This window comes from Blautia sp. MSJ-9, from assembly GCF_018919065.1.
Taxonomy (GTDB): domain Bacteria; phylum Bacillota; class Clostridia; order Lachnospirales; family Lachnospiraceae; genus Blautia_A.
In genome coordinates, this window is sequence record NZ_JAHLQG010000015.1 from 1 (window position 1) to 57,671 (window position 57,671).

A 57,671-nucleotide genomic window follows, 5' to 3' on the forward strand; every position below is an offset into this window, starting at 1 on the left:
CTTTTGCGTGCTGTCAAGGGTGGCGTCAGCTTACCTCTGATTATAATATCTGCAATTTTCAAGGTTCAATCGAGCCTTTTTGTTTTGGCTCATTTTTCATAAGTCATTTGACACTATCTACCATAATCTCTTTATGGTTATATAATCACTCTGCTATTTTAGCATACACTCAGTTTTCCTGCCATAGTATTTATCACAGCTTGGGCTGATAGCGCATATCCGATACATTGTAAACTGTCACAAAGGCTTTTGGATCTTCATTATTGATGTAAGCCATCAGTTTCTGATATTCTGTTTTGTCTACGATCGTGATGATCTCATTGCGTTTCTTCATATTATAGGCACCTGTCGCTTCATAGATCGTCGCTCCGCTGTGCAGATCTTTGATAATGAATTTACGCAGTTCTTCCTCCTTCTGAGTGATGACACAGACACGCCTCTTAATATTATGGTCAAAGATAAAGTGATCCAGAACTATACCATTAAAGTATGTTCCAAGAATACTCAGCACCACTGTTTTCTTATCATATACCAGCGCTGCTGAAAGAGCCACGCACATACCGGAAAGAGACATTGCTTTTCCCAGTTCCATGTGAAGATATTTGTTCATGATCTTTGCCACAATATCCAGTCCGCCTGAGGATGCATTTCTGTTAAAAAGAATGCTCAGTCCTACACTGACTACCAGGATATAGCACAGTACATCCAGCTCCTGACTGTTGGTCATAGAGCCAAAATCCGGAAATATTTTCTCGAATAATCCGAGAAATAAGGGCAAAACGATACTGGTGTAAACCGTTTTTACGCCAAATTCGCGTCCGCAGGTGATGAAGCCAATGATCAGAAGTACCACATTCAAAATCATGGTGATTGCAGACAATGGTAAAGGTACAAAGTTTGATAACACGATACCAAGACCGGAGATACTGCTTACAGAGGCATGGCTCGGCACCAGAAAGAAATAAACTGCTGCCGCAATGATCGCTACCGCACCTGTCAGGATCAGTGCTTCCTTTATGATATCTGCATAATTTAGTTGTTTTTTCATAGTTAGATTTCCTGTCTTTCTTTCCATATTCTTGTTCTATTGTAACATATAGAAAGAGAATGTCCATTGGCAATTACAAAAAGAGGCTGTCTTCCATGACACCCCCTTTGTAAATCCTTATAACCTATAGGACTGCTATAAAATTCGCTTTCATATATTCGAACATGTTTGAATAATGTTCTAACATTTTATCCTAACGGTTCTGTATGTTTCTCAGATAAATAGGCCTTCTGTTCTTCCTCCGGTGCTTCCCAGATTGTTGTTGTAGTTCCATCCTTATCTACATATACTTCTTTTATCTCATCTTTCTTCAGAATCTCATGAAGTTGATCATATGGATAAAAAATACAGCTTACATATTTTTCCCACAAGCTCTGTTCAAAATGGATAGTCATTACACCTGTTTCTCTGTCCAAAGATGTTTTCCAGCGATAATTTCCTTTTATATTCATTCTATATGTTACTTCATCTTTATTATCCTCAACAATAGTAATCCCGGCATCTTTGTAGTTGATATATGTGACATGTTTATTCATAAAGGTAAACACTGCCACAAAGCAAACTATGGTTGCTGCTATGGAAAGCAGGATTGTTTTTGTCTTTTTTTTCTTTAAAAATTTCCTGAAATTCTTCAGGTCATTTGCTTCATTGCTGTTTTCTTTTGTCTGCGCATAGATTTTCATATCATTTTCAAGGTCTGCCTTTGTCTCATGGTATACCCGCTGGCAGATTTCACAGTTTTGCAGATGTTCTTCTACAAGTTCTTTTGTATCTTCGCTTACTGCATCTTCAATGTACAATGGCAGAATATCCTGTATCACGTTGCAGTTTATTTTTTCCATGTTACTTTTCCTCCTGACTTATCTGTGCTCTTATCATCTGGCGTGCACGGTGGTAGGTTACTCTTGCCCACCCGGCACTTTTCTGATAGCATTTTCCGATCTGCTCAAAGGAGAGTTCACCATATATCCGCAGATGAAATACTTCCCTGTAGGGTTCCGGTATCAGTTCTGCATAGCGTTTGAGATTCCGAACTGTCTCATCCTGCACGATCTGATCCAGTACTGCCGGGGATGTATCCTGCATGGAATCCTGCATTATTTCTGAAAATTCTTCGCCCACGTAGATTTTGTTTCGTCTGCAATAGCGGAAATATGTATTCTTCGCAATTACAAATAACCATGCGCGGATATCCTTCCTGCCGTCAAATTTCTCAATATTATTCATTGCCTTCAGGAATGTTTCCTGGGTGATTTCCTCTGCCAGACTTTCATTTTCGGAAAGTGCCCGGATATAGAGAAAGACATCATGGAAATACTTCCTATAGATTGTTTCGATTTCTGATTTCTCCATTCCTGCCCCTTATATTTTTTATTATCCTACTGCATCTTTCGGGATTTTTAATGGTCCTGTCTGACCGATCGTGGTGCCATCCTTATCCAGAATATAACCATCTTTATCCTGATATGACCCTGCCGGCGGTGTCCACATAGATCCATCTGACGACCTGATCTGTCTTCTTCCATTGAATGTCTGAACACGGTTCTGATTTTGTTGCATCTGCATTGAATATGCACGGCTGCTCACCTGGGTATCACTGTCTGTATCGGATGCACAACCTGATAAACCAACCACAACTGTCAGAATGAATATTCCTAAATATCGTTTCATAATAATCCTCCTGTCTGCTGTATCATTATTTTATCTGATGTCTTTCTATATAACTAAGTCACAGACAGAAGAAACGTTACAGGAAAATTTATATTTTGATATTTTAACCGAAGCAAGTAAGTCTCTTCTTACACTACCTGTTTGACTTTATAATGCAATATTCCTTTGGTCAGAGACACTGCCAACACACCCACAGCTATTACAGCTATAACATACCAAATACTGTATATATCATTCAGATTCACCTGCATAATCAGAAACATCGGCATCGAGTCCACCAAAATCCATACAAGTCCGCCAAAAAAAATCCGTACAAGCAATGGAATTGCCCAGCATATTGCAGTTGCAACTACAGCTCCAAACATACTATCCTGATATGCTGAAATGCACAATGTAATGGCATTTAATGATAAAAATGCCAACATCCCCAATATCAAAAGCACTGACAAATAACTGAAAAATGGAACTTTATCCACTGTCTTCCACATACTGCCCGAAATGACTATTCCTGTCAGATTGTATTCTCCCTTTAAGTCATACACGATTTTGCATAATCCCCATGCACTTTCTGTAATTCCTGCATATAACAGAACTGTTATCGTAAAAGAGGCCAGAACTTTGGCTGAAGTATCCTTCCTTTTCCCCTCCACTGTTGTAAAGATTAATGGTAGCATCTTTGTCTGACTTTCCTCTGCAAAAATACCTGAAATCACACAGATGATCATAATACTTCCCAAAATCAGTCCAAACTGCAGCAGTTCTCCGAAAACTTTCCAGCCTGTGGTATATTCCAGTGTTGGTTTGAGCTTCCACATTGACAATATCTCATTTTTCATCTGTTTCTTATCGTTTTTTTCTGATTTGCTGTCTATATTTTCATTGTATTCTTTATAGGCTTTCCATAAATCAGTGTCCTTAAGCCTATATCGCTCTGTAGGTTTTACTCCATTCTCCCAGCTTCCATTTGTAAAAAATCTTGTTACAAAATCATTCAGATAATTACCGTTCTTCCAGCCAGGCATATTTTCATTTAATTCCGAAGGAAGTCCATATTTATCGACAATCTGATTGATTTTTTCATCTGTGACAGTACCCGCATACTCTTCTGTAATTTTTTTATTCATCTGTACTGCTTCATATCCTGAATGGCTCCGACCATCTATTACACATCTCTCATCTCCCACTTCCGCAAACCAGAAATACACAAACATCAGTCCCAAGATTGCTAATATTCCTATCCAGAAAATCTTTCTGTGAAAGATTTTATAAAGTTCCATCTTATACAACTGCATTCTCATCTCTTCTGCTCCTTATTCTGTTAATATCCTGTGTTTGATAAAGATATGCATCCTCCAGTGTTTCCTCTGCAAGTTCAGCAGCGGGAAATGGGCATTTTTCTGAAATAATCCTCAGTTCTGCCTGGTTTTCCTCACTGCCGTTTCTCAGGTTACTTACCATATACCGGTTACAAAGTTTTTGTGCCACATCAGTCGAAACATTACATTTCCAGACATATCCCTTTACACTTGCAGTAATCCCCTGTTCTGTTCCACTACAGATCAGTTCGCCATCCTTCATAATTAAAATCTGATCAGCGATGTATTCAATATCGGATACAATATGTGTCGAAAGTAATACTGTTTTTTCTTTTCCCAATGAACTGATAATATTTCTAAATTTTACCCTTTCTTTCGGATCCAATCCTGCAGTCGGTTCATCCAGAACCAGAATTTCCGGATTATTGAGTAATGCCTGGGCTATTCCTACTCTCCGAAGCATTCCCCCTGAAAAAGTTCTAAGCTTTTTCTTTTTATCTTTCTGAAGTTCTACCAGTTCCAGCAGTTCCTGAATCTTCTGCTCGGAACACTCCGCTGACATAGCTTTCAATGCAGCTATGTATCTCAGGAATCTTTCTGCTGTAAAATTGTCATAATATCCCAGTTCCTGTGGCAAATATCCCAGAAGTCTGCGATATTCTGCTCCCATCTGAGCAATTTCCATTCCATCATAATAAATATTTCCTGTGGTTGGCTGCAAAACTCCACAGATCAGACGCATCAGAGTTGTTTTTCCCGCCCCGTTTTCTCCGAGCAGACCATAAACTCCATGTTTAAATGTATAACTTACCTGTTTCACCGCTGTTTTGTCTTTATATTTTTTCTGAACCTCGTATAACTTTAATTCATGCATATTATGCCTCCTCAAACACCATTTCTCCTGCCGAGAACAATCTTTTTACCTGCACAAATGTTAATCCTCCTGCCACTGCACACACACCTGCCCATATACTGATTGAAGCAGAAAATAATGCACCGGAAATGTTTGATACCACTATATAGACACCTGAACAGATAAGAATTCCTGCTGCCATTGCCACTGATGCTTTTTCTCCTGTCTTAAAAAGTAAAATCCCGAAATCTAATGAACCTGATACGAGATATGCTGTCAAAATATATATCACAGTCTGCAGATTTGATACTTCCCATGTATTTCCTGAATATAATGCCAATAACATAATAACTGTAAAATTAACGCTTCCGATAACCATCAGCCCTGCTGCCGCACACATTCTGGTATCAAAATAACAGGTTGCTCCCAACTCTGCCATTTTTCCAAAATATAACTTGTTAATCCCCCAGACAGAAAGCGTGCTCAGACAACCAGAAATTATCATACTTACCATGATTGCATCATTTTTCCCTGTTCCTGCATACTGCAAAAATACCATCAGCGCAAAACCTGCAAAAACTGCCATAATATACACAATTACATATGTTTTATCTATAAGTCTGAATTGCTGCCACAAAATATCCCTCAATGAAATCTCTGTTCTTTTTCTCTGCTTTTTATTTTCATTTTTGTCGATCTCATTTTGAAGATATTCATACATTTTTAATATCCGTTTCTGTTCCGGACAAACCTGTATTTCCGCTTTTTGAAAAAGCCGTCTGATATCTTTATCCTGCATTCTCATTGATCTCCTTCCTTTATCATATTTTTCATCTGCTGAATTCCAATACGATATCTCGACTTTGCAGTAGAGAGACTACAATTCATCATCTTTGCAATATCTTTAAATTTCAATTCCTCATATGCACGCAAAATGATTACCTCCCTTACCTCCTGGGAAAGTCTGTTCAGTAGTCCTTTCAGATAAAGATAATCTTCCATTTCTTTCATTTTATCTGTTCCGCAAATATCCGGATATTGATGGATATTTTGCGTATTTGCACTTATTTTCAGGCTTCCGTTTTCATTCTCAGCTTCATAACTGCGGAGATTTTTTCCTGCCTCTTTTTTTCTCTGCTGATAATCAAAGCAGCAGTTTCTGGCAATAGTAAGAAGATATCCTTTCAGATTGTTTCTTTGATAAGATGTCCCATATTTCATAAACTTCAGGAAAGTTTCCTGCGTAATATCATAGGAATCTTCTTCGTTCTGTATCATGTAAAGACAGAAACGGAAAATGTCCGCATAATATTGTTTTATAATATCAGATAATGCCTCTTTATCTCCGTCCCGTACTTTCTTCAGCAGCTTTCTGTCACTCATTATATATTCTCCTGTTGTAAAACGTCTTACATATTATATAACCATAAATGATGTAAAAAAGTTCACAAAACTTATTATGTTTATAAAATTTCTTATGGAAAAGCTGCATTAAAAGAGTTCTTCTGCTTTCTATATTGCATAATTACATGTTTCTGATAAATTACCCGATATGGGTATAGAAGTTATAGATGTGCATAATCGAATACAAAAAGATTCCGAGCATACATTAGAAAAACAGGGAGATAAATTTCTTATCTCCCCAAAACTGACGATTCGTATTTTAAGCTGCGATCCACTTTTCCTCACTCATGTAACTCATATGATGTTCCAAGCACCTGATCCAAAACAGCAAGTATGGGTTTATTATTTAATGGTTACTGAGCAATGACCTGCGTTTCGGTACCCCCCCCCCCGCCGCCGGATTTTATGCTTCTTATTGTCTTTTCCAGCGTCTTCATATCAACCGGTTTTGAAATATGGGCATTCATCCCAGCTGCCAGAGAATGCTGAATATCCTCTGAGAATGCATTGGCGGTCATGGCAATGACCGGAATTGTCTTTGCCAGCTCATGGGAGCTTCTGCGGATTGCCTTTGTTGCCTCATAGCCGTTCATAACAGGCATCTGTATATCCATCAGGATCATATCATAATCACCAGGAACCGACTGTTCAAATGTCTCCAGGACCCTTTTACCATTTTCACAGATCGTACACTCCGCGCCCTCAATCTTTAACAGTTCCGTCAGAATCTCCGCATTCAGCTCATTATCCTCTGCACACAGGAATCTCATTCCTTTCAGGATATTGCCATCCTGCTCTTCTGTTTCTGCCTGTGAAGCCGGAGAAGCAGACCTTTCTTCTGCGATTTTCAGATCCATAAAAACCTCAAAACAGCTTCCCTGTCCCGGTTCACTTTCCACATCAATGGTTCCGCCCATGGAATCAACCAGATTTTTGGTGATCGCCATTCCAAGACCGGTTCCCTGTATCTTATTTGTCAGGGAATTTTCTGCACGGGTGAAGGCATCAAAAATCCTGTCCTTGAAATCTGCCGACATTCCCATACCATTATCGCAGACTAAAAAACGATATTTTGCATAAACAGATGAATTTGATTCACATTCCTCTGCCAGAAGCTGAATTTCTCCGCCTTCCTGTGTATATTTTATTGCATTAGACAGCAGATTACTGAAAATCTGCATCAAATGAACCTGATCCCCATTCACCCACTCATGCCGGATGTTTTCTTTTGTAATTGTAATAGTCTGCTTCTTTTCAGATATCTGAGAACGAAATATAGTATCAAGCTCCTGTATAAAATCCGGAATAGAAAAATCAGAATACTTGAAAACAGTTTTTCCTGCTTCAATCTTACTCATATCCAGAACTTCATTAATGATTCCTAACAGATGCTGTGATGAAGTGTCAATTTTATCCGCATACTCTATTACCTTGCCTTTATCACCGGCATCATGTCTGATCAAAGACGTAATACCAACGATCGCATTCATAGGGGTACGTATATCATGAGACATATTGGCAAGAAAACTGCTCTTTGATCTGTTCGCCTCCTGTGCCACCTGAAAAGCGTCCTCTGCCGCCTGTTTTGCCTGCCGCAGCTTTGTATTCACTGTTTCCAGCTTGGCATTATTTTCCCGCTCCACACGAATCGCTTCCTGCTGGTTTTTACGCATAACAAAAGAAATTCCCAGCATAACACAGACAGCTACGATAACCGTAAAGATAACAATAAATACCATAACAAAATTGACAAGTTTTAATGTATTCGTAGCAACATATTCTGCCGGAACCAGAAAGATAAGTATCCATTCGGCATTTTCCATTCTTTTTAATCCGTAAAAATATTCTGTTCCATCCAGAACTGCATTAGAATAACTGCAGCCTTTTTCTTCCAGTTCCGCCTTTGTTTTGTCAAAGGAAGAATTGTGAAGATACTTCATGTTCTGTAGGACGGAAAATACATTATGACCCTTGATCAGTTCCACCTGATTGCTGTTGAACAGTTTAAATCCATTATCATCCAGTACATACACACTGTTGTTCCCATTATATGCATCGCATTCAAAATAAGGATTCAACTGTTCCATATCCTGAACAATTCCAAAATATAGAATTGTAGTTTTCTTTTCTCCATTCTGAAGATGTATTGGTTCCGGCAGACGATCCAGAAATACCATCTTTGACTGGTTATCTGTCATAGAATCAAAAACAAAACTGATCTTTTCAGGACTTTCTTCAAAGTAATCCAAATCCCGGAAAAGTCCCCTGTTTCCGGATTCTGTATAATATCCACCTTCTGAATCCACTGCCATCAACGTAATCCTCTGCCTGGCATATGCTGATAATTCATATTTCTTTTTCATATGTCTGCAGAGTTCATCTGTAGTCTGTACGTTTGCATCTCTCAGATAATTACATTCTTCTGTTACCCGGTTCCAGTGGGAATCGATCACATCCTCCAGATTTTGAAACATTTGACGGGTAATCTCTTCCATCTGGTTTAATCGTTCTTCATAGATAATATCCTGGATATAAGTATGATACAGAAAAAAGAATGCAAGAAGCATCGCTATACCAGTCATACAGCAACCCAATATTAAGTTCCGGTAATTCTTTGCCTTCTGCATCTTTCTCCTCCGCTTATTTCCATTCAGCGTCTGCTTCACTTAAAGTCTCAAACTGTCCAAAAAACTCTTTTGCCGCATCCATACCCACAATACCACTGTCTGTCACTTCCGTTTCTGATGCCAGTTTTTCACTGATTCCTGAAATTGCGACCTGATAAGTCTTTCCATCCTCCAGTTTCATATCTTCAGGATTTACCAACATATATGGATAATTCTTGCCTGTACCAACTGCATCATAACCTTCTTCATACAATGCCTGAATCTGTTTTCCTGTCAGCCTGATTGTTTTAATCGTCTGTGACCAGCCAGTCGGAAGAATGGTACAGATATCATAGTCTGTAATATTCTTTGCATACAGTTTTCCGCTCACGCCATCATTATTCTGGTTTGTGCCATTTCCACTGATCCATGTTCCAAGGGATATAAGAGCAACGTCACTTCCGGTCGCCTCGGCAAAACATCTGCCCACCAGCTTTGCACAGCTTTCCTGTGAGATTTTCTCTGTGGCTGTTGTGATCACTTCCGGCTGGTTATTTACCACTCTGTCCTGATCCTCATCCAATTGATCTGCCACATCCTTTATTGATGCCTTATCCTGCATGAATTCCAGCATTTTGGTTCCGGTATTTACAATCGTATTTTCCCATCCGGCATAAATAAACGGTGTCGTATTCCCTGCATTGATCATATCTGAAATATCTGCATAGAAGGTGTCATCTGCCTTTGCATCTTTGAAAGGAAGTAGTCCTGCTTTTAATGTGCTGTCCGGATACAGGGCGCTGGTTCCTTCTACCGTAGACAGCACCTTCATGATTTTTAATGCATCTTCAAGTTTCTCAGGATGATTCTCCAGATCTTTATTCAATCCATAATAACGGTTTACATTTAAAATAAATACATTCCTGCTTCCGTCTTCAGACAGGTATGGCATCAGACCAAATTTGTCCGTTGTATCTTCTGCGTCCATAATGCCATTCTGTGGTCCCAATAGAAACAGTGAGTTTCCCTTTATAAAATCATCTCTTGTTTTGCCATCATCTGCCGGATCACTGTTGCTGCAGTCAAGCATCCCAAGGTCTTTCCACTTTTGGATATATTCCATACTTTCCATCATACCTGGTGTATCGCTTACATTTGCCTTTCCTGACAGGTAATCTTTCTGCCACTGCTTTCCAGACATGGTACTAAGGAATCCCGCATCCGCAATATTACATACATACTGAAAGGCTGAACCAGGGTACTGAATCTGTGCCATACATAACGTAACTCCTGCTTCTTTTGCTTTGTCTGCAAGTTCTTCAAGCTCTGTAAAAGATGTTGGCAGCTTCCAGCCATGCTTCTCAAGCAGTGTTTTATTATAGGTGATTCCATAACAGTTGTACAAAGATGGAAGCATATAAAGTGCACCCTCATCGGATACATCTTTCAGACGTGATTCCACATAATTATCTGTAAAATCGTATCCTGAGAGATCAATCATCTTATCACTGACATCCACCACATCCGGCTTATAATAAGTCTGTGTGCAGATGTCCGGAAGATCATCTGCCTCTAACATATTCTGCAGACAGGTTGTTGTATTTGCTCCGCTGTACGGGACTACTTCAAGCTCAATCTCTGGATATGTTTTATGCACTTCTTCTATAAAATTGTCCACTTCCAGATAAGGAGCCATAAAAGTAATTGCTTCGTGCTTCTTTGGTGTTTCATCTGTTTTCCCACACCCTATAAGTCCTGTTGCCGCTATACATGCCAAAATAAGACATGCACTTTGTACTTTTTTGATTTTCATATTTTTCTCTCTTCTCCGATAAAATCATTATGGTTCCGTTTATGAAATAACATCCCTGCTTGCAGGATTCTTCGCCTGCGAAGGGTCACTTCAGCGACATAATTCCCCTCCGTCGCAGTGCGATCCTGCCGGAGGGCTTTTTTATGTTATAGGAACATTACGGAGTAATTTCCTATAACATAAAAAAACACCGTCTCACAGACAGCGCACATCATTTCATGCAACTGGCTGCCATTTTACAGGCCCTGTAGCTTTGCGTCACAGACTTTCATCTGCTTTGCCGATCGTCGTTCTATTACAGATTGTAAATTTGTGCAAAATATTGATTTCATTATACTCCTACATTCCACTGTACACAAGAAAAACCTCGCCGCTTTAACGCTAAAAAAAGAACAGCCGATTATATATTCGAACTGTTCTCCTATAACCTGAAAAACTTTTGTTTAGCGGTTCCCCCGTTTATTATGATTAATTGACTTGAAATTGCATTATTCTCAACAGAATTCGAGAGAAAATTTTCTCTTATCGTAATATACTTCTAACCAAATCAATGTAATTCAGCTTTACCGTTTCATAGGAAATATTGTCAGAAATCAATTTCATAGTTGAATCAGCATAATCATCAGCATAAAAATCTTCTCTTATGAGTTTTTCTGCTACAGCCAGCAGATCAACATCCTCCCTGGCAGACGGGGTTATTTTAATATCCATGCCTGATCTGTGCTTTCTAACATCTGCAAAGAGCCTTTTGAAATCATCATCTATTGAAATATAATTTTTCAGCTTAAAGATATCATATAAGTGTCTGGAATTTCTCGTTGCTCTTCCTACCATATAATAATCACACACAGCAAAAATTTTATCTATAATTGTTCTGGATAGTGCCTGTGTCTTCATCTTAAATGGTTCTAACCCATAGTCTCTCAAAATCTCCGCTTCTTCTGTTGCGAGACAATCAAATATTATACTTGTAATTTCCTTTTCTTCTGTTGGATAAGAATATGACATCAACGCTGTCTCCAGCTTCACATATGGTCGCAGGCCTCTTTTATCTTCTGAGCAAACTGAATCATATAAGAAATCATAGTGATTATAGTCCTTATCACTTTCAATAAACTTCCAATTATCAATTGCTAAGTCTAAATCTTCGCTAATTGGTTGTAATAACTGATATTTGATTTTCTTTCTTCTGGCTTCTCCCAAATGTTCTTCAAATGTAATATCAATATCCTCTGAAAAACGGTCTATAGCATGATAAGCCTTGGAAAGGGATGTTCCACCCTTAAACACCACATCGGGATTTCTCTGTACAAGTTCTTTTAATATCATTGTCACATAATAATCTTTTTCCACGATACTTTCATCTATGCCCGTTCGCTCTGATACCGTTACAATAATATCCCTCAACAATTCCTTATCATCTTTATGCAAATACATCATCCAACCTCAATTCATAATAATATTTAAATATTGCAATCGGAAACTCTCTTATATAACTATCCACGTCTTTTTTTGTGATGCCATGTATCCGCACAAATTGAGATACTTTATCATGAGCCACATCATAGCTTTCATCCAGATACACATCCAGATTCTTTAATAAGTCAAGTAACTGCAGCACATAAACATTTTCTTCATTTACCGGAACCACTGGCTTTCTTACAATGAATGTTCTCTTTCCAATTGGAACTTCTCTTACTTTTGCAGCCATATTGTTGCTGACAATCTCAACTTTATTGGGAACCTGCGTTGAAATTCCCAACTGATTGGCAAATGTATTTCCCGAATAGAAGCCATCTACTTTCCCACCTCTGGAAACATATTTGTATCTGGCAACCGTATCTGCATTTACACCTACACTTGTTTTTAATCGTGATTTCTTAGGCAAATAATAAATGCCGTTCTCATATTTCTGCAGTTTTCCTTCATTGCATAACTTTTTTAACTGCTGGTTTACTGCAGATTTTGTAATTCCCTTAATCACTATATCAGAAAAGAATATAGGCTCTGCTTCCTTATAATTGTTTTTCAAAAATTCATATAGCATAAACCTCTCTCCTTCTATCTAAATATTTGTAACCAGTTAAGTTATTTTTGTTAATTATATTCTATTCTTATTCTTAAGCTCTGTCAATGTTATTTTGATAGCTATTGTTAGTGTATCCAGAGCAAAATAAAACATAAAAAATCTTTCATTCTTTTCTCTGGACAAATAAAAATACGGCATCACACAGACCGGCTCATGTGATACCGTAATATTCTTTCTTATATCTTCAGCACTCGCAATCACAACCTGCAACGATAATAATATGACACACAGAATGATTGCTGTAATTTTTCTTAAAACAACAGCTCCATCTGATCCCCCACTTCAATTCTCGCAGTGACAAGTTCATCCGGTTCTTTTCCTCTTTTATGTTCAGCTTTCAGATACTGCGTACCGCCTCTCAGACTTGCAGCGATCAGATTCAGCACATATATATTGTCAAAACGATTATAGATGGACTCTCCGCCCAGACCGGTAAGGCAGATAAGCTGTGTGTTGCTCTTTTTTGCCATATCCATCAGTGGGATCAGCAGATGGGAGGCATTGGTCTGTGCGAACGGGTTGTCCATGATCAGAACCTTTCCCTCATTTTTATCTGCAAAAATGTCCGTATCATCCCGTCTCATATAATACAGAAGGCTGGACAGGATTACAAATGCAGACAGGAATCCTTCTCCGCCTGAGTTTCTGGAAACCTCTTTCCATGTAATCGGATATTCCCTCCGAAGGATCGGCTACAGTGTATTCAGCCGATTATCTGCAGTATAGCCTTCAGAAGATCCCCCTGAAGATAATAGGTCGTCTCAAAATGAAGATATGATAACGATACTTTATCCCACAACAATAAGATCTTTGGCGGGAATTCTTCATCCCCATCCCAGAACTGAAGCAACACAGAGAAATCCGGAAGAACAGGCATTTCAAATGTCAGATCTGCCCCTGCCAGACGCTTCGTCTGCTTTCCTCCCAGACAGATACAGGCCTGCTTTACCTCTTCCACTTTGCCGGAAAATGCTCTTGCATACTTTTCCACAAAAGGATCTGTTGACGGACTGCTTCCGGCAGTTACAAACCTGCCCACAGGCTGCCACTGTCCGGTAAGAGGAGGCAGTATCTCCTGCCCGGAACAGCAGAGAAAATCATAGATTGTCATAACAACTGTATATTCTCTGCAGTCCGTCCATTCTTCGCCTGCGACATATTCAATAGCACCGTTTCTGCGATTGATCCGATATTCTGTTCCGATATATTTCAAATACAGGTATTCTTCATCGTATTTCAAACCATATTTCTCTATCAGCTTATCCTGATCATATTTTAAAAACAACTCTCTTCCTGTATATACCTGTTTTTCATAATTATCCATAATATACTATTCCATTTCTTATTTTAATCGAATCAAGTAAGTCCCCTGCGGAGGTTGCGAAAAGCAATTATTCGTTATACCAGACATAAATACAGGAAGTATGCAACATAACACAACAGCATAACCACACCACAGGGTTTTCTTAATTCTTTATGTCTGAATGTACCAATCCAGAGTATTGCTCCACACAGGACTGCAACTACAGTATCAATAAAAAATTTACTCTCAAACGGCACAGTACAGATGAGTGCTGTTGTACCGATAACAAACAAAATATTAAAAATATTGCTTCCGACTATATTTCCAATGGCAATTCCTGCATTTCCTCTTCTGGCTGCTGTTACTGATGTGACAAGTTCCGGAAGAGATGTTCCCAGTGCAACAATTGTCAACCCGATAAATCTCTCACTCATGCCAAAATAACGGGCAATCTCCGTTGCTCCGCTGACTGCAAAATCACTGCCCTTTACGACCAGAATTCCACCGATTACCATCAGGAGCATACATTTCCATACCGGAATATCCTTTGCTTCTGCTTCTTCCTGATTGTTCCCTTTCTTTGCCATCACAAACAGATATCCCAGATATATCAGAAACAGTATCCAGAAAATCACACCTTCAATAAAAGTCACCTCTGAACCTGTGATACCAAAGATCAGCAAAACAATTGTTATCACTGTCATAAACGGAATTTCGTAAAGAAGAGTGCATCTTTGAATTGCTACATTCGTAATTACTGCTGTAATTCCCAGGATGATCAAAATATTCAGGATATTGCTTCCGACTACATTTCCAATGGTAATACCTGCATTCTTATTCATTGCAGCAGTAATACTGACTGCTGCCTCCGGCATGCTGGTTCCCATTGCTACGATGGTTAATCCAATGATCAGCTGCGGAATTCCCAGCTTTTTCGCAATACTGGCTGCACCCTCCACAAACCAGTCTGCACCTTTCACCAGAAACAAAAAACCTGCCAGCAAAATAATAACCTGTAAAAACATCATTTATACCTCTCTTTCTTTTATTACGTACTCACAAAATCAAATATAAAAAGATTCCGGGAATACATTTATTTTGCAGTAGGTATAAAAAAAGAGACTCCTACTGCATTCACAGTAAAAGTCTCGCAATTTCATCACTTTCCGAGTTATATGTTTCAATAACTGTCTTGACGAAGAAGTGAACCGAATCCACTCGGCAAGCTACTCCCTTTTCACAGGTATATTCTAACAGACTGTCTTTTAAAAATCAATTATTTTTATCATAAGATTCTCCATAATCCATAACATAAAAAGAAGCTTCGTTACTGCGAACGGAGTGAACAGTAATGTAGCCGCCTCTCTGTGTCAGAATCTGCATCAGAAATCTGCAGTATTTAAAATTTCCTGGGGTATATATCTGTCCTTATCCAGAACAGCTTCCATTTTTTTGACCATTATTTCATCAAAACAGGAGAAAAATTGTGTACTGATATTTCTGTTCTGATGCTCCTTTGTCTCCGGAAGTTCAGTTATCTGTTCTGCTTTTCCAAGCATAGCCTGATATGCCGGCACAAAAGGAATAATTTTCCATCTGCTGCGAAATTTTTCTGCCAGATTTTCGTATATACCGATGCCCTCATAATCCAGATCCCCGAAATAATAAATTGTATTCTTCGGATGTTTCATATAGGGTTCCGCACACAGGTCAAAATCCTGAAAGGAACGGATAATACCTTTTCCTGCACCATAAATCAGGGTTCCGATTTCTGCACCAAAAATTTCCGTATGTCCATTCAGCAGGTAATTGCGCATACTGAAAAAAGGGTCTTTATTTTCCAGAATCAGGATATTCTGCGGCGTATTTCTTGTATGTGTATAATATGAAAGAGGCTCTGTTGTCCTGTATACATTCAGAGCCTCCACATTGAGTCCGCAGCGTTTCAAAATCTTCTTTCCCTGCTCTCTGTCCAGAAATTTCTCTCTGTGCCATATTTCAAAGCTTCTTTCATTCAGCGATTCCGGTGTCAGTAATGCATCTGTATGTTTTTTCAGATATTCGTTCAGCATAAGTACCCAGATTCGGTCTTTCTCATACATATCCGGATGCGCCAGATAATAATCCACGGAAAGCATAGTAGAAAAGGTATATTTTATTTCTTCTATATAATTGCTGTAATCCTTCTGTTCTTCTACCATCCAGTATTCGCGATAAAGCGCCGGCTTCTTGCCATTGCTCTTAGAAACCTTCACAGGTTTTATCTGACCTTTTTCCAGTAATTTCATTATGTATTCATACTGTTCCTGATAGTCAAGATTCTGTCTGGTATGAAGAAGGTCATCCAGCGATATTCGTTTCATTGATAAATTCCTCCAGAGCGGGTGAATATTCCTCCCCCCCTTAACTTATTGCTTTTCGCAACCTCTGCAGGGGACTTACTTATAGCAATTCCATATGGAATTACTATAAGTCGGTTAATATAAATTTACTTGTTTGTCTATGAGTTTTTCCCCTTCATACTGCAATTTTAAAGAAAAAAAATGCTCATCTCCTGAAAGAAGCAAATCCAGAAAAACTCTGTCACCTTCCCATGTGGGAAGTGTCGGCACAACAGCTTTATCTATCCAGTAAAGTTCTCCTTCATTGCATTCTGTTAATTCACCGATATATTCGTTGGCTGTAAATACACACATAAGCTCCGGTTCACATTTATCACATATAAATGTAACCAGACCTCGAAGTTTATAAGATGTCAGCGTTAATCCTGTTTCTTCTTTCACTTCACGTAAAAGACATTCCTCCGGGGATTCCTGGCCCTCTGCATGCCCGCCAACTCCAATCCACTTTCCCTCATTTATGTCATTATGCTTTTTTACCCTGTGAAGCATCAGATATTTGCCATTATTTTCTATATAGCATAAAGTCGTTATTGTCATTCTTACACTTCCTTAAACAAAATTACCATGCCAAATGTTCTGAGTACCGGGCAACGACACATCCCTGTTGCCAGACAAAACAAACTACTGCAGTGCTGCACGCTTTACCTGGGTCAGTGCTTTTGACACTGCAGGTACTGAAATGATGATCACCGTGATAATGCCCTCTGCCAACAGATAGCTGTAATTGTATAAGATCGGATATACGGCTGTCAGAGATTTCGGGAAATTGTCCGGCATATAGCTCATCCAATAAAGATAACCGCCCAGAGAGTGAAAAGCTCCTCTGGCAATTACAGCTATTATGTATCCTTTCAGAAGTCCATGACTCTGTTTTGCAAATAGTCCTGCCAGTCCAAGTGCCGCAAATGCAAGTATGTAATCACAGCACACCTGAAAAAATGAAAGTATATAAGGCTCCTGGATAAACTGCAGGATTCCGTAAGCAAACCCAGCCATAATACCTGTTCCAACCCCATACCAGTTTGCGATCAGAACAATAAAAAGCATACTGCAAAGAGTGACGCTTCCTCCCCACGGCAGTTTGAAGATTTTCAGATAAGACGTAATAAAAGCAAGTGCAATAGCTACGGCACAGAATACCAGTTGTCTTGTGGTAAGCTTTTTCTTGTCTGAATTCTTCCCTGCAAAATAAATCGCCAGGAAAAACAAAATGATTCCGGCAATAACTGTGATCACATATCCGGCAGTTGTAAGTCCGCCATCAGCAGTTACCATAAAACCAAACATAAAATGACCTCCCTCTTGTTATTAATTTTTGTGTAGTTGATTTTATCTGTTGTTCAGATACTAATTTATTATAAGGATTTTATCATTCTTCGTCAATTATTCGTCGCTTACGTTTTTAATTTATTCGCTATTCTTTACAGCCTTATTTTAAACTTTTTACTCAACAGAAAAACCCCGGAAACCTTGCGGTTCCGGGGTATCTTACGTTTGGACACAATGTACCTTACGGTACTCAATATATATAATTTAAGATGTTATGCTAAAATTATTCGATAACTGTAGCAACACGTCCTGATCCAACAGTACGTCCACCTTCACGATATCAGACCGATGTATTGCGGTGTGCAAATGGTGATTTTTCGTGTGATTTGTGTGGGGAAATCCAGATTTTCCATTGTGTCCGTGTGGTTTTGGGGGATTTTGTTATCATGGTGTTATCACTGCATTTTTAGTTTTTCTGGCATATTTTTTCTCACATTCGTAATCTCTTTATTTAAATCTTTTATATATTCTTTACACACATCTATATATAATCCTGTTTTATATTCTGGATTTTCCAAAAACTGTAATTCAACGGGATATTTTGTAATCTCCGTAAGTAACTTTACAAATATGCTTTTCAAATTATTTTGGCTTTCATCATCATTAAGGCATACTTCTGCAACTTCTTCAAAGCCAAATACTAAATAATCTTTATTTTCTCTTTTCTCCAAATGTACATTAATCGCTTTGCTTTCCTGATTCATAAATATCCTTCCTATCATAAAATGCAGTTTTACCGCCCTCAAGAGTATGCATACTTTCTTGAGTCCAGTTTTTAGTGTCTGTTTCATCATCTATATTTCTAAGTTCATCATAAAAAGGATTACCAACATACGTTTTATATATTCCATTCTCATGAGTTCTTAGTATACTAATATACGGAAGCGTACCAACAGCAATATTAGCATTATGTGTTGCTATAATTACTGTTTTTCTCCGTTTTGCAAGATCAGTTAACTTCGGAAGTATATTAGAAGTTATATATGAATTTCCCATTCCCAGTTCTGGTTCATCCAAAATATATACATCACTTTCTGAATCCAATAACTTTTGCATCAGTAGAATTCCTCGTTCTCCATTAGATGGTCTGTAAATTTCTCCATTTTCTAATGCCGTTTCTTTAGATACCCCTATAAAAGCTCCTATATCTTTAATTCCATCATCATAGAATTCTTGAAACTTTGATACTTCTTCCGATATATTCTCTTCCAGGACAGCTTTCTTTATCCCATCTATTACAAGTTTACAATTTCTTAATACAGTTATTCCCTGTTTAAATTCATCTGTACGTGATTCTTTGGTTAACATTCTGTATCGTGTTTGAATATATATATCACCTTTTTCCTCAAGGTTTCCCAAATATTCTTTTTCAACCTTATCCTCTACAGAAAACGTACTACATATTTCCTCGACATTTTCAAACAACTTAAAACGTCCCATAGCGAAATCATAAAACCCTACACTGCTAGGTTTTGATATCGTATCAGAACATTTGTCCGCTATTGCTTTTATCTTATCAATGCTCCAATTTGTAAGCTTAATACTTTTATCACTGTTCCACTTTTGCATTTTTGCATCATTGATATTTTCACATAATTTTCCCAATAACAGCATTAAAGTTGTACGTTCTTGCTCATCCAAATATTTTTCTATATCAATTTTTTCAAATGTAGACTCTGTAAATTCTTTCAAATATTTATAGTCAGATTCAAGTTTTCGGTCACGCACTCCCTCCTCTATATGTACACTCTCTGTTATTTTCATTCTCCCTTTATTTTTATTGTTATCTTTTGTTTCCATCCAACTTATATATTTTTCAAAAGACGTTGGTAATTCTTCTTTCCAGTTATAAACATCAATAAACTGTTGCCTCATACTATCCAATTGAAGCTTATCAGGTGTGGCTATTATATCATTAACTTTTAACATTTTCGAAAAATCTGAATCTTTCTCATTGCCTTTGTAACTTTCCATTGCAATTCCATTTTCAATATAATATTTTTTTAAAGATTCAAGGATTTCTGTTTTTCCCGTTCCCTTCTGCCCGAAAATAATATTAATATCTTCATAAAAAGGTAATTTAAAGTTTACTTTTTTATATGGCGATACAGGAATCTCTTTTTTTCGTTTTTGATTGAGCAAGGTATCTATGATTTGTACATCTTTTTTTGCTAACAAGCAAAATTGTTCAAATGTTTGTACTGGCAGTCTTATATCTGCAAACTTGCTGGTTTCATACTTATTCCAATCCTGCACATCACTTCCTATAATAACACTATAATCAAAATTGGAAAAAACGCCAAGGCTTCGATAATCAGACGTTTCCTTAAATAGTCGGCTAGAATCGGGTAATAATTCCCCTAATTCCTGAATATCCTCATCTGACAGTTTAGGTTCTTTATGAAAATGTGGTATATAAATGCAATCACATTTCCCTAACGTTTCATATACTTTTTTCACACCAATTTGAAATGTATTTACATCTTCATCGTTAACCAATTCCTGTACTTGAGTATTAAACAGTTCAACATTTTTAGGATTAGCGATTACAATCAAATGTCCTCTTTTACAATTTCCCTTTTGATCTGCCTTTCCTATAATATCAAGTTCTACCCCTGGCCAAATATCACAATATCCTTCTGTGACATCTTTAAATTCTTTGTATTGCATATAATCAAATTGATTATGATTTGTTATTGCAATAATTTTAACCTCCGCTTCAATAACCTTCTGAAAAAATTTATCCTTGGTAACATTTCTTGTATAAGCATCGCCTGTTTTTACCTTCTTCGTATGACAATGTAAATCGATTCTCATAATTGCCTCCCCATCTCAGTTGTAAAAGTGGGTTAATCTATAACCATACCCCATTCATTCCAAAATCCACCATTTTTTAATCTATATATATTTTCTTGTGTTTCTTCAGACAATATACTCCATTCCCATGGTCTAGAATATCCGCTACCGCTACCAGAAATATTTAATTTTCTCATGTAAGTTACAATATCTCTTACACTTGGATATCGCCACGCAATATTTTGAAGCAGATCAAAAACACATGAACCTACAGGAGTAAAAAATTCTTCTTTATTATCCGATGCTATGTACCCACTCATAACATAATTTCCCTTTAGACCTTTTCCGTTATCATAATTTGGCACTATCATCTTTTGAGATTTCCATACCCCTAAATCAGCAACACATATAATATCTGGAATCTCTCTAGGATGTGTAACACATTTTTCATCATATTCCCAAATGGCCTTTTCAATATTTTCTTTCGGATTCGAATTTTCCTTTTTCCATTCGTGTGAATGCGCTAATAATCCGTAGTAAATTTTGCTTTGTAAGTCTTTTCTCGGCGTTCCATTCTCATTAATAGCTAATTTTTCTATCTTCTTTGAATGCTCTATAAATTCGCCAATATGTTTACGTCTTAATGTAGTTTTACATTCAAATGCAGCCACTACTCCTCCAGATAAATATTCCTTGCAATTCAACAAACTTTTAGGATAATCTGGTGATAAAACAATCACATCCACTTGCGGACTTGTTTCCCCTGAATCACTTAATATCCTTCCCTTTGTAACTATTTGAAAATAAGGTGGAATCCAAGATTCCAAAAGTTCTTTCCAGTTTTCTTCTCCTTGATCCCCTGCAGTTCCTGGATCTTCATTCACTCTTCTACAAATTCTTGTGTATTCATCCGAAATATTACTATTTGCCTTTTTAAAAAAATCAAATAAATCATGTGTCGAAGTGCTCATGTTCATTCCCCACCATTCTTTATATGCCTATTTTAACCGTTTCACATATTCATAAATCCGTTTCAGCATTCCATCTTTATTTTCTCCTAATTCTCCACGGATTTTATCACCAAATCCCATATATGTATTGAATCCAAGCATATATACAGCCATTGCCATAGACAGCTCTCCGTTTTCATCACCATACAATGATGCCACTTTTCTCAATTCATCAATAACCGTATCATGTGGTACTTCAACACCGCCTTCTTCATTTACAACAGAATTGATTACCTCCGGCAATGCCATACACATCTTATAAAATGCATCTTCTTCGCCAGTGAGAATTGCATAAAACTGATCCATGCTCACACGGCGAATCAATCTATGCTGTACATTTTTCCCATCAACTTTTGTTGACCATTTTATATTCTGTGATTTCTTTGCAATTGCTTCAACTAACAGACACGCACAATCATCGTCTTCCAGAATCTGTCCTTGCATTTTTATATATGTTTTTGCGGAAGATGCAGAATTCATAGTATTGTGTTTGTTTTTCATTTCCACATATATTGTATGTACAATATCTCCATCTGGCATTTGTATTCCATCGGGATTTCTGTAAATAACATCCCAGCCTGCCTGCGGGACTTCGCAGCCTTTGAAATAGGAAAAAATATTCTGATGAAAATATCCTATATCATTATTATTAGACTTATCTCTCTGCCGGAAAATTTCATTATTTACAATTTCTTCCCAGCTTGTACGATACACCGATTTATCAAAAATCAGCTTGATCGGATCAATCAGGTTACTATTGAACCGCTTCAAATCATACGATTCCAGTTTTTCTCCATATTTCATAATCGTTGCACGCACATGCTTCTTAAAATCTTCTTCTGATATAAAATCTAAATTCCACGCCATTTATTTTACCCCCTCTAATGATTTATGTATCTCTAATCCAATTTCATATGCTAAATTGACAGGAACAGCATTTCCAACCTGTTTATACTGAGATTGAACACTTCCACAAAATTGCCATTCATCTGGAAATGTTTGACATCTTGCATTCTCACGTACCGTAAACGGTCTTGCTTCCAATGGATGACATCTTTCTGTTTGCTTCTGAGACGGTGAAGTCAATACCGTCAATGACGGTTCATCCAAGCTCATTCTCCTAAGAATTCCTGTTCTTCCACCTTCCATATCCCAGCAACTTTTCATATATGCTTTTGCAATCTCCGGATCAATATCTCTCCAATATCCTCCAGGTGGAACTAATTCAAATATTTTCCTTTTATTTTCTCCATATGGTACCCCTGGTCCTTCTGGACAATCCAACAAAACATCTCTCAAAACAGGCTTATAATCATGTTCTTTTGGAAATGAGAATGAAACTTTTCCCACTAAATCATTTCTAATTCCAACAGTGATTAGTCTCTCTCTTTTCTGCGGCACACCAAAATCCCACGCATTTAAAATCTTTTTCTGAATGGTATATCCCGCCTGTTCAAAAATATTTGTTATTGTTGCATATGTTCTTCCCTTATCATGAGTCAGCAATCCTCGAACATTTTCAAATAAAAACATCTTTGGCTGTAGTTTTTGTAAAAAAGTTGCATAGTGATAAAAAAGTGTTCCTCTTGCATCTTCAAGTCCTAATCTTTTTCCAGCATAAGAAAAAGCCTGACACGGTGCTCCTCCCGATAATAAATCCAGTTCTCCTTTTTTTATACCAAAATAATCTTCCAAATCCAAACAAGATATATTAGCTATATCATCATGAATAATTCTCCAGTTCGGCCTATTGGTTTTCAAAGATTCTGCCGCATCTTTATCAAACTCTATTAGTCCCAATGGTTCAAATCCAGCTTTTTCTATCCCCAAAGCCAAACCGCCAGCTCCAGCAAACAGTTCTATGGTTGTAAATGAATCGCTATCGATTTGTGGTGATTTTTCTTTTTTTATCTCTACAACATCTTCTATCTTGCAATTTAATGTAAAACATATTTTTTCTATTGATTCAAATGAAACTGGCTCATTCTTTCCTAATCGAGCTAATACATTAAAACTTATTCCTGACGCTTCCTTCAATTCTGTGCGGTTCATTTTTTTATCTATCAGTAATTTCCATAATTTGTCATAACAAATCGCCATTAAAATTCCTCCAAAATCAAAAATAGTATAACTCATATTTTACCATATACCACAATTAGCAACAAGCAATTTTCTCACCATATCGTTAGATTTCCTCTTGTATGTTTCTTATCCCCTTTGCTATTTCTTCTGTTTTTTGATAATATATTTTCATCAGTTCAGGCAGAAAGAAGGTACCTATATGTCACGTGATTCCGCTACTGTTTCAAACAATATGCGTAAGATCCACAGTAAAGATACTTCCATAGAACTATTGCTCCGAAAAGCTCTATGGAACAAAGGTTATCGCTATCGAAAAAATTATAAAGCTCTCCCTGGTTCTCCTGATATTGTTCTTACCAAATACAAAATTGCTATTTTTTGCGATAGTGAATTTTTTCATGGAAAGGATTGGGAAATTCTCAAGCTCCGACTTGAAAAGGGGAAAAATCCAGACTTTTGGATCACAAAAATCGAGCGAAACCGTAATCGGGATTATGAAAATGATAAAAAACTTCTATTCCTAGGTTATACTGTTCTTCACTTCTGGGGGCAAGATATTTCCAAACATACAGACGAATGTTTGCAAGCCATTGAAGAAGCCATTTGGGATACAAAATTTTCTGATGTAGCAACTGATTATGATATATCCGAAGAATAACCTATACATGAGACTGTCCACAACACCAGCAAACAGCCTGGTATCAAAAGCGAAAATTATATATTCTGCTATCACAAGCGGTTGTCAGGATACTCTCCCGACAACCTTTTTCCCATACTGTTCGTTATTTTCTTCTGTCCTTTTATATATTTCCAGGCAACAGAAAAACCCCGGAAACCTTACGGTTCCGGGATATCTTACGCTTGGACACAATGTATCTTTCGGTACTCTATTTATATAATTTAAGATATTATGCTAAAATTATTTGATAACTGTGTCCTAATCCTACGGTACGTCTACTTTCACGATACTTTAATTCCGTTTTCTCTCTAGGATACAGTAAAAAACGGCTAATTTGCACTATTTATTTGACTGATTTCTTGGCAACAGAGTATGCTCAAAAAGATTCTCTTCTACAGCTAACAGCTACTTCTCTACCAACTTTATATTGCCCTGCAATTTTTAACTGTTATAATCGAAACACGGGCGCTCGTTTAGCAACGACCGAAACAGAGTGTAGACCTGTGACCCTCTGATTACATAGAAACCTGTAAAGAAATCCAGTGGAAAGGAGGGATAAGCCAATGAGTATTATTGACCTCATAGCAGTAGTGAGCTTCGGCTTAACCTGCTTTAGTATCGGATATACATTAGGAAAAGATAATCATAAACCACAAAAATAACCGCCCTGGTCTGGTAAACTAAGCGGTTATCTTTGATATCTTAATAGTAAAACGGACTAACCGTCTATCGGTAGCACTCTTTTTCTATAATCATATTAGCACGCATCTGTGGAAATGTCAAAAATTTTCTTCTTTCTCAACTATATCTATTTCCATACATTTTTACAACCTATTTCAAGTGTTCCTCAAAAATTAATTCGAGTTCCTCATTCCCTCTCAAGAATTCATACTCTTTCTTATTTTCAATTTCCGAATACAATTCACGAACAAAATTTTTTCCAACTCCCGAAAAGGCTTTTCCCTGTGCAGTATCTTCATACCTGTAATACAAAGGGGATTGTGTCATCTTCCAAGGCTTCTGTGATTCACTTAATAATTGCTTAATTAACTGAACACATTTTTCTACATCTTTTCGATATCCAGCAATCAGCAGATATGGCACAGTGTTGCCGTAATTCCATAGTCCAAACAACGATATCATGTGATCTGTAATCTCAGCAATTCTCTCTGCTTTATCATGATTTCCTGTTTCTTCTTCCATTTCAATTAACTTATACAAGTAGCTTTGAATATTGACAACTGCCTGTAGCAGTTTCCCTTCCAGGAATAACGCAGCAGTGTCTGTTCCTTCCTGATGTGCTAATACACTTGTTTTCATAATCGTTGCATCAATTACAGTATCAGGAATTTTTTTCAAAAGGGCATTTGCTTCTTCATATTTCTCCATTTGGACATATTTTGTTGCAAGTATAAAAACGCTTGAATTTCTCACTCTTTCATCCTGACTATCTGCTGTTCGTTCCAGCCACTCAATAATAGCTGTATTATATTCCATTCGTTCTTCGCCATTAAGATCTGACAAAGTCAAAGATCCGTTCAGAACGGTTGCGATCGTATATATTAATAAGTCGCAATGAGGATACTCCTGTATTTTACAAGATGCCATCTCGAAAGCCTCTGTAAAGCTGTCCAATGAAACTTCCGAAAGTTCATTCACAAATTGTCCAATCTCTTTTTCGGTCAATTCTTCACGAAACGAAAACAATTCATTCATATCAATTTTCAATAGTCGTGCCAAAGCTGGAAGTAATGAGATATCGGGATATGTATTTCCCTTTTCCCATTTATTTACCGCAGGAGTAGAAACACCCAGATAATTTGCCACCTGTTCTTGTGTTAATCCCGCAGTTTTTCGATAGTTTTTTATCTGCTCACCAATACGCATTGTTCACACCTCCTGTCCTTATTTCCATTATAGCGTTCCCAATACATGTTTACAATTGAGCCTTTGTTTACTTATTACTTTCTTTTTTTAACTTTCAATTAATTTTCTCTAATATTTATATCATCAGCAACAAACTGCCCACAAGTTTAAGAACGGGCTACTAACCCTCAAACAACCGTGTATTACATTGCATCAACTAAACCAACCTTGTTATCCTGAATCACCACTCCTTCATCTTCGCTTCATGCCTATTTTTCATAATTTGCAACTGGTATATAATGACAGGGATTAGAAAAATCACAGCAACTATGCCTAAAATAACAGACCGATTTACGGTAGCAAATGCCGCGAGCATAAGCATTAATAAAAGCCAGGGATTTCGCAAATTACTGTAATAATTTGCCCTATCTTCATGGGACGTATGAAGGTCAAAAGGTTTTCCATCATTTTCTTTTTCTACAATCAGCAATTCCCTGTTAAATGTTGTAGTGTTTGTTGCAACACGACCGCCAATTTCAGCCCACGGACGCCAGCGAACTTTACCAACAGAATAATTAAGATTGATATTTTTATAGAATACGGAATATCCCATTTCTTCCAAGAAATCATGGTAATCTTCAGCATTAGCTTTTGATTTTTGTCCTATAAACTCCACGCAATATTGAACTTGACCTGGCTTACATTTTTCAAATTCATAGAGTAATTTTCCCGTTCGAATAAGGCGATAACCTTTTTCAGCCATCTTATTCAGCCAGTTTTTCTGTACCGTCAATAGCCCACCAAAAAAACGATAACACTTTTTGCTCATAGTGTACCTCCTACAATTCCGCTTGCAATATCTACAAGTTCACGAAGTCTGATAAGTTCTTTTTCAGCTATCTCCTTTCCTTTTACAGTGATAAGATACTCTTTTTTTCTACCTTCACTATCTCCAAAAAGCTCAATCCACCCCTTTTCCTGCATTGAATTTAATGCACCATATAAAGTGCCTGCTCCCAATGAAAGCCGCCCACCTGTTTTTTCTTCAATGAACTGCATGACAGCATATCCGTGTTTAGGTGAATAGAGTGAAAGCAAAATATAGAATGTCACTTCTGTGAGTGCACCACTTTTCACATTATCCCTCATAGCATTCCCTCCTTATTACGGTTACTGTAATAACTATATCAGTAACCGTAATAAAAATCAAGAGATGTGAAATAAATCTTAATAAGCCGGATAGTATTATGCTTTTCCTGTTCAGTCCTTTACAAACAATACTTATACATAAAGTATTTCTCTTCCAGTCAACAACAAATATTGATATTTTGCTAATCTGTGTTCCTTCAGAAACTGTTTCCTCAGCATTCCATATTTCCCATATATCGGTTCTTCTTCATTCAGTGCCAAATCTGGCAAATAATAATCTCCATGCAAAGTATAGCTTAATCCGTTCTTTTCATCATAAATGTGTTTTTCCATAATCTTATCTCTCCATTTCTCTGTTTTTTGATTTAGTTTTCTTACGTTGCTGATTCTCCATCTCGCTCTTTTTCATTCCCCATACCAATCTTTCATGAATATTTCCCTTCGGCATTTGCTCCATCCATCGCTTTTCTTCCAGAGTTTTCTCATTTTGAATATCCTGCTGTACTGCAGCATCTACAGTTTCTATTCCCAGAACACGCACAACACAATCATACCTATAAGAAACACCTTGTAATATATCTTTTTCTTCTGACAATTTCTGATTGTCTTTACGCATATCATTCAGTTCGCTCTGAATACCATTATATTTCTGTTTCAGCTTTTGATATTTTCCCTTCCAATTTTCCACCTCTTTCATAAGTTCTTTAACCTGAGCCGCCATTGCAGCAACCTTATTCTTTAATCGAATAAACAGCGGTTTAATTTTTTTATCCCGATAAGTTACTGCCCGTTCCAACGTGCCTGCTTCCGGCAATAGCGTTTTAACCGTTCCATATTCTTTGATTTCTTTGCTCACATTATCCATAATCGGCTGTAGCTGTTCTCTGCGATCTTCCAGGCTTTTTAATTCTTTTTCTGCGTTTCCTGCCTTTTGTTCTGCTTCTTGCTTCGCCTTGATTGCCTGTTCCTTATCGTCTTTTAAAACCTGAATATCTACTCTGGATTCTGCAATTTGTGCTGTCAATTCTTCATTTTCTGCTGTTAGATACTCTTTCTCTTGTTCCAATTTCTGTACTTCCTTTTTACGCTCTTTTTTCTTAAAATTGTAAACATCCAGATGTTCCTCATGAGTACCTTTCTGTTCCCATTCAATTCCATATTGCTTTGCAATCTCTGCCAGAACTTCTTTTTCATGATTTATCCACTGATTCAGTTCTGTATCATGCTTATTTCCACCTTGAAATCCAGGACTTTTTAATGCCTGTTTCATCGAAACCCTTGTATCCATTCCTTTGCCTTTCCACCCCGTCACATAAGGAATAAAATCAATATGCAGATGTGGAGTAGCCTCATCCTGGTGCAGATAACAGCAAAATATCCGAAGTGTCGGATTTCGTTTCTGGAAATCTTTCACATACCCGTTCAGTACCTTTACAGCCAAATCTCCCTCATCTGTTCCAACAGCCATATCTTCTCGGTTTCCAATCTGGAAAATCACTTCATGGAACAGCTTTTCCTGTTTCCCTTGGCGAATCTTTTCATAATAATTTGTAATCTGCCGATCTTTTCTTTTCCCGACATTATACCGTTCTACAGCTTCATCAAACAGCTCTTTATGTAGCCAGATTATTTTTAATCTGAACCACTGCTCTTAAATCCGATTCTCCCTCTATTCTTCCTACCAGTAATACGCTTCTGGCTACCGCAAAAAAGTCAATCGAACCCATTCCTCTATGTGCAGCTTTATTTCCCCCAGCTTTATTCATGTGTCCGATTAATAAAATTGCACATTTATACTTTTCTGCCAGCAAGCTCAATCTTTTTGTCATATCCCTTGCTTCATTTGCCCGGTTCATATCCATTGTTCCTCCAAGGTATGCCTGAATCGGATCTAAAATAAGCACTCTCGCACCAGTCTGTTTGATAGCAGATTCCAGTCTCTCATCAATCATGAATCCAATGAACTCCGGTATGAACTGGATATAAATAATAAACTTCCCGGTGATATAGAAACAGAAACACAGAAATGGTATGCCGGACTTCGCTTTTATGGAAATAATCCGGAACATTCTTTAAACGCAGATATGTGTAAGAAAGAGAATCCACTGGAAAGGAGGGCTAAGCCAATGAGTATTGTGGACTTTATTGCAGTCGTGAGCTTCGGCATCACCTGCTTTTGTGCCGGATACACATTCGGCAAAGATAATAACAAGACACAAAAAAACCGCCCCAGCCTCGCAAACTGAACGGTTATTTTTAATCAATTAAGTATGTGGACTAACCGTCTATCGGTAGCACTCTTTTTCTATAATCATATTAGCACGCATGTGTGAAAATGTCAAAAATTTTCTTCATTCTTGGTTATTAATCTCCTTGATCAACTGTACTGCCTTCTCTGCATCATCGGTTTTCACGAATATATCCACACCATATATTCCAAATCCAGGTGCCCCATGCATTGCAACATTCGCACCTGCTTCCTGTGAAAAAGCTGCTATTCCATTTTGCTTTAACATTTCTACAAGTTGTTCTGTCTCTACTATATTCTGTGCATTATAAATTTTTGTCCATTCTACCTTAGATAGGGAAGTTTCCTTTTTCTCCTGAACATTTAACGAATTCTGGTTTCTTTTTCGATTAATAAATGCCAAGAGCCTAAGAATAATAAATGCCACAATAATAATGCCAATCAGAAATCCCAATGCTAATCGTGTTACCTGTGTTTCTGTAGCTCCCATTCTAAATAAGCATACACCATAGATGACGGTAAAAATTCCTGCAAATATCACACTGGTGAGAAAATCTCTCCATATAGTAGCACTTTTTGGCAAACATTTATCCCATATTCCATTATACACCATAATAGAGGCGTACAGGATTCCTCCTACCAAAGCAGTTGCTGTCTCTCCTAAAACCAAGCGAATATCCACAGTTAATAACATCTGAATAATAATCGCTAACACACTAATCACAAACATTGATGCGAATGCAAGATTTCCAGCCTTTAATGCTTTTTGTTTCACCCATCCTTCATACACCACAACTTTGTCCAGTGTTTCTTTCATCTCTTTATTCATAGTCTGGCTCCTTTCTCCATCCAGGAGCTCTCTCATCTCAACATCGTAATATTCAGCAAGTTGAACAAGTATACTGAGATCTGGCATATTTATTCCTGTTTCCCATCTGGAAACTGTTCTTGCAGATACCTCAAACTTCTCGGCAAGCTGCTCTTGCGTAAGATTCTTTTCTTTACGACATTGCTTTAAAAAAGCTCCAATCTTTTTTGTGTCCATGTCTCTACCTCTCTTCCACTTACAGCTTACCAATATGTACCCAAATTACCACGACATAAAACGAGAATCCGCTAATTTTCAACCGGACATCGTATGTCTAAAACAAATAAACGGTATTTTCACCCCAAAAGCATTCTATTCCTCTATAAATTAACCTTCTCTTTTATGTCTATCCATAAGCAGCAGAATAAACATAACAAACCATATCACCCATGCAATTAAACAACCAGTTCCTATATGCCAAATATCTATAATCATTCCAGCAATAAAAGGAATTGACATAAACATCATTCTCTTCCCATATGCCTTACACATAGCATTTTCATCATATTTTTTTCGTTCTTCTGCTGATTTCATATTATAACCAGACAAGAATTTGGATGCTTGTCCTTTTGACCTATAAAACCATATTCCAAATAAAAGCATAATCACTGCCATTGCAAAGTCAAAAATAATATAGAACATATAATGCTTCCTTTCAGTCGATTCCACAAACTTGAAGTTATTGATCTTCTGAATCCAATCCAAGTTCTTTCAACTCTTTTTCGTTTTGGATATCTTCATCAGTTTTCTTTCCAGTGATAGCACTGTAGGCTTCTTTGATGCCATTTTTCACTGCCCATTTGATAACGAAATACAGTGCAATCAAAATAACAATTGCGGTTCCTCCGCTTATACCTAATTCATTCCACATAATTCAATCCTCCAAATTTCGATTTTCATTTTCGCCAATTGGAAGTTAGCTATTTTTTCATTCCTTGCTTTGTAAAATGCTTATGCAACAAAAATTCTGTCGGAATAATTGTAAGCACCATAATTCCTAATTGTAAAAACACCAAATAAACAGAAATCATTTCAAAGTTTGTATCATCTTTCGTTAAAATCAAAATAAAAATCGATAGTATCACCAGGATGATTCCTAAAACAAAGTTTATCCAGCCCCAACACCTGTGTGCATATCTCCATGTTTCATCATTCATCCTTCACATAGTAGTTCGATATCCCGAACTCCCCTGCCGATCTTTAGGAGGCTTATCTTTCCACGTATATCCCAATATAATCATAGATAACGATACTAAAAGTGAACACGCAGATAAAAATATAAACATTACAGAGATCTCCTCTCAACTTCTGATTAATTTGCTCTAAAGACTGAAGTTGTCATCAAATAAACCCTACCCATATTCCAACCGCTATAAGTAGCATACCTAATATTCTTCCGATAAATCCCGCCTTTTTATTTCCAAATAAAGCAGTTGTTTCTGGAGTAGTAAATGGAAGCAAAACAACAGTAACCCCCATTACTATAATTCCACTTCCAATCATGCAGTTGCGGCTTGACACAACACCATAAAACATAGCTAAAAACCCTAAAATAATGCCCGAAATGAAATACTTAATTTTATGTCTATCTTTTTCAATTATCTTTCTATAGCTGTTTTCGCACTCACTGCTACAAAATTCCAAATTACTATCTAATTCTTTGCCACAATATCTACATTTTTTCATAGTAACTTCCTCGATAATTTTCAAAATTTTATCCAAAAGCTCTCGATTTGTCTTTACTTTATTCTACCATAGTTCATTTTAAAATACTATTCCAATACACACAAAACAGAAAAAAGCAATCCTTTTCGACCGCCTATTTCCACCTACATATATATCGTATTTTTCACTACAATTTCTTCTACACTGGATTTTATATTAATCATTAATCTAACCCACTTCATCTGATCCTGTGCCTTTAATTCTTCCGTCGCACCCTGTTTTTTCACCATCTGTTCCATAAGTATTTCCACCTGCTTTCTGGCTTCCTGATCAATCTGATTCAGGTGTTCCGTCAGCTTTCCAGTCAATAGCAAGTATTGATATTTTGCTGATCTGTGTTCCTTCAGGAACTGTTTTCGCAACATTCCATATTTTCCATATATCGGTTCTTCTTCATTCAACAGCAAAGATTTCATCAAATATCCATATTTTAATATAGAATTATTTTTCATGATTTTTATGTTTCCAGGCAACAGAAAAACCCCGGAAACCTTACGGTTCCGGGGTATCTTACGTTTGGACACAATGTACCTTATGGTACTCAATATATATAATTAAGATGTTATGCTAAAATTATTCGATAACTGTAGCAACACGTCCTGATCCTACAGTACGTCCACCTTCACGGATAGCGAAAGTAAGACCCTGAGCCATAGCGATTGGGTGGATCAGTTCGATTGTCATTTCGATGTTATCTCCAGGCATGCACATTTCTGTTCCTTCTGGAAGGTTGCAAACACCTGTTACGTCTGTTGTTCTGAAGTAGAACTGTGGACGATAGTTGTTGAAGAATGGAGTATGACGTCCACCTTCATCTTTTGTCAGAACGTAAACCTGAGCTGTGAATTTTGTATGGCATGTGATTGTTCCTGGTTTAGCAAGAACCTGTCCACGCTCGATTTCGTTTCTCTGAACACCACGAAGAAGTGCACCGATGTTATCACCAGCCTGAGCTTCATCAAGGAGTTTACGGAACATTTCGATACCAGTTACAACAACTTTACGAGTTTCTTCTTTGATACCAACGATTTCAACTTCGTCAGATACGTGAAGAACACCAGCTTCTACTCTACCAGTAGCAACTGTACCACGACCTGTGATAGAGAATACGTCCTCTACAGGCATTACGAATGGTTTATCTGTGTCACGCTGTGGGTCTGGAATGTAGCTGTCAACAGCATCCATAAGTTCCATGATCTTGTCTCCCCACTCGCTGCTCGGATCTTCAAGAGCTTTAAGAGCTGAACCCTGGATTACCGGGATGTCATCTCCTGGGAAGTCGTACTCGCTTAAGAGTTCACGAATTTCCATTTCTACCAGTTCAAGAAGTTCTTCATCGTCTACCATATCGCATTTGTTCATGAATACAACGATGTAAGGAACACCTACCTGACGGGAAAGAAGGATGTGCTCTTTAGTCTGAGCCATAACACCATCAGTAGCAGCAACAACGAGGATAGCACCATCCATCTGAGCTGCACCTGTGATCATGTTCTTAACGTAGTCAGCATGTCCTGGGCAGTCAACGTGTGCATAGTGTCTATGCTCTGTTTCGTACTCAACGTGTGCTGTAGAAATTGTGATACCACGCTCTCTTTCTTCTGGAGCTTTATCGATGTTAGCGAAATCTGTAGCTGTGTTACCAGCAACTCTTTCAGCCAGAACTTTTGTGATAGCTGCAGTTAAAGTTGTTTTACCATGGTCAACGTGTCCGATGGTACCAATGTTACAATGCGGTTTTGTTCTCTCAAACTTAGCTTTTGCCATTTTAAAACGTCCTCCTTAAAACATTTGGCTCTTATATTATTATAGAGCATCTTTTTCGGTTTTAAACTTGCTATCCTTGATTATATTGCAAAACAAAGATATTTGCAAGCACTTTATACAATTTGATAACCGACATACTGCGGGTATTGCTTTCCACATCGAAAAAACAGCCCCGTACCAGACTCAGAGTACTCCGAAACAGATACAATCAGCAGTCCGTTATGAATTGTTATATCTTCTACAATCTGCCGAAGATAATCCGGCAGATTGCAGATGATCAAATATTATCAGTCTTTCTTAGAAAGGATTTTTTCCTGTACAGACTTCGGAACCTGCTCATATTTCTCAAAGAACATAGAGTAGTTACCACGTCCCTGTGTTCTGGAACGAAGGTCTGTAGCATATCCGAACATTTCGGAAAGCGGAACGTATCCACGGATCATCTTACCACCGCCGATATCTTCCATACCTTCGATACGTCCACGACGGGAGTTGATATCACCGATAACATCACCCATGTAATCCTCTGGTGTAGTAACTTCGACCTTCATGATTGGCTCAAGAAGAACCGGAGCTGCTTTCTGCATAGCATCTTTGAATGCAAGAGAACCTGCAATGTGGAATGCCATTTCAGAGGAGTCGACTTCATGGTAAGAACCATCGTATACGTTAGCGTATACACCGACTACAGGGAATCCGCCAAGGATACCAGCCTTCATAGCTTCTTCGATACCTTCGCCTACTGCCGGGATATATTCCTTCGGAATAGCACCACCAACAACTGTGGATTCGAACTTGTACAGTTCTTCTCCGTTGGCATCCATAGGCTCGAATTTAACTTTACAGTGACCATACTGTCCACGACCACCAGACTGTTTTGCATACTTGCTGTCTACATCAACAGGTTTGGTGATTGTTTCTTTGTAAGCAACCTGAGGAGCACCTACGTTAGCCTCTACCTTGAATTCACGAAGGAGACGGTCAACGATGATATCCAGATGAAGCTCACCCATACCAGCGATAATGGTCTGTCCTGTTTCCTGATCTGTATGTGCACGGAATGTCGGGTCTTCTTCTGCAAGTTTTGCAAGAGCTTCACCAAGTTTACCCTGTCCAGCTTTTGTCTTAGGCTCGATAGCAAGCTCGATAACTGGTTCCGGGAATTCCATGGACTCCAGGATTACCGGATGCTGCTCGTCACAGATTGTATCACCAGTTGTTGTGAATTTAAATCCGATCGCTGCAGCGATATCTCCGGAATATACTTTATCAAGTTCCATACGTTTGTTAGCATGCATCTGAAGGATACGTCCAACACGTTCTTTCTTGTCCTTAGTAGCGTTAAGTACATAAGAACCGGAATTCATTGTACCGGAGTATACACGGAAATATGCAAGTTTACCAACGAATGGGTCTGTCATAATCTTGAATGCAAGTGCGGAGAACGGTTCTTCGTCAGAAGAATGTCTCACTACTTCGTTGCCGTCCAGATCAACACCCTGGATTGGAGGGATGTCTGTTGGAGCTGGCATGTACTCAAGAATAGCATCAAGAAGTTTCTGAACACCTTTGTTTCTGTAAGCAGAACCGCAGCAAACCGGAACAGCAGTACACTCGCATGTAGCTTTTCTTAATGTTGCTTTCAGTTTCTCTACAGTTGGTTCTTCACCTTCAAGATATTCCATCATTAAATCGTCATCAAGCTCACAGATTTTCTCGATGAGCTCTGTATGATAAAGCTCAGCATCTTCCTTCATATCTTCAGGAATGTCAACGATGGAGATGTCATCACCTTTTTCATCGTTGTAGATGTAAGCTTTCATTTCGAATAAGTCAATGATTCCTTTGAAATCATCTTCTTTTCCGATTGGGAGCTGTAAGCAGATTGCGTTTTTACCAAGACGAGTCTTGATCTGCTCTACTGCACCGTAGAAGTTTGCACCAAGGATATCCATCTTGTTGATGAATGCCATACGTGGTACGTTGTATGTGTCGGCCTGACGCCATACGTTTTCAGACTGTGGTTCAACACCACCCTTAGCACAGAAAACGCCGACAGCACCGTCAAGTACACGAAGAGAACGCTCAACTTCTACTGTGAAGTCAACGTGACCTGGGGTATCAATGATGTTGATACGATGTTCCAGAGCACCTGGCTTCGGTTTGCAGTTCTCTTCCAGAGTCCAGTGACATGTTGTAGCCGCTGAAGTGATTGTGATACCTCTTTCCTGCTCCTGTTCCATCCAGTCCATGGTAGCAGTACCTTCATGAGTATCACCAATCTTATAGTTGACACCTGTGTAATACAGGATACGTTCTGTAAGAGTTGTTTTACCCGCATCGATATGAGCCATAATACCAATATTTCTGGTACGCTCTAATGGATATTCTCTTCCTTCTTTAGCCAATGGATTTTCCTCCTATATTAGAAGCGATAGTGAGCAAATGCTTTATTTGCTTCAGCCATCTTGTGCATGTCTTCTTTTCTCTTAACGGATGCACCTGTGTTATTCATTGCATCTAAAAGCTCATTTGCAAGTCTTTCTTCCATTGTTTTCTCGCCTCTTTTACGAGAGAACATTGTTAACCAGCGAAGAGCCAGTGCCTGACGTCTGTCTGCTCTTACCTCGATCGGAACCTGATAAGTAGCACCACCGATACGTCTAGCTTTTACTTCAAGAAGTGGCATGATGTTGTTCATAGCCTCTTCGAAAACTTCAAGTGCTGGTTTACCAGCTTTTTCTTCGATTCTGGCGAATGCACCGTAAACAATTTTCTGTGCTACACCTTTCTTACCGTCTAACATGATGTTATTGATAAGTTTGGTAACCACTTTATTGTTGTACATTGGATCTGCCAGAACGTCTCTTTTCTGAGTATGTCCTTTACGTGGCACGTTACTTCCCTCCTTAATCATTGTGATTAAATCATCGGTACTCACGCAGATAACTATTGCATGTTCGCACTGGTAAGGTCCTATATTTAACCCGCAACCGACAGGGTATATGGAATACCGTACAAATTCATAGTTCTAGTCTTCCGTGAATTTTCGATTGATTAATTCCTGCTGTCCCAAACAATGGGATCAGTTTTTATTTTTTATGAAACCTGTCTCGAATTATTTCTTTTTAGGTCTCTTAGCGCCGTATTTGGAACGGGCCTGTTTTCTGTTAGCAACACCTGCAGTATCAAGAGTACCTCTGATGATGTGGTATCTTGTACCAGGTAAGTCCTTAACCCTTCCACCACGGATAAGAACAACGCTATGCTCCTGAAGGTTATGACCTTCTCCTGGGATGTAGCTTGTTACTTCGATTCCGTTGGAAAGACGAACTCTGGCGATTTTTCTAAGAGCTGAGTTAGGCTTCTTAGGAGTTGCAGTCTTAACTGCTGTACAAACGCCACGTTTCTGTGGTGCAGACTGTTCAACTGCTTTCTTTCTTAAAGAGTTGAATGTTTTCTGGAGAGCCGGAGCTGTAGATTTCTTTACAGATGTCTGGCGTCCTTTTCTTACTAACTGGTTGAATGTTGGCATTCCATTTCACCTCCCGATTTATTTCTCCATAGATTTTCTATGGGGCCTTGCGGTTGCTATTCATGTAAATACGCGCAAAAAATCAACGTTCTCTTTGCACGCTTGCTCATTATATCCCGTAAAATCCACGCTGTCAAGGGATTTCGCATGAAATTTACATGATTTTTTCTAATTTTTATCATTACCATAAATTTCTTTTTTCATACACCACATCACCGCAATAAACTTATCAGACAATACCCCTTCCCCAAAAATCTTAACTGCCATCTCTCCCCAAATGTATCCAGACAAGACACTATTCTCTTCCTATTATAAATAGCTACCCACTTCAACTTTTTAAAGCAAAATACACCAAGACCTCACCAAGCCTCCGAACGGAGTTATCGATAACAGTTCCCATAAATCCATATATATTGCGGGAATGATTTTTCAGACACGCTCTAGTACTCCATCCAGCCAGTAATCGTACTTTCAGTACCGAAGGTTTTGTCAGCCTGCAAGGCGGTAGAAAGAGGCAATGTAGTGGCATCGTCAACTGACAACGACACAACAAAACACAACAAATAATAAAACAAGCAACGTCAAAAGTACACTTAGCGATCGGATAGGGTACCAGTCCCAGCCAACAGTCAGCGCCGGAAAATATTTTATTTTGCGTGCATTTGCAGGCAGCTTAGAGATTCTTAGTTCTCCAAAATCTGCGTTATGAGAAGAAAAGTCCTCTGTCTGAACGCCAGCGAGTAATCCAGACTTTTCTTCTCATGCTTTTAGCAGATTTCGGAGAACTTAGAATCTCTTAGCTGCCGAAACCGCACGCAAAATAAAATATTTTCCGGCGCGTCCCCCTGCCACGCTTTCATTGACAATTGCATTTTCCCAAAACCTTCATTATAATAGTAACAACTAAAGCAATAATCTAAAATTTCAAGAAAGGACATCCCTATGAAGAAACCCAGCATGATCAGCGTACTTCTATTCCTGACAGGTCTCCTATGCATCATAGCCCTTATCTTCTTCAATAAAAGTACCCTGAAACAAATCACCACCACCGAAAAAGAAGTCGACACCATGTCCGAGCAGCTCACCGCCAAACGCGACGAAGTCAAACAAGCCGTCGATAAATATGCAACTGCCATAGACACCGTTCAATCAAACATCGACCGCATGAAGCAAAAACAACAGACAGCCTCCCAGAAGAAAACACAGGAAAAAGCCGAAATCACAGAAGAACCATCCAAACCATCCGTTTTCAACGAAGCCAACACCTCTTCCGGTTCAAGCTCAAATACCAGCGTTTTCTCCTCCCTGCCAGAAGGCAACGGCCATATAGTAGGAATAGACCCCGGACACCAAAGCGAATCCGTAGATATGAGCGCATTAGAGCCAAACGGTCCCGGCTCCTCCGAAATGAAAGCCAAATGCTCCACCGGTACCCAGGGAACCTACAGCGGCGTACCCGAATATCAGCTCAACCTTGAGATTTCTCTCCAATTAAGAGACGAACTCGAACAGCGTGGCTATCAGGTCGTAATGACCAGAACAGACAACGAAACAGCAATCAGCAACATGGAGCGTGCTCAATATGCTGCTGCACAGGGATCAGAAATCTATGTCAGAATCCATGCAAACGGAGATGACTCCCACACAGCATCCGGAGCCTTGACAATGTCTCCATCCCAGAACAACCCATATATTCCACAACTGTTCGACCAGTCCAATCGTTTATCCCAGTGCATCATCGATTCCTACTGTGCCGCAACCGGTTTTCAAAACCTTGGAATCCAATACACCGACACCATGACCGGAATCAACTGGAGCACCATTCCTGTCACAATCCTGGAAATGGGCTTCATGACAAGTCAGAATGATGACCTGAAAATGAACGATACCGAATTCCAGAAGACCATGGTACAGGGAATCGCAAACGGAATTGACAGCTATTTTGCATCATAATCGTACCGCAATTTCTTCTATATTAATATGAAAGGAAACAATCAAATGAGCATGAAAAACTCTGATAACAACAATAATGAAACTGACAGATTTTCCAAAAACGAAAAACCAGTTTTCCTGTATACAGTGATTGGCGTACTGACAGTTGCTGTTATTGCACTGGGTGCAGTCTCCTTCTTATCACTGAACCATCTTGTCACCCTCCAGCAGAAAGTACAGACACTTTCCAACACCGTACAGGATATCTCAACTGATGCGAACACCCTCATCAGTCAGGCAGATCAGCTGGATGAACTAAGAGAACAGGAAAGTTCCGTTCAGACAGCAACAGGAGAAACAACTGCTGCCGCCCAGTCTGAATCACCAGAACCCGCTCCAGGATCAGAACAGGAAGGAACACTTTCCCCTTCTTCCGGCACCACATTCACTGACAACACAGACTCCAGTATGGATAATCTTCTGAATCAGGTACAGTCACTACTCCCAACAGATAACGGAACCTGGTCCGTATATGTCTGCAACCTGCTGAAAGATTCCGATGGAACGATCAATGACACTCCAATGCAGGCTGCCAGCCTGATCAAACTTTATATCATGGGTGCTGTCTACGAAAATTATGGAACAATTGCCCAGTCCCATAACAGCGAAGAAATAGACAGCAATATTTCTGCTATGATCTCCGTCAGTGATAATGATGCTGCCAATACTCTGGTAAACTGGCTCGGAAACGGCAATGATGCCGCCGGTATGGCAAAAGTAAATAATTTCTGTCAGGAACATGGTTTCACCAGCACACAGATGAACCGGCTCCTTCTCGCCGGCAAAGAAAATGGTGACAATTATACATCCGTCAAAGACTGTGGAACATTCTTAAAACAGATTTATCAGGTAGTCAATGGAACTCTTCCATCATCTACTCTCGCAAATGCAGACGCCATGTACTTCCAGTTAAAAACACAGCAACGCAAGAATAAGATTCCGGCTCAGCTCCCTGAGGGCGTTGGGACCGCTAACAAAACCGGCGAACTCGACACAGTAGAAAATGATGCAGCGATCATCTATGACACCGCCAAAGGCATTGATCTTGTTGTATGCTTCATGTCACAGGATCTCACCGATACCGGCGCAGCCCAGAGCACCATTGCTGCAGATGCACGCGCTATCTACGGATATTATAATGAATAAACACTATCTTCTGAATCTACAGTCTATCCAGATAATTGTCATAAATCAGATAGATATTCACAGTTGAAACAAAGAACTTACTTGATTCGATTAAAAGAAGGAGGCACACCCTTAACGGGTTGTGCCTCCTTCTGCAAATTTAACAGGAAGAATCGTCAATGTCTCAATCTCTTCTCCCTTTATTTTCTTTAATAAAAGCTCCACGCTCTTTCGCGCCATATCCGGCACCGGCTGTACAATTGTTGATACCAGATATTTTCCGCTGTTCATCCACTGCATTCCATCATGTCCCACAAGCTGAACTTCCTCCGGAACTTCAACACCAAGAAACTGCAGCTGTTCCAGTAAAGCTTTCGCAAGCAGATCTGTGCTGGTATAGATACCATCGTACCTCATTTTTCCGGTCTTTCTTGCGGATATGATAAAATTCCTCAATACCTCTTCCACAGAAGTTTTTCCTCTGACCAGGTCAAAATCGTCTCCCAGATTTAATGTTTCACAGGAGACGCCATGAGCATCACAATAGCTCTTAAATCCTTTTCCCCGCTTCAATGTCTCTCCGGAAATCTCCGATCCGCTTCTCATATAAAGCAGATGTCTGCTTCCTGTAGAAATCATTTTCTGTGCAGCAAGTTCTCCTCCATGATAGTTATCTGAACTGATACAGCTTACTTTTTTGTGAAAATGTCTGTCCAGAGAGATAAGAGGGATATTTTCCGATACATATGGCTCAACATCCTGATATGTAACACAAATAATGCCATCCACTTTATTCTGCTCTGCCATGCGGTAATAATATTCTTCCTTCTCAGGCATTCCCTGTGTATTGCACAGCAACAGTTTATAGCCATTTTTATACAGTTCCTGTTCAATATAATAAACCCACTCTGCAAAAAAAGGATTCAGTATTTCAGGTACAAGTGCCGCTACTGTGTAGGTATTCTTTGTTTTCAGACCTCTGGCATAGAAATTCATTTGATACCCAAGCTTTTTTACAGAATCTTCTACTTTTATTCTGTTTTTCTCACTTACATGCTGTCCGTTCAGCACTTTGGAAACAGTTCCAACAGCCACCCCTGCATCCTGTGCCACATCTTTTATTGTTACCATATACAACTCCTGATATTTTTTACTGTATATCGCTTATAAAACGGACAAAATCATCTACTTCCACTATATGCTCATGAACGCAGACGCTTCGCGATCTGCGCTCATGTTTCTCATCCGGACAGACTATAGTTGAAACAGGATTCTTACCTGATCCGGTAAAAATCTTTATTTATACAGACACATTTTTTCTGAAACTTTTAAATCTTCTGTTCTGAAAACTTCCCAGTCCATACCCAGAATATTCTCTTCTGTTTCCGCTGCGCCATATACCTTTCCGTTTTCTGCAAATATCTCAATAACTTCCTGATCAAAAATGAAGCTGATTTCCTGTTCTGTTGAGATTCTTTCCCTCATATAATATACATGTGTTTCTGTATCCTCAATACTCAGGATATTGCTGTAGAAATCCGCTGTCAGTCTCAAGCTTCCTATTGTCAGTCTCCACTCTCCCTTAGTACCTGCTTCCGGAGTCAGAACGATCTTGCATGCCTGTCCCTCAGGAGAAATTGTGCTTTTTAGACTATCATACCATCCTGCTTCCAGATTCTCAAGCTCTTTGGCAGGTGCAAAACAGATTTTATAGTCATTGCCTTCTTTTTCAAGGGATAATTCTGTAGGAAGGGACATCAGTCCTCTGTAATTTCCTCTGTCATTCTTCATACGCAACCATGCCATACTGATTACCCTGTCATCTACACCACTGAATGTCTGAGCTGCATAGGGCAGTACAGAGCTATACCCGGATTTGCGGCATCCGTCAGGTTTAAATTTATATCCGTCAAATTCTCCGGTCATATAGTAACCATCTGCAGACCAGAATACCCATCTCTTTTCTCCTGGCACATTTTTAACTTCCAGTTCAAGAAGATCCGGACACTCCCACATTCCAGGCTCTGAAATTCTCTGAGTTTCTTCCCAGTTCAGCAGATCTGTTGAGCGATAGACAGCAAAATCATATCCGTCCAGATATAATACCATAATAAATGCTTTGCTTTCTTTATGATAAAAAACCTTAGGATCTCTGTTCTCATTTACAATGTGCGGCATACAGAATTTTTCTGATCTCTGAAGAGTTTTTCCTCCATCTGTAGAATACGCCAGTCTCTGGGTAAACAGATTTCCAGCATCCACAGACCACTGATTTCTGCCGCCTGCAGCTGTATAGAAGTACAACAAAGCACCTTCACCATAGCCTGTCAGATTATCTTTATCCTGAATTCCGCAGCCGGAGTAAACAGTTCCTGTTTCATCCGGTGCAATAGCCAGTCCTTCCTGCTCCCAGTGATAGAGATCCTTACTCTTTACGTGACCCCACTGCATATTTCCCCACATACTTCCATATGGATTCCACTGATAATAGAGATGATAAAATCCATCTGCATAAACCATACCATTAGGGTCATTATGCCATCCTGTTGCAGGTGCAGCATGCAGTTTCGGACGATAAGGATATACATTATCATAAGGTTTCCCGTAACAGAAAATTCCTTCCAGAAGTTCCTTGTCTGCACCCTCTATCTGCAGATCTTTTCCTAAGAACGCAGAAGCATCCCAGCATCCGTAAAATTCACAATCTGTTTTTCCAAGATGAATATCGATCTCCTGGATTTTTTTTCCTTCTATATAAAAATGCAGCTTTCTCTCCGGTGCATTCTTGCTTACCGGGAGCCAGATATACGGTTTTTCAACGTTTAATATCATTTTGTATCCTCCATTTAGCTGTTCCGTTCAAAAATCTTATACTTCCAGTTGTTGCTCATTTCATTTTTTATGGCTTTAGCAGATTAGTTTTTCGCTCCTGTAGATGCAATTCCTGCCACATAGTATTTCTGAAGACTAAGGAAAATAATCAGTACCGGAATTGTTACCAATGTCAGACCAGCCATAACATTTCCATAGTTAACCGGCTGGATACTGAACAGACTGCTCAGAGCCATCTGGATGGTCTGCTTGGAGCTGTCTGAGATTACCATAACCGGCCATACAAAATCATTCCAGCAGGCAATAAATACAAGAATACCAACAGTTGCATACACCGGTTTTGCCAGAGGCACGATCAGCTGGAAAAAGGTTCTGATCGCACTGGCGCCGTCCAGCTTGGCAGCTTCTTCAATACTCTCAGGAATTCCCATAAAGTTCTGTCTGAACAGGAAGATATACATAGGGCTTGCGATCGCCGGCAGGATCAGTGCAAGATAAGAGTTTGAAAGTCCCATCTTATAGATAATAGAGAACTGCGGAAGCATAACTGTCTGAGCCGGAATGATCATAACTGCCAGGATCAGTGCAAAAAGCAGATTTTTCTTTGGAAATTTTAATCTGGCAAATGCATAACCTGCCATAGAATTTACGATCAGTCCCAAAGCAATGATGACTATAATATATGACAGTGAATTCAGCATTGCTTTTACAAGAGGAAGCTTGGAGATAACCTCTTTATAGTTAAAAAATACGTCTTCTTTGAATGCCGGTGCAAAAGCCTTCAGACTGGTAATATCTGAAAAGATCATGGCATCATCTTTAAAAGAAGAAACAATCATCCAGATCAGTGGAAACATAAAAATTAATGCTACCACTGTCATACCAATATATATAAGAACCTGTTTTGGCAGAGATGGTTTTTTATACATTTATTTTTCCTCCTAATCTTCGTTACTCTTATTTGTCAGCTTGTTCTGAATCAATGTAAGGATCAGTACCATAACTGTAAATACCAGTGCCATTGCAGAACCATATCCCATCTTGTTGTATTTGAAACCAGTCTGATAGATTTCATATACGATCGTCATGGTGGAATTCTGCGGACCGCCGGCAGTCATCATCATGGGCTGGATGATCAACTGGAAGGCACTTACTACAATAGACAGAGAAATAAATACTGTTATATTTCTTAATCCCGGAATTGTGATATTCCAGAACTGATTCCACTTTGTTGCACCGTCCACTGCTGCTGCCTCATACAGATACTGCGGGATATCCTGAAGACCGGATAAGAAGATCATCATCTGGAAACCACAGCCCTGCCATGCTGACAGAATAACAATACACAGCATTGCTGTCTTTGGATCATTCAGAAATTTAAACGGCCCGATTCCCACACTTCCAAGCAAGGAGTTCAGCAAACCATTGTTAGGATTGTAAATATATGTCCAGAGAATGGAAACTACAACCAGAGATAATACAGTTGGTGCAAAAAATGCAAGTCTGTAAACGGAAATTCCTTTCATCTTACGATTGATCATTAAAGCCAGACCAAGTGCCAGGCATACCTGAAGCGGAACTACCAGGATTACGAATACAAATGTATTCACAATACTCTTCATAAATACTGTATCCTGAGTCAGGCGGATAAAGTTCTTCAATCCAACGAATTCCATTCTGTCTGGTTTCAGAATATTATAATTAGTAAAACTATATCCAACCGTCATAAAGAACGGAACAAACAGGAAAATAGCAAGAAGTACAAATGCAGGTGCAACAAATGCCAGTCCTGTCCAGTTTTCTTTTGTCATTTTTTTTCTGGGTGCTTTCACCGGAAACCCTCCTTTTTACTCATATCAGAGATTCAGCCAATAAAGCGGAAATTTGTGATCCGCCTTTACAATTCAAATTCCGGGACACCTTTCATGTATGATGCCCCGGAATTCTGTCACAGGAAATTCGAAACTTTTTTATGGAGTTCAGCAAACTCCGCAGTCACAATTACTGATTAGTAAATATCTGCCTGGAAGTTATACTGCTCTACAGCCTGATCCAGAGCTTCATCTACTTCCATACCTGTAAGTACGTTCTGTAATGCAGTTGCAAACTGATTGCTGAGGATCGGATAGTATACAGATACAGGTCTTGCTTTTGCTGTGTTCTGTAACTGATAGCTGAATACGTTCAGTGGTTCTTCATTGAATGCGTCAATTTTCTCAAATGCAGAACTTCTTGCAGGCGGCATTGCGTTTGCTTCGTACATTCTTGCACTGGCATCTGTGCTTGTCATAAAGCGAATCAGCTCTGCTGCGCCTTCTTTTTTCTCATCAGAGCAGTTGCTGCTCATTGCAAATGTCCAGGAACCACAGGCAGATGCCGGAGTAGAATTCTCATCATAAACAGGCATTGGCATCAGACCCCAGTTAATATCATATTTTGCAAGATTACCTGGTTCCCAGGATCCTGTCAGAGCCATTGCAGCCTGACCAAGTTCAAAGCTGTTCTCTGCAGGTGTTGCACTTGCATATCCATTGTCTGCCATGTCCTTGATCCAGTTAAATACATTCTTAGTTGCATCACCGTTAAGGAAGCCTTCTGCTGTTTCTCCGTCTTTGTCCAGTACGCTGCTGTCCTGAGAGTAGATCAGTGGAAGGAAGAAGTAGATACATGTCTCATCTTTTGCATCCAGAGACATTGTGATTCCATAGCAGTCATCTGTTGTCAGTTTTTTAGCTGCATCCTCAAGCTGTGCAAGAGTCCATGGTTTTTCTGCTGTAGCAGGCTCAATTCCTGCTTTTTCAAACATATCTTTGTTATAGAAAATACCTACAGAGGAGTCCATAGCACCTAATGTATATAATTCATCATTGTATGTACCCTGCTGGATAATAGACGGGTTGAAATCAGCTAATTCGTCTTCTTTGAAATAATCACCGATCGGTACGATTGCATTTGCATCTGCATACTGTGCAACTGCAACGCCATCTACTGTGAATACATCCGGAAGTCCGCCGTTTGTGATCGCTGCATTGACTTTATCATTATATCCGCCTGCGTCACCGCTTCTTGCGATCTGAGTTAAAGTTGCATGATAAGTTCCCTCATATTCCTTATTAAATTCATCGATCAGTGTTTTATAAAGCTGTCCTTCCGGTGAGTCTGTCTCATGAACCCAGATAGTAAGTTCTTCTGCATCTGCTGCAGAAGCTGTAACAGCTGTTGTGCTGAATACAGATGTCATCATAGCTGCTGCCATTACTACGCTCAATACTTTTTTCTTCATTGTTCGTCCTCCTGATTTTTGAGTTTGGTTATGTGAATTGATTTTGAAACGTTTCATCTTTGCTTTTATTTTTTGCATTCACAAAAGTATTTTTCCATCTGCCGGATTCAGATAAGCACTTTTATGAATGCATTATTGATATCAATGATTGCTTCAAAAATGAAACGATTCATTTGATGGTTTTATTATATAGTTGAAACGATTCATAGTCAAGAGACAATTATGCTGTTTTTTACTTTTCTAATATTTTCAACAATATTATATATCTTTTTTTATATATTATGCACAAAGCGCAGTACTTTTTACAAAATAATAAGAGCAAAAAAGAAGCTCTCTGCCTATGCAGAATAGAACAATCTACGTCCGGCAATCCCGAACTGATTTATCCTGCTTAAAGCAAAAGGCTTCTCCTGTTTATACCATTATGCCTCTTCATAGGACTTCTCCCATATCTCCGAGAACACTGCCAGAGGGCAGTCCGTCAGGAGACACATAAGAAGGAAACATTCATAAGGATTCACTATGTAGATTTCGCCCATTCCGCATCGAAGCAGAATGTCCTGAATCTCATCAAGGAAATGTTTGTATCTGTTAAATGGATCATCATCCTCCATCTCCTGCGATACAATAAAAAACTCCAGAGTAATCAGGTCAAAACGCTCTACCGGAAGCTTATGATTCAGAATATTGGTAATCCGCTGCCTGCTGAAACGCTTCTGACTGAAATGTTTTGCCAGAATGGAGGCGGACATTTTCTTCAGGTTACCCATTTTATTGATGGGGATTCCACTGCAGATTACTTTTTCCACATCAGAAGGTGTGATCCGCTCTGCTGTCCACACCTTATCCCCACCTTTTTCCTCTTCATCATGCTGATAGAGCCCGGCGATGATCTGCTTCGCATGATATAGAAGCTTCGTAAATTCCTGAAAGGCCTGACTCTTCTCAGATATGGGATCTACTCTTTTTGATTTCAGGCGGGCAAGATAATCAATCAGCTTCTCCTCTGTATCAAGACACAGATTACTTCCGCATAAAACCTGAGTGTTTTCCACTTCTACAGGAGCAAGTGCTTCATATTTTTTCTTCAGTTCCTCTGCCTTGTGATACCCCTGCTGCGTACTGTAACAATACCAGTAGATCACCTCGTCTGGATTGTGGAAATCAAAATCCTGTTCTTTCAGTACTCTTGTCAGGAAATCCGACACATCCTCAGTGGTCATTTTCAACCCAAACCCCAGAAGAAAAACTGTCTCTCTTTTTACAGATGCCTGATTCAGCCAGTTATTTACCAGTGCCGACAGTTTTGTAGAGGTAGGATTCATGGACTTTGGCGTATAAGTTTCCTTAAAGGAATCCACGATAATCTCCTTATACACTTCCTGCGGAACCTCCGAAAAGGGTTCTTCCAGCTCTGCCCTTTCATAAATATATCTCTTCAGATGGTCGCCAAAGGACACCAGTTCCATCTCTTTATATAAATAGTGGAAAATAACATCCGCATCTTCGTCTTCAAAACTGTCCAGGCTTACCACCTGCCGAAATCTCTGTGCCGCCCTTCTGGTAAATTCATACTCCTGTACTTTATCAAACGCAACATTCTGTTCAAAATCCAGATCCTGCATACGGTTCTTCATGCTGCCCCACCTCTCATTTTTTATCTTTCAGATTTTTCATCCATTCTTTCATTCTGCGGACTGTATCCAGCTTCTGTACTTCACAGAGCACGATCGTCACATTATCTCTCCCACCTTTTTGGAGAGCATTTTTAAGAAGATCATTTACGATCTCCGAGATTTCCATATCCTGTGACAGAATCGCCTCTATCTCACTGTCCGAAAGCATATCTGTTACTCCATCTGAACACAGAAGATATCTGTATCCCTCCTTATGCTCGATTTCTGTCACAGAAGGTTCCAGTCTCTGCAGCTCTTCAGGAAGTCCAAGATACTGGGTTAACGGGGCTTTCCCAACTGCCGTACCACCAAAAACATGGTCTGTGGAAATCTGCTGAAGCTTACCGCCATCCATAAAATAAATCCTGCTGTCCCCAAGATTGCAGGCAAACATAGACTCTGGTGTAAAGAGGAGCATCGCCATTGTGCTTCCCATGCTCCAAATATGATGCTCTGTTCCATATCTGCATACTGCCTGATTCATCTTCTCACATACATCGTCTATAAAATCTTCCGGCATATCCCTCAGCATTCTTTTATTTGTATTATAAAATTTTCCAAATTCTTCTGATGCAAGAAAGGCTGCAATCTCGCCGCAGCTTTCTCCTCCCATACCGTCAAATACCGCCATTGCCGGTACTCTGTTACCCGAAATAATCTTTGAGCAGATACCCTTTGTTCCTTCATTGTTCACCGGAAGGGATTCCCCAAAACACCAGAAATTATCTTCATTATTTGCCCGGATATTTCCCGTATGGCAGGTATATGCACATTCAATCTGATACATTGCCATTATCTGTCTTTGTTCCTTCTCCCTTCAATGCTTTCAATGAATTGTTCCAGTATTTCTCGCCACGTTTCACGAATTCCTCATTATCTTTTTCGTTATCGTGACATTTTCCATTGGAATCGATCCATCTTATCAGTTCGCCGTCGTTATAATAATAATATTCTGAAGTTTCATCATACCAGATATATGCAAAGAATAACTTCTCTCCCCAGTAGAAATATTCTTCATAAACTCCATCTCCGGATTCTGCCGGATAGACCAGAGCTTTCATGCATTCACTCTCAATATCCAGATTTCCATCTGCCTGCTGAGTGGTCTTTACCCTTCTCAGATATCGCAGAACAGTTCCTTCTGTTCCAACCCAGTCGTAACTGTTCAGATTATCTGTGATAGTTGTTGCCTGCTCCTTGATCGTATCCAGAGCTTTGGAGAAATCTTTGGATCCGGATTTTGTGGAGCTGTATTTCTCATCATCCAGAATTGCGATCGGATTATCCTCCTGTCCTTCCTGAGCATGATCTGTACTTACTCTGTAATAGACGGCGGCCATCATAAGTATCGCTGTACCTGCCACAATTGCAAGCAATGCCCTGCGCAGCAGCTGTTTCTTCCTGCGTCTTCGCTTTCTGGCTTCCACAGCACGCGCAGATCTTATCGCAACTGTTTCTGATGGCGTTTCCTGTGGCTGTATTTTCTGTTCTGCTACAACTGACATTGTTTCTTTATCTGTAAAGCTGCTCGCCGGAACATTGTTTACAGCACGTTTTCTTTTTGCAGCATTCTGAAAATCTGATGTTTTTTTATTTCCCCGGATATTCTGTACTGACGTATTATGCACTGTACTTTTTCGTACATTTTCGGCATCTGATGTAATATTCTGTGCTGCTCTGCCATTCTGTGCAGTTGCACTATATGATTCTGTTTTATCCGTTCCTGCTTTTTGAACACCGTTTTGTAACTGCCGGATTCTGCCAGATCTTCCATTTTTCAGATCATCCAGCACACTATAAAGCTCCTCCGGTGTCTGATATCTCTGTGCAGGATCATAAGCACAGGCCTTCATGATAATACGGGCAAACTGTGTTCCTGCATCCACAGGTGCACTCATCTGCTCTCCTGCAACACGCTTATTTAATGCATTTTCCTTATCCCTGTAAGTGATAAACTGTTTTTCCAGACTCATAAATGGCAGTCTGTTATGATTCATCAGCCTGTACAGCACAATCCCAAGAGAATAAATATCTACCCTGCTGTCATATTTCTCACCTTTATACATCTCAGGCGCCATATAAGAGTAAGTACCTTTCTTGGAAAATCTGCTCATGGTTCGCTCAAGTTCACGTGCAATTCCGAAATCTCCAAGCTTAAAATCGCCAAATCTGGATACAAAAATATTCTCCGGCTTGATGTCCCTGTGAATGATCTTAAGTTTCCGGCAATATTCCAGTGCCTTACTCAAATCCATTCCCAGCTTTATTACCTCTTTCTCAGTAAGCTGCTTTTCCGCACAGTAATCCATAAAACTTGTCAGATATTCCATCCTTATGGAAATCTCCCATCCAATGGCATCCAGATATTCCATAACCTTAAAATCTTCTACAGAGACAATGTAGGAGTTTCCTCGAAAGTACTCCATGGTACTGATCTCCTGAATACATTCCTCAACCAGATTCTGAAAATACTGTCTTGTGGACTGCTCATCCCCTGTTTCAGAACGCACGCTGTTCAACTCGCTCTGGCTTCCGGGTATATTGATGATCTTGATAGCAGAATAGAAAGATTTTCCACGTTCTGTTCTCTGTGCCTTATACACCTTTCCAAAAGAGCCTTCGCCGATTTTCTCTATAATTTTCCATTCCGGCCATGCTGAAACCGGAAGTTCTTTATCCATATTGCACCTCCCCTTCTGTTCTGTTTTATTCATTATCTCTCTATAATTAAACGAATCTGACAGATTCCTGACTTCTGCCAGTTTCTTTTTTCTTCAGATTATTACAATACATTATGAAAAACAGGCAACAGCAACTACAGCGACCAACAACAATGTAAAAATATCGCAATTTATCACCTGCTCATAATGTATTGGTATTATAACACAAAAAACAATTTCTTTGTACTTTTCTCTTTTTTCGCCTATGGAATCTTCTGGACGCGGACCAAACAAAAAAGAGAACTATCCTGCCGGCAAAATTGCCGACATAGATAGTTCTCTTATAATTTACTTCAAATCAATCCGGATAAAAACATCCGCTGAATTATTCATTGTCTTCTGTATCGTCTGCATCCTCAGCCATATCATCAGCTTCGTCCTCATCGGATTCTTCAACATCGAATTCTTCGTCTTCCGGAAGTTCTTCATCCATTGTGATCATCTCATCATCTTTGATTTCTTCATCTTCCGGAAGTTCTTCAGCTATATCTTCAACCTTTACTTCCGGTTCAGGCATTGTGCTGTTGAGTCTTACATCTCTGTAGCGTTTCATACCGGTACCTGCAGGAATCAGTTTACCGATGATTACGTTCTCTTTCAGACCGATCAGCGGGTCAACTTTACCCTTGATAGCGGCTTCAGTCAGAACTTTAGTTGTTTCCTGGAAGGAAGCGGCTGACAGGAAGGAGTTTGTAGCAAGAGATGCCTTGGTAATACCAAGCATAACCTGTTTTCCATCTGCAGGCTGTTTGCCTTCTTTTTCCATCTGCTCGTTAACGTCCTCGTATTCAAGGAAGTCAACCAGTGTTCCAGGAAGGAATTCTGTATCTCCGTTATCTTCGATACGGATTTTCTTCAGCATCTGACGAACGATAACTTCGATATGCTTATCGCTAATCTCAACACCCTGGAGACGATATACACGCTGTACTTCACGGATCATATAATCCTGAACTGCACGTACACCCTTAATTCTCAGGATATCATGCGGATTTACGCTACCTTCTGTAAGTTCATCACCGGCTTCAAGAATCTGTCCGTCTGTGATCTTAATACGGGATCCATAAGGAATAAGGTAAGTCTTAGATTCACCTGTCTCCTGATCTGTAACGATAACTTCACGTTTCTTCTTAGTGTCATTAATAACAGCAACACCAGGAATCTCTGTGATGATGGCAAGACCTTTCGGCTTTCTTGCCTCGAAAAGCTCCTCGACACGAGGAAGACCCTGTGTGATATCTCCACCGGCAACACCACCACTATGGAAGGTACGCATGGTAAGCTGTGTACCTGGCTCACCGATAGACTGAGCAGCGATGATACCAACAGATTCACCAACCTGAACAGCTTCACCTGTTGCAAGGTTCGCACCGTAACATTTCGCACAGATACCAACTTTACATTTACATGTAAGGATTGTACGGATCTTAACTTTCTCAATAGATCCGCCGGTCTGATTGTCCACGCCCTCTCTCATGATGCGGGCAGCACGTTTCGGTGTGATCATATGGTTAGCTTTTACGATAACTTCGCCATCTTTATTTTTAATTGTCTCACAGGAGAAACGACCTGTGATACGTTCCTGAAGTCCTTCGATCTCTTCTTTACCGTCTGTAAAAGATTCTACATACATACCTGAGATCTCATCTCTGTTCTCACAGCAATCTGTCTCACGTACGATCAGATCCTGAGAAACGTCAACCATACGTCTTGTCAGGTAACCTGAATCGGCTGTACGAAGAGCGGTATCGGACATACCTTTTCGAGCTCCATGCGCAGACATGAAGTATTCCAGTACGTCAAGACCTTCACGGAAGTTTGACTTGATAGGCAACTCGATCGTATGACCGGTTGTATCGGCCATCAGTCCTCGCATACCCGCAAGCTGTTTGATCTGTTTATCGGAACCACGGGCACCGGAGTCAGCCATCATGAAGATGTTGTTGTATTTATCAAGTCCGGACAGCAGAGCATGTGTCAGCTCATCGTCAGTCTTCTTCCATGTATCAACAACTTCTTTGTAACGCTCTTCTTCAGTGATAAGACCACGTTTGTAGTTCTTTGTGATAAGGTCTACAGTATCCTGAGCCTGTTTGATCATCTCCGGTTTCTGTGGCGGAACGGTCATATCGGCAATAGCAACAGTCATGGCTGCACGTGTGGAATACTTGTAACCTGTAGCTTTGATCGCATCAAGAACCTCAGCAGTCTTTGTAGCACCGTGAGTATTGATAACCTTTTCAAGAATCTGTTTCAGCTGTTTCTTAGCTACCAGGAAGTCTACTTCAAGGAGAAGTTCATTTCCAGGAATGCTTCTGTCTACGAAACCAAGATCCTGAGGAAGGATTTCGTTGAACAGGAAACGTCCAAGTGTAGATTCTACGGTACCGGTCAGAACGGATCCATCCGGCATTGTCTTGCTGCAGCGAACGTGAATTCTAGACTGCAGTGTGATTACTTTATTCTCATAAGCAAGAATTGCTTCGTTTACACTCTTGAAGTACTTACCTTCACCCTTGTTTCCAGGTCTCTCCTGAGTCAGGTAGTAGATACCAAGTACCATATCCTGTGAAGGAACGGCTACAGGACCACCATCGGAAGGTTTCAGCAGGTTGTTCGGTGATAACAGAAGGAAACGGCACTCTGCCTGAGCTTCCTGTGAAAGCGGAAGATGTACGGCCATCTGGTCACCATCGAAGTCAGCGTTGAATGCGGTACAAACCAGCGGATGCAGTTTGATCGCTTTACCTTCTACAAGGATCGGTTCGAATGCCTGGATACCAAGACGGTGCAGTGTAGGTGCACGGTTCAGCATAACCGGGTGTTCTTTGATAACGTCTTCGAGAACATCCCATACAGCCGGCTCCAGCTTCTCAACCATTTTCTTAGCGTTCTTAATGTTGTGTGAAGTTCCGTTAGCAACAAGTTCTTTCATAACGAAAGGTTTGAACAGCTCGATCGCCATCTCTTTCGGAAGACCACACTGGTAAATCTTAAGTTCCGGTCCTACAACGATAACGGAACGTCCGGAATAGTCAACTCGTTTACCCAGAAGGTTCTGACGGAAACGTCCGGATTTACCTTTCAGCATATCGGAAAGAGATTTCAGAGCTCTGTTTCCAGGACCTGTTACAGGACGTCCACGGCGGCCGTTGTCGATCAGGGCATCTACTGCTTCCTGAAGCATACGTTTCTCGTTGCGGACGATAATATCCGGTGCACCTAATTCCAGAAGTCTCTTCAGACGGTTGTTACGGTTGATGATTCTTCTGTAAAGATCATTTAAGTCAGATGTAGCAAAACGTCCGCCATCCAGCTGAACCATAGGACGAAGATCCGGCGGGATTACAGGGATAACTGTCATGATCATCCACTCAGGACGGTTTCCTGACTCACGGAAGGATTCTACAACTTCCAAACGTTTGATGATTCTGGCACGTTTCTGACCTGTAGCATCTTTTAATTCTTTTTTCAGTTCTACAGAATCTTTCTCAAGGTCAATTGCTTCCAGAAGCTCTTTGATAGATTCTGCACCCATACCTACACGGAAATCATATCCATAAGCCTCACGGGCATCCTGATATTCTCTCTCTGTAAGTACCTGTTTGTACTGGAGTCCGGAATTAGCCGGATCCAGTACGATATAGTTAGCAAAGTAAAGGACTTTCTCCAGAGTTCTCGGAGAAATGTCAAGGATCAGACCCATACGGGACGGAATTCCTTTGAAATACCAGATGTGGGATACCGGAGCAGCCAGCTCGATATGTCCCATACGCTCTCTACGTACAGAGGATTTGGTAACTTCTACACCACATCTGTCGCAGACAACGCCTTTATAGCGAATCTTTTTGTACTTTCCACAGTGGCACTCCCAGTCCTTGCTCGGTCCAAAGATTCTTTCACAGAAAAGTCCGTCTTTCTCCGGTTTCAAGGTACGGTAGTTGATGGTCTCAGGTTTTAAAACCTCGCCTCTTGACCACTCTCTGATTTTCTCAGGGGACGCCAGTCCGATTTTGATGGCATCGAAAGTCATTGGCTGATATGTTTCATTGGCGTTAGTTGTTTCTGCCATGTATTCTTTCCCCTTTCTTACTCTTCGTCATCGTCTTCAAGAGCCTCATCCAGCTCAATGAAGTCGTCATCCTCATCTTCGTCCTCGTCAATGTCAACGAGTTCTTCTCCGTCAAACTCCTGCTTTGTATAGCCGTGTTTGCCGTAGTCTTCTTCTCTGTCGTGATGTCTTCTGGAATCTCCCTCAATGACAGAACGAAGGTCTGTATCACCGTAGTCTACAGATTCAAGAAGATGTACTTCTGTATTGTCATCCTTGAGTACCTTCACGTCCAGACCAAGAGACTGAAGCTCTTTTAAGAGAACCTTGAAGGATTCCGGAATACCCGGCTCAGGAATATTGTCACCCTTGATGATTGCTTCGTATGTCTTAACACGACCAACAACATCATCGGATTTAACTGTCAGGATTTCCTGCAGTGTGTAGGATGCACCGTATGCTTCCAGTGCCCAAACCTCCATCTCACCGAAACGCTGTCCACCGAACTGTGCTTTACCACCCAATGGCTGCTGTGTTACCAGAGAGTAAGGACCTGTAGAACGTGCATGGATCTTATCATCAACCAGGTGATGCAGTTTCAGATAATGCATGTGACCGATTGTTACAGGACTGTCGAAATACTCGCCTGTACGTCCGTCACGGAGACGCACTTTACCATCTCTGGAAATCGGAACACCTTTCCACAGTGCTCTGTGGGCTTTGTTCTCATCCAGATACTGCATTACATCCGGTGCTAAAATGTCTTTGTATTTCTCACGGAACTCCTCAAAGTCTTCTGTGTTTACATAGTCGTTTGCAAGTTCCAGTGTATCCTGGATATCATGCTCGTTTGCACCCTGGAAAATAGGAGTTGCAACGTTAAATCCAAGTGCTTTCGCAGCAAGGCTTAAGTGAATCTCCAGGACCTGTCCGATATTCATTCGAGAAGGCACACCCAGAGGGTTCAGCACGATATCAAGAGGACGTCCATTTGGAAGGAATGGCATGTCTTCAACAGGGAGTACACGGGAAACAACACCTTTGTTACCGTGACGTCCGGCCATCTTATCACCAACGGAAATCTTTCTCTTCTGTGCGATGTAGATACGTACAGACTGGTTTACACCAGGAGACATCTCATCGCCGTTCTCTCTTGTAAATACCTTGGCATCTACGACAATACCGTATTCACCGTGCGGTACTTTCAGAGAAGTATCACGAACTTCACGTGCTTTCTCACCGAAGATTGCACGAAGAAGTCTCTCTTCTGCAGTAAGCTCTGTCTCTCCCTTAGGAGTAACTTTACCAACAAGGATATCACCGGCACGTACTTCTGCACCGATACGGATGATACCACGCTCATCCAGATCCTTCAGTGCGTCATCGCCAACACCAGGAACGTCACGTGTGATCTCTTCCGGTCCAAGTTTGGTATCACGGGCTTCTGCCTCATATTCTTCAATATGAACAGATGTGTAAACATCGTCCATAACAAGTCTCTCGCTAAGAAGTACAGCATCCTCGTAGTTGTAACCTTCCCAGGTCATGAATCCGATCAGCGGGTTCTTACCAAGAGCAAGTTCTCCGTTTGCTGTGGAAGGGCCGTCTGCGATAACCTGTCCTGCCTCTACGTGCTCACCCTGGAATACGATCGGTTTCTGGTTGTAGCAGTTGCTCTGGTTACTTCTTAAATATTTAGTCAGATGGTAATCATCTTTTGTACCATCGTCGTTCTTGATGCTGATATCTGTAGATGTGGAACGAAGTACAGTACCGGATTTCTTTGCAACTACGCAAACACCGGAGTCGACAGCTGTCTTAACTTCCATACCTGTACCAACTACAGGAGCTTCCGTTGTCAGAAGCGGCACGGCCTGACGCTGCATGTTGGATCCCATCAGCGCACGGTTAGCATCGTCGTTCTGCAGGAACGGAATCAGGGCTGTAGCAACGGAGAATACCATACGAGGAGATACGTCCATGTAATCAAACATATGACGCTCATACTCCTGAGTCTCTTCACGGAAACGACCGGATACATTCTTATGAATGAAGTGTCCTTCTTCGTCCAGAGGCTCATTCGCCTGTGCTACATGGTAATTATCCTCTTCATCTGCGGTCATATATACAACCTCATCTGTTACACGAGGATTCTTAGGATCTGTTTTGTCGATCTTACGGTAAGGTGCCTCGATAAATCCGTACTGATTGATTCTCGCATAGGATGCAAGAGAGTTGATCAGACCGATGTTAGGACCTTCAGGGGTCTCAACAGGGCACATTCTTCCGTAATGTGAATAGTGGACATCTCGAACCTCGAATCCGGCTCTGTCTCGTGACAAACCGCCAGGTCCCAGGGCGGAAAGACGTCTCTTGTGGGTCAGCTCACCAAGAGGGTTGTTCTGATCCATGAACTGTGACAGCTGGGAAGAA

General features: G+C 39.8%; 50 protein-coding genes, 2 pseudogenes and 1 riboswitch (1 of these 53 running past the window's edge). Of the genes and pseudogenes, 3 read left to right on the plus strand and 49 right to left on the minus strand.

Going from position 1 to position 57,671, the window contains the following annotated elements:
• Positions 1-193 precede the first annotated feature (193 nt).
• The 23 genes from KQI87_RS03780 to dcm all read right to left on the minus strand — a co-directional run bounded on the left by KQI87_RS03780 (position 194) and on the right by dcm (position 23,740).
• Positions 194-1,048 carry a YitT family protein gene (locus KQI87_RS03780; protein WP_216458967.1) on the minus strand — a complete coding sequence of 285 codons (855 nt, stop codon included), beginning with the start codon at positions 1,046-1,048 and terminating at the stop codon, positions 194-196.
• 188 nt (positions 1,049-1,236) lie between these two features.
• Positions 1,237-1,890, minus strand: a complete 654-nt coding sequence (locus KQI87_RS03785) for a zf-HC2 domain-containing protein (RefSeq protein WP_118521405.1) — start codon at positions 1,888-1,890, stop codon at positions 1,237-1,239.
• A 1-nt stretch (position 1,891) separates the two neighbouring features.
• The gene (locus tag KQI87_RS03790) at positions 1,892-2,401 is read right to left on the minus strand and encodes an RNA polymerase sigma factor (protein ID WP_117674928.1); all 510 of its coding nucleotides are present in this window, start codon (positions 2,399-2,401) and stop codon (positions 1,892-1,894) included.
• Positions 2,402-2,422: 21 nt separating this feature from the next.
• Positions 2,423-2,719, minus strand: a complete 297-nt coding sequence (locus KQI87_RS03795; RefSeq protein WP_117674929.1) for a hypothetical protein — start codon at positions 2,717-2,719, stop codon at positions 2,423-2,425.
• A gap of 128 nt (positions 2,720-2,847) precedes the next feature.
• Positions 2,848-4,017: an ABC transporter permease gene (locus tag KQI87_RS03800; protein ID WP_216458968.1), complete on the minus strand. Its 1,170-nt coding sequence runs from the start codon at positions 4,015-4,017 to the stop codon at positions 2,848-2,850.
• The gene (locus KQI87_RS03805; RefSeq protein ID WP_216458969.1) at positions 3,998-4,909 is read right to left on the minus strand and encodes an ABC transporter ATP-binding protein; all 912 of its coding nucleotides are present in this window, start codon (positions 4,907-4,909) and stop codon (positions 3,998-4,000) included. The genes KQI87_RS03800 and KQI87_RS03805 overlap by 20 nt, the downstream gene beginning before the upstream one ends.
• Before the next feature lies 1 nt (position 4,910).
• Entirely contained in the window at positions 4,911-5,687 is a 777-nt protein-coding gene (locus tag KQI87_RS03810) for a hypothetical protein (RefSeq protein WP_118509172.1), read from the minus strand.
• A 2-nt stretch (positions 5,688-5,689) separates the two neighbouring features.
• Entirely contained in the window at positions 5,690-6,271 is a 582-nt protein-coding gene (locus KQI87_RS03815) for an RNA polymerase sigma factor (RefSeq protein ID WP_216458970.1), read from the minus strand.
• Positions 6,272-6,645: 374 nt separating this feature from the next.
• Positions 6,646-8,919, minus strand: a complete 2,274-nt coding sequence (locus tag KQI87_RS03820) for an ATP-binding protein (protein WP_253292359.1) — start codon at positions 8,917-8,919, stop codon at positions 6,646-6,648.
• 13 nt (positions 8,920-8,932) lie between these two features.
• Positions 8,933-10,711 (minus strand): extracellular solute-binding protein, encoded by a 1,779-nt coding sequence (locus tag KQI87_RS03825; protein WP_216458971.1) that lies wholly within the window; start codon positions 10,709-10,711, stop codon positions 8,933-8,935.
• A 216-nt stretch (positions 10,712-10,927) separates the two neighbouring features.
• A riboswitch (cyclic di-GMP riboswitch) is annotated at positions 10,928-11,003 on the minus strand.
• A 230-nt stretch (positions 11,004-11,233) separates the two neighbouring features.
• Positions 11,234-12,148, minus strand: a complete 915-nt coding sequence (locus KQI87_RS03830) for a nucleotidyl transferase AbiEii/AbiGii toxin family protein (RefSeq protein ID WP_216458995.1) — start codon at positions 12,146-12,148, stop codon at positions 11,234-11,236.
• Positions 12,135-12,758 (minus strand): DUF6088 family protein, encoded by a 624-nt coding sequence (locus tag KQI87_RS03835; protein WP_025580240.1) that lies wholly within the window; start codon positions 12,756-12,758, stop codon positions 12,135-12,137. Before KQI87_RS03835 ends, KQI87_RS03830 begins: the two co-directional genes overlap by 14 nt.
• Before the next feature lie 293 nt (positions 12,759-13,051).
• Entirely contained in the window at positions 13,052-13,384 is a 333-nt protein-coding gene (locus KQI87_RS03840; RefSeq protein WP_055153076.1) for a hypothetical protein, read from the minus strand.
• Positions 13,385-13,503: 119 nt separating this feature from the next.
• The gene (locus KQI87_RS03845) at positions 13,504-14,124 is read right to left on the minus strand and encodes a DUF3786 domain-containing protein (RefSeq protein ID WP_216458972.1); all 621 of its coding nucleotides are present in this window, start codon (positions 14,122-14,124) and stop codon (positions 13,504-13,506) included.
• A 74-nt stretch (positions 14,125-14,198) separates the two neighbouring features.
• Positions 14,199-15,128 carry a calcium/sodium antiporter gene (locus KQI87_RS03850; protein ID WP_442860611.1) on the minus strand — a complete coding sequence of 310 codons (930 nt, stop codon included), beginning with the start codon at positions 15,126-15,128 and terminating at the stop codon, positions 14,199-14,201.
• A gap of 357 nt (positions 15,129-15,485) precedes the next feature.
• Positions 15,486-16,466: a Wadjet anti-phage system protein JetD domain-containing protein gene (locus tag KQI87_RS03855; RefSeq protein ID WP_216458974.1), complete on the minus strand. Its 981-nt coding sequence runs from the start codon at positions 16,464-16,466 to the stop codon at positions 15,486-15,488.
• Between the two features lie 114 nt (positions 16,467-16,580).
• Complete coding sequence (locus KQI87_RS03860) at positions 16,581-17,042, minus strand: NUDIX hydrolase (RefSeq protein WP_118411102.1); 462 nt, start codon at positions 17,040-17,042, stop codon at positions 16,581-16,583.
• 84 nt (positions 17,043-17,126) lie between these two features.
• The gene (locus tag KQI87_RS03865; RefSeq protein ID WP_025580146.1) at positions 17,127-17,792 is read right to left on the minus strand and encodes an energy-coupled thiamine transporter ThiT; all 666 of its coding nucleotides are present in this window, start codon (positions 17,790-17,792) and stop codon (positions 17,127-17,129) included.
• Between the two features lie 437 nt (positions 17,793-18,229).
• Positions 18,230-18,538, minus strand: coding sequence for a hypothetical protein (locus KQI87_RS03870; protein ID WP_118392745.1), 309 nt, complete (start codon positions 18,536-18,538; stop codon positions 18,230-18,232).
• Positions 18,513-20,651 (minus strand): histidinol phosphatase, encoded by a 2,139-nt coding sequence (locus tag KQI87_RS03875; protein ID WP_216458975.1) that lies wholly within the window; start codon positions 20,649-20,651, stop codon positions 18,513-18,515. The genes KQI87_RS03870 and KQI87_RS03875 overlap by 26 nt, the downstream gene beginning before the upstream one ends.
• Before the next feature lie 32 nt (positions 20,652-20,683).
• The gene (locus KQI87_RS03880) at positions 20,684-21,601 is read right to left on the minus strand and encodes a DUF6602 domain-containing protein (RefSeq protein ID WP_216458976.1); all 918 of its coding nucleotides are present in this window, start codon (positions 21,599-21,601) and stop codon (positions 20,684-20,686) included.
• Between the two features lie 27 nt (positions 21,602-21,628).
• A complete protein-coding gene (locus tag KQI87_RS03885) occupies positions 21,629-22,507 on the minus strand; it encodes an Eco47II family restriction endonuclease (RefSeq protein ID WP_216458977.1) in 879 nt (292 codons plus the stop codon).
• Positions 22,508-23,740, minus strand: coding sequence for a DNA (cytosine-5-)-methyltransferase (dcm, locus tag KQI87_RS03890; RefSeq protein WP_216458978.1), 1,233 nt, complete (start codon positions 23,738-23,740; stop codon positions 22,508-22,510).
• A gap of 181 nt (positions 23,741-23,921) precedes the next feature.
• Here dcm and KQI87_RS03895 point away from each other — a divergent pair, with 181 nt between their 5' ends.
• Positions 23,922-24,380, plus strand: coding sequence for a very short patch repair endonuclease (locus KQI87_RS03895; RefSeq protein ID WP_216458979.1), 459 nt, complete (start codon positions 23,922-23,924; stop codon positions 24,378-24,380).
• 852 nt (positions 24,381-25,232) lie between these two features.
• Here the strand turns inward: KQI87_RS03895 and KQI87_RS03900 are convergent.
• The 16 genes and pseudogenes from KQI87_RS03900 to rpsL all read right to left on the minus strand — a co-directional run bounded on the left by KQI87_RS03900 (position 25,233) and on the right by rpsL (position 37,559).
• On the minus strand, positions 25,233-26,288 hold the full coding sequence (locus tag KQI87_RS03900; RefSeq protein WP_216458980.1) for a helix-turn-helix domain-containing protein: 1,056 nt from the start codon (positions 26,286-26,288) through the stop codon (positions 25,233-25,235).
• A gap of 220 nt (positions 26,289-26,508) precedes the next feature.
• Entirely contained in the window at positions 26,509-27,096 is a 588-nt protein-coding gene (locus KQI87_RS03905; protein WP_216458981.1) for a DUF2812 domain-containing protein, read from the minus strand.
• Positions 27,093-27,416: a PadR family transcriptional regulator gene (locus tag KQI87_RS03910; protein WP_117997571.1), complete on the minus strand. Its 324-nt coding sequence runs from the start codon at positions 27,414-27,416 to the stop codon at positions 27,093-27,095. The genes KQI87_RS03905 and KQI87_RS03910 overlap by 4 nt, the downstream gene beginning before the upstream one ends.
• A gap of 150 nt (positions 27,417-27,566) precedes the next feature.
• A pseudogene (locus tag KQI87_RS03915) lies at positions 27,567-27,749 on the minus strand (TnpV protein); the annotation flags it as partial.
• Between the two features lie 4 nt (positions 27,750-27,753).
• The gene (locus KQI87_RS03920; protein WP_330655668.1) at positions 27,754-29,046 is read right to left on the minus strand and encodes a plasmid recombination protein; all 1,293 of its coding nucleotides are present in this window, start codon (positions 29,044-29,046) and stop codon (positions 27,754-27,756) included.
• A pseudogene (locus KQI87_RS17470) lies at positions 29,036-29,368 on the minus strand (AAA family ATPase); the annotation flags it as partial. The pseudogene KQI87_RS17470 and the gene KQI87_RS03920, both read right to left, overlap by 11 nt.
• Positions 29,369-29,767: 399 nt before the next feature.
• Positions 29,768-30,709 carry a helix-turn-helix domain-containing protein gene (locus tag KQI87_RS03930; RefSeq protein ID WP_216458982.1) on the minus strand — a complete coding sequence of 314 codons (942 nt, stop codon included), beginning with the start codon at positions 30,707-30,709 and terminating at the stop codon, positions 29,768-29,770.
• A 150-nt stretch (positions 30,710-30,859) separates the two neighbouring features.
• Complete coding sequence (locus KQI87_RS03935; RefSeq protein ID WP_118521393.1) at positions 30,860-31,174, minus strand: DUF3784 domain-containing protein; 315 nt, start codon at positions 31,172-31,174, stop codon at positions 30,860-30,862.
• A 37-nt stretch (positions 31,175-31,211) separates the two neighbouring features.
• Positions 31,212-31,403, minus strand: a complete 192-nt coding sequence (locus tag KQI87_RS03940; RefSeq protein WP_008705135.1) for a DUF6019 family protein — start codon at positions 31,401-31,403, stop codon at positions 31,212-31,214.
• A gap of 49 nt (positions 31,404-31,452) precedes the next feature.
• Positions 31,453-31,689 carry an SdpI family protein gene (locus KQI87_RS17135; RefSeq protein WP_243101667.1) on the minus strand — a complete coding sequence of 79 codons (237 nt, stop codon included), beginning with the start codon at positions 31,687-31,689 and terminating at the stop codon, positions 31,453-31,455.
• A 184-nt stretch (positions 31,690-31,873) separates the two neighbouring features.
• On the minus strand, positions 31,874-32,218 hold the full coding sequence (locus KQI87_RS03950; protein WP_216458983.1) for a DUF2116 family Zn-ribbon domain-containing protein: 345 nt from the start codon (positions 32,216-32,218) through the stop codon (positions 31,874-31,876).
• A gap of 143 nt (positions 32,219-32,361) precedes the next feature.
• Positions 32,362-32,709, minus strand: coding sequence for a TnpV protein (locus KQI87_RS03955; protein WP_207664667.1), 348 nt, complete (start codon positions 32,707-32,709; stop codon positions 32,362-32,364).
• Between the two features lie 121 nt (positions 32,710-32,830).
• Positions 32,831-34,024 carry an elongation factor Tu gene (gene tuf, locus KQI87_RS03960; RefSeq protein ID WP_119234119.1) on the minus strand — a complete coding sequence of 398 codons (1,194 nt, stop codon included), beginning with the start codon at positions 34,022-34,024 and terminating at the stop codon, positions 32,831-32,833.
• A gap of 287 nt (positions 34,025-34,311) precedes the next feature.
• Entirely contained in the window at positions 34,312-36,432 is a 2,121-nt protein-coding gene (gene fusA, locus KQI87_RS03965) for an elongation factor G (protein WP_118509157.1), read from the minus strand.
• A gap of 17 nt (positions 36,433-36,449) precedes the next feature.
• Positions 36,450-36,920: a 30S ribosomal protein S7 gene (gene rpsG, locus KQI87_RS03970; RefSeq protein WP_020993199.1), complete on the minus strand. Its 471-nt coding sequence runs from the start codon at positions 36,918-36,920 to the stop codon at positions 36,450-36,452.
• A gap of 222 nt (positions 36,921-37,142) precedes the next feature.
• Positions 37,143-37,559 (minus strand): 30S ribosomal protein S12, encoded by a 417-nt coding sequence (gene rpsL / locus KQI87_RS03975; protein ID WP_008705161.1) that lies wholly within the window; start codon positions 37,557-37,559, stop codon positions 37,143-37,145.
• Positions 37,560-38,501: 942 nt separating this feature from the next.
• Between rpsL and KQI87_RS03980 the strand changes: the two genes are divergently transcribed.
• Positions 38,502-39,512 carry an N-acetylmuramoyl-L-alanine amidase gene (locus KQI87_RS03980; protein ID WP_216458984.1) on the plus strand — a complete coding sequence of 337 codons (1,011 nt, stop codon included), beginning with the start codon at positions 38,502-38,504 and terminating at the stop codon, positions 39,510-39,512.
• A 45-nt stretch (positions 39,513-39,557) separates the two neighbouring features.
• Positions 39,558-40,697, plus strand: a complete 1,140-nt coding sequence (locus tag KQI87_RS03985) for a serine hydrolase (RefSeq protein ID WP_253292360.1) — start codon at positions 39,558-39,560, stop codon at positions 40,695-40,697.
• A gap of 111 nt (positions 40,698-40,808) precedes the next feature.
• Here KQI87_RS03985 and KQI87_RS03990 read toward each other — a convergent pair whose 3' ends face one another.
• The 10 genes from KQI87_RS03990 to rpoB all read right to left on the minus strand — a co-directional run.
• Positions 40,809-41,807 (minus strand): LacI family DNA-binding transcriptional regulator, encoded by a 999-nt coding sequence (locus KQI87_RS03990; RefSeq protein WP_216458985.1) that lies wholly within the window; start codon positions 41,805-41,807, stop codon positions 40,809-40,811.
• 165 nt (positions 41,808-41,972) lie between these two features.
• On the minus strand, positions 41,973-43,508 hold the full coding sequence (locus tag KQI87_RS03995) for a glycoside hydrolase family 32 protein (RefSeq protein ID WP_216458986.1): 1,536 nt from the start codon (positions 43,506-43,508) through the stop codon (positions 41,973-41,975).
• 83 nt (positions 43,509-43,591) lie between these two features.
• Entirely contained in the window at positions 43,592-44,437 is an 846-nt protein-coding gene (locus tag KQI87_RS04000; RefSeq protein ID WP_216458987.1) for a carbohydrate ABC transporter permease, read from the minus strand.
• A gap of 12 nt (positions 44,438-44,449) precedes the next feature.
• The gene (locus KQI87_RS04005) at positions 44,450-45,340 is read right to left on the minus strand and encodes a carbohydrate ABC transporter permease (protein WP_278277948.1); all 891 of its coding nucleotides are present in this window, start codon (positions 45,338-45,340) and stop codon (positions 44,450-44,452) included.
• A gap of 176 nt (positions 45,341-45,516) precedes the next feature.
• Positions 45,517-46,791 carry an extracellular solute-binding protein gene (locus KQI87_RS04010; protein WP_216458988.1) on the minus strand — a complete coding sequence of 425 codons (1,275 nt, stop codon included), beginning with the start codon at positions 46,789-46,791 and terminating at the stop codon, positions 45,517-45,519.
• Positions 46,792-47,213: 422 nt separating this feature from the next.
• Positions 47,214-48,428 (minus strand): hypothetical protein, encoded by a 1,215-nt coding sequence (locus KQI87_RS04015; protein WP_216458989.1) that lies wholly within the window; start codon positions 48,426-48,428, stop codon positions 47,214-47,216.
• 13 nt (positions 48,429-48,441) lie between these two features.
• Complete coding sequence (locus KQI87_RS04020) at positions 48,442-49,260, minus strand: PP2C family protein-serine/threonine phosphatase (protein ID WP_216458990.1); 819 nt, start codon at positions 49,258-49,260, stop codon at positions 48,442-48,444.
• Complete coding sequence (locus KQI87_RS04025) at positions 49,241-51,148, minus strand: serine/threonine-protein kinase (RefSeq protein WP_216458991.1); 1,908 nt, start codon at positions 51,146-51,148, stop codon at positions 49,241-49,243. Before KQI87_RS04025 ends, KQI87_RS04020 begins: the two co-directional genes overlap by 20 nt.
• A gap of 364 nt (positions 51,149-51,512) precedes the next feature.
• On the minus strand, positions 51,513-55,259 hold the full coding sequence (rpoC, locus tag KQI87_RS04030; protein WP_216458992.1) for a DNA-directed RNA polymerase subunit beta': 3,747 nt from the start codon (positions 55,257-55,259) through the stop codon (positions 51,513-51,515).
• A 17-nt stretch (positions 55,260-55,276) separates the two neighbouring features.
• A protein-coding gene (gene rpoB, locus KQI87_RS04035; protein ID WP_216458993.1) for a DNA-directed RNA polymerase subunit beta crosses the window boundary here: on the minus strand, positions 55,277-57,671 show its 3' portion. The gene runs 1,469 nt beyond the window's last position; the window shows 2,395 of its 3,864 coding nt (coding positions 1,470-3,864); its start codon lies off the right edge, out of view; it ends in the stop codon at positions 55,277-55,279.

What these genes read in the sequence shown, in the direction of transcription:
- KQI87_RS03810 (WP_118509172.1), bottom strand. Translation starts at nt 5,687, where the DNA reads ATGCAGGATAAAGATATCAGACGGCTTTTTCAAAAAGCGGAAATACAG.
- KQI87_RS03895 (WP_216458979.1), top strand. Translation starts at nt 23,922, where the DNA reads ATGTCACGTGATTCCGCTACTGTTTCAAACAATATGCGTAAGATCCAC.
- KQI87_RS04000 (WP_216458987.1), bottom strand. Translation starts at nt 44,437, where the DNA reads ATGTATAAAAAACCATCTCTGCCAAAACAGGTTCTTATATATATTGGT.
- KQI87_RS03860 (WP_118411102.1), bottom strand. Translation starts at nt 17,042, where the DNA reads ATGACAATAACGACTTTATGCTATATAGAAAATAATGGCAAATATCTG.
- rpoC (WP_216458992.1), bottom strand. Translation starts at nt 55,259, where the DNA reads ATGGCAGAAACAACTAACGCCAATGAAACATATCAGCCAATGACTTTC.
- KQI87_RS04025 (WP_216458991.1), bottom strand. Translation starts at nt 51,148, where the DNA reads ATGGATAAAGAACTTCCGGTTTCAGCATGGCCGGAATGGAAAATTATA.
- KQI87_RS03830 (WP_216458995.1), bottom strand. Translation starts at nt 12,148, where the DNA reads ATGTATTTGCATAAAGATGATAAGGAATTGTTGAGGGATATTATTGTA.
- KQI87_RS03940 (WP_008705135.1), bottom strand. Translation starts at nt 31,403, where the DNA reads ATGTGGAATGAATTAGGTATAAGCGGAGGAACCGCAATTGTTATTTTG.
- KQI87_RS04015 (WP_216458989.1), bottom strand. Translation starts at nt 48,428, where the DNA reads ATGAAGAACCGTATGCAGGATCTGGATTTTGAACAGAATGTTGCGTTT.
- KQI87_RS03780 (WP_216458967.1), bottom strand. Translation starts at nt 1,048, where the DNA reads ATGAAAAAACAACTAAATTATGCAGATATCATAAAGGAAGCACTGATC.
- KQI87_RS03935 (WP_118521393.1), bottom strand. Translation starts at nt 31,174, where the DNA reads ATGTTCTATATTATTTTTGACTTTGCAATGGCAGTGATTATGCTTTTA.
- KQI87_RS03900 (WP_216458980.1), bottom strand. Translation starts at nt 26,288, where the DNA reads ATGCGTATTGGTGAGCAGATAAAAAACTATCGAAAAACTGCGGGATTA.
- KQI87_RS03805 (WP_216458969.1), bottom strand. Translation starts at nt 4,909, where the DNA reads ATGCATGAATTAAAGTTATACGAGGTTCAGAAAAAATATAAAGACAAA.
- KQI87_RS03880 (WP_216458976.1), bottom strand. Translation starts at nt 21,601, where the DNA reads ATGAGCACTTCGACACATGATTTATTTGATTTTTTTAAAAAGGCAAAT.
- KQI87_RS03885 (WP_216458977.1), bottom strand. Translation starts at nt 22,507, where the DNA reads ATGGCGTGGAATTTAGATTTTATATCAGAAGAAGATTTTAAGAAGCAT.
- KQI87_RS03840 (WP_055153076.1), bottom strand. Translation starts at nt 13,384, where the DNA reads ATGAGACGGGATGATACGGACATTTTTGCAGATAAAAATGAGGGAAAG.
- KQI87_RS03950 (WP_216458983.1), bottom strand. Translation starts at nt 32,218, where the DNA reads ATGAAAAAATGTAGATATTGTGGCAAAGAATTAGATAGTAATTTGGAA.
- KQI87_RS03790 (WP_117674928.1), bottom strand. Translation starts at nt 2,401, where the DNA reads ATGGAGAAATCAGAAATCGAAACAATCTATAGGAAGTATTTCCATGAT.
- KQI87_RS03985 (WP_253292360.1), top strand. Translation starts at nt 39,558, where the DNA reads ATGAGCATGAAAAACTCTGATAACAACAATAATGAAACTGACAGATTT.
- KQI87_RS03815 (WP_216458970.1), bottom strand. Translation starts at nt 6,271, where the DNA reads ATGAGTGACAGAAAGCTGCTGAAGAAAGTACGGGACGGAGATAAAGAG.
- KQI87_RS03995 (WP_216458986.1), bottom strand. Translation starts at nt 43,508, where the DNA reads ATGATATTAAACGTTGAAAAACCGTATATCTGGCTCCCGGTAAGCAAG.
- KQI87_RS03785 (WP_118521405.1), bottom strand. Translation starts at nt 1,890, where the DNA reads ATGGAAAAAATAAACTGCAACGTGATACAGGATATTCTGCCATTGTAC.
- tuf (WP_119234119.1), bottom strand. Translation starts at nt 34,024, where the DNA reads ATGGCAAAAGCTAAGTTTGAGAGAACAAAACCGCATTGTAACATTGGT.
- KQI87_RS03875 (WP_216458975.1), bottom strand. Translation starts at nt 20,651, where the DNA reads ATGAGAATCGATTTACATTGTCATACGAAGAAGGTAAAAACAGGCGAT.
- rpsL (WP_008705161.1), bottom strand. Translation starts at nt 37,559, where the DNA reads ATGCCAACATTCAACCAGTTAGTAAGAAAAGGACGCCAGACATCTGTA.
- KQI87_RS03870 (WP_118392745.1), bottom strand. Translation starts at nt 18,538, where the DNA reads ATGAATCAGGAAAGCAAAGCGATTAATGTACATTTGGAGAAAAGAGAA.
- KQI87_RS03905 (WP_216458981.1), bottom strand. Translation starts at nt 27,096, where the DNA reads ATGAGCAAAAAGTGTTATCGTTTTTTTGGTGGGCTATTGACGGTACAG.
- KQI87_RS03910 (WP_117997571.1), bottom strand. Translation starts at nt 27,416, where the DNA reads ATGAGGGATAATGTGAAAAGTGGTGCACTCACAGAAGTGACATTCTAT.
- KQI87_RS03850 (WP_442860611.1), bottom strand. Translation starts at nt 15,128, where the DNA reads ATGTTTTTACAGGTTATTATTTTGCTGGCAGGTTTTTTGTTTCTGGTG.
- KQI87_RS03800 (WP_216458968.1), bottom strand. Translation starts at nt 4,017, where the DNA reads ATGAGAATGCAGTTGTATAAGATGGAACTTTATAAAATCTTTCACAGA.
- KQI87_RS03930 (WP_216458982.1), bottom strand. Translation starts at nt 30,709, where the DNA reads ATGGACACAAAAAAGATTGGAGCTTTTTTAAAGCAATGTCGTAAAGAA.
- KQI87_RS03845 (WP_216458972.1), bottom strand. Translation starts at nt 14,124, where the DNA reads ATGGATAATTATGAAAAACAGGTATATACAGGAAGAGAGTTGTTTTTA.
- KQI87_RS03865 (WP_025580146.1), bottom strand. Translation starts at nt 17,792, where the DNA reads ATGTTTGGTTTTATGGTAACTGCTGATGGCGGACTTACAACTGCCGGA.
- KQI87_RS03835 (WP_025580240.1), bottom strand. Translation starts at nt 12,758, where the DNA reads ATGCTATATGAATTTTTGAAAAACAATTATAAGGAAGCAGAGCCTATA.
- KQI87_RS03825 (WP_216458971.1), bottom strand. Translation starts at nt 10,711, where the DNA reads ATGAAAATCAAAAAAGTACAAAGTGCATGTCTTATTTTGGCATGTATA.
- dcm (WP_216458978.1), bottom strand. Translation starts at nt 23,740, where the DNA reads ATGGCGATTTGTTATGACAAATTATGGAAATTACTGATAGATAAAAAA.
- KQI87_RS03955 (WP_207664667.1), bottom strand. Translation starts at nt 32,709, where the DNA reads ATGAAAAATAATTCTATATTAAAATATGGATATTTGATGAAATCTTTG.
- KQI87_RS17135 (WP_243101667.1), bottom strand. Translation starts at nt 31,689, where the DNA reads ATGAATGATGAAACATGGAGATATGCACACAGGTGTTGGGGCTGGATA.
- KQI87_RS03795 (WP_117674929.1), bottom strand. Translation starts at nt 2,719, where the DNA reads ATGAAACGATATTTAGGAATATTCATTCTGACAGTTGTGGTTGGTTTA.
- KQI87_RS04010 (WP_216458988.1), bottom strand. Translation starts at nt 46,791, where the DNA reads ATGAAGAAAAAAGTATTGAGCGTAGTAATGGCAGCAGCTATGATGACA.
- KQI87_RS03980 (WP_216458984.1), top strand. Translation starts at nt 38,502, where the DNA reads ATGAAGAAACCCAGCATGATCAGCGTACTTCTATTCCTGACAGGTCTC.
- KQI87_RS03855 (WP_216458974.1), bottom strand. Translation starts at nt 16,466, where the DNA reads ATGAAACGAATATCGCTGGATGACCTTCTTCATACCAGACAGAATCTT.
- KQI87_RS04020 (WP_216458990.1), bottom strand. Translation starts at nt 49,260, where the DNA reads ATGGCAATGTATCAGATTGAATGTGCATATACCTGCCATACGGGAAAT.
- KQI87_RS03820 (WP_253292359.1), bottom strand. Translation starts at nt 8,919, where the DNA reads ATGCAGAAGGCAAAGAATTACCGGAACTTAATATTGGGTTGCTGTATG.
- KQI87_RS03990 (WP_216458985.1), bottom strand. Translation starts at nt 41,807, where the DNA reads ATGGTAACAATAAAAGATGTGGCACAGGATGCAGGGGTGGCTGTTGGA.